This window comes from Bacillus sp. MHSD_36, assembly GCF_030757775.1.
Classification (GTDB): domain Bacteria; phylum Bacillota; class Bacilli; order Bacillales; family Bacillaceae_G; genus Bacillus_A.
This window is the reverse complement of record NZ_JAVBIS010000002.1, coordinates 230686-286668: the sequence shown is the minus strand read 5'-3', so window position 1 is coordinate 286668 and position 55983 is coordinate 230686. Positions and strand designations below refer to the sequence as shown.

Here is a 55983-nt window from a genome sequence, read left to right as displayed (position 1 = left end):
TCTGATATGAGTCAACCACTTGGTGAGGCTATTGGTAACGCACTTGAAGTACAAGAAGCAATTGATACATTACAAGGTAAAGGACCAAAAGATTTAGAAGAGTTATGTTTAACGCTTGGAAGTCAAATGGTATACCTTGCTGGACAAGCTTCATCTTTAGAAGATGCACGTGAGAAATTAATTGAAGTAATGAACAACGGTAAAGCGCTAGAATCATTTAAAACGTTCTTATCAGCGCAAGGCGGAGATGCATCTGTTGTTGATGATCCTTCTAAATTACCACAAGCACAGTTTAAAGTTGAAGTGGAAGCGAAGGAAGACGGTTATGTATCAGAAATTGTTGCAGATGAAATTGGAACAGCAGCAATGCTTTTAGGAGCAGGACGTGCGACGAAGGAATCTGAAATTGATTTAGCAGTTGGTTTAATGCTTCGCAAAAAAGTAGGGGAAAGCGTGAAAAAAGGTGAATCCCTTGTTACCATTTACGCAAACCGTGAAAATGTGGAAGATGTAAAAGCAAAAATTTATGAGAACATGAAAATCTCTAAAGAGCATGTAGATGCACCAACATTAGTGCATGGAATCGTTACTGAATAATAAAGAAGGGCCAGGGAGTATTTCTCCTTGGCTTTTTTTGCTATTTTTTGTTTATAATAATAATGGGTGAAATTATGATTAGAATTTGTGCAATAACAAAAACAGATGAAGTATTATATGATGTTTCGCTAGAAGAAACAAAGAAAGACCATATTGTATGGTATTGGCTAGATTTATATAAGCCAACGAAAGAAGAATATACATACATTTTGCAAGATCATTTTAAGTTCCATCCCCTTGCAATAGAAGACTGTATAGAATATGTACAGAGGCCAAAAGTTGATTTTTATGATGGATATAACTTTTTAGTTCTTCATGCATTTGGTGAGGATGGATTAGAACCGCACGAGATTGATTTATTTATTAGTGATCGTTATATTGTTTCTTTCCATTTTTCTCATAACAATGCAATTGAAAGAGTATGGAAAACACTTGGAGAAAAGAAGCGTATTAAAAATAGTCCTTTACACGTAGCACATACAATTATCGATCAAATTGTAGATGACTATTTTGCGCCTGTCTATTACATTGAGGATCATTTAAATGCAATTGATGATAATTTAACGGGTGAGACGGCAGGAAGTGTACTAGAAGAAGTATTTGATATACGTGCAGATCTATCGAAGTTAAGACGTACAATTATTCCGATGCGTGATTTATTGTATCGTATTTTAAATTCGACTCGTTTTTACGGTATAAGTGATCATGAAATTTATTTTAAAGATATACATGATCATTTGCTTAAACTGACCGAAATGATTGAAGCAAGCCGGGAGTTAACAGCAGATATTCGAGATAGTTACTTTTCATTAAACTCGCATCATATGAATAACATTATGAAAACACTAACTGTATTCTCGACTATTTTCATGCCATTAACATTTATTGCGGGCGTATATGGAATGAACTTTACGCATATGCCAGAGCTTGGTGGACAATATAGTTATTTTATTTGTTTACTTATTATGGCACTAATTGGCGGCGGCATGATGGCTTGGTTTTATAAAAAAGGATGGTTTAAGTAAAAAAACACCGAGGGAAATTCCTCGGTGTTTTTACTTAACCAATAGCATGTAATACGAACATGGCTAAGAATAAGCATGTAATGATATACATAGACGGTGCGACTTCTTTACGCTTTCCAAGAGCAACTTTTAAGATAGGATAAGCAATAAATCCGAACGCAATGCCATCAGCGATACTATATGTGAGCGGGATCATGACGATAATTAAGAACGCTGGAAATCCTTCTGAAAAATCGTTCAGAGGAATTTGTTGAATGCTTGTAATCATCAGGCCGCCAATAATAATTAAGATTGGTGCAATGGCACTATCAGGAATTAGTTTGACAAACGGAAGTGCAAACAGTGATGCAAAGAATAACAACCCTGTAACGATAGACGTCAGACCTGTTTTTCCGCCTGCAGTAATACCTGCGGCACTCTCTACTGTTGATACGGTAGGGCTTGTGCCAAATAGACCACATGTCATTGCTGAAATTGCATTGGCTTGGTAAGCACGTGGGAATTTACGGTCATCTTCTAATAAACCGTGCAATAGTCCCATGTTCTCAAAAATAAGCACCATGCTTAAGGAGAATGTTGCAATCCAAAATGGTAAGGAAGAAAGTTTGCCAAATGACATAGCTCCAAACACATCGCCGTAATTAGCGAATGAGAATGAACTATTTCCGATTTGACTTGTATCAACAAGGCCAAATAGCCATGCAATACCAGTTCCTATTGCAATCGTCCATAAAAAGTTTCCACGTACGTTACGAATAAATAGCACAAGTGCAACGATAAGAGTAAGCACGGTCGCAAGAACGACAGGGTTACTTAATTTACCCATTGCAACAGCAGTATTTGGATTCGAAACGACTAAACCACCTTTTTGCAATCCGATAAACGCTAAAAACAATCCGATACCGACAGTAATAGCTTCCTTTAATGACTTTGGAATTGATACTGAAAGCACGCGAGCGATTGGTGTAAACGCAGCAATTGCAAAAATAATACCAGAGATGAAGACAGCTGCTAATGCTTCCTGCCAAGTTAGTCCGAGCGTATGCACAGCAGTGTACGTGAAGAATGCATTTACACCCATACCAGGGACAAGAATAGCAGGTGCATTTGCCCAAAATGCCATGAGCAGACATCCGATAAATGAACTGAAAACAGTTGCTAAAATTCCAGCTTCAAGAGGAATGCCAGCATCGGATAAAATGGATGCATTTACAATCATAATATATACGATTGTGAAAAATGACGTAACCCCAGCTAAAACTTCTTGTTTTGGTGATGTTTCGTGTAAACCTAATTTAAATGTTCTTTCAAGTATTCCTTTCATGTTAAACCTTCTTTTTCATATCCCTCTCCCACCCGTGATATCTCTTTTGTAAGAGCTCACCGTCCTTTATTATATCAGAACATCATGTTTTTACAACAAGGAAAATGATAACGTTTACTTATAAATGAAATTATTTATAAATACGTAAAAATCGCCCTTATTGTAGAAATGATTTCTAATTCTCCCGATTGAATGGGAGGAGCTGCTTGTGCATGTAAAGTAGCATAGGACGCAACTTCCCTTGGTAATTGAGCAGATTCTTCAACGAATGAGAGTGGAACAGGATTAATGTTTAAATTGTATGTACTCGCAATAGCACGAGCTTTTTCTACAGCTTGTTGCAGAGCTTGAATGAGAGCTTGCTCATAATATTTATTTGGGTGAGATATTCGAAAACGTAATCCTTTTGCTAAGTTTGCTCCATTTGAAACGGCTATATCATATACTTCCCCTGCTTTTTGTACATTTAAAACGGTAATTTCATACAAATGTTCCACACGGTATCCTTGTAGTAATGCTTTATCATTTACGTATTCGTACTGAGGTGTAATCGTATATGAAATGGTTTCTATATTTTTATCAGCAATACCAAGCTGTTTAAGTGCATCCAGCAATTGTTTTGATTGCACTGCATTTTCTTCTTGTGCTTGTTTCACATTCTTACTATCAGTTCGAATACCAATTGTTAATATAACGACATTTGGTTTTGCTTTGACAATGCCTTCACCTTGTACAGTAATAGTCGCTTCTTTACCAGTATTAGCTGGGCGTACGTTGTGTAAATAAGGATTCATTCCCCCCTGCATTTTCCATCACCATCCTTTTTATATGTATATGTGTGAACAAAAAAGAAATTTATATGAAAAAAGTTACATAAATGAGAATGTTAGAGAAAGAAAGCATATACAACGTGGGTATTTATAGATTATAATATGTGTAAATATGATAAAAAAGGGACGAGGCTAGTGAACGAAAAAAGAGAAACACTGATTTTAGAGTTATCCGGATCATTTCGAAAGATGATACGTTTATTACAAAATGATATTAATACACGTTTTGCAGAACATATGCCATACAATGAATTTTCTGTATTACGCGCGTTATTTTTAAAAAGTCCACAGATGGCTTCGCAAATTGCGAGTGAAGTAAACGTAACCTCCAGTCATATTACAGCTGTTACTGATCGTCTCGTAAGAAAAGGCTTTGTAGAAAGAAAGCGTTCGAATTCAGACCGTCGTATTGTGTACTTAGAAATTACAGAACACGGAAGAGAAGTAACTGAAAAACTTGAAGCTGTGCGTAAAGAATATTATAAAGATAAATTTAAAGGTTGGAGCGACCAAGAAATCGAAATGGTGTTAGAGCTATTTGGCCGCGTATTATAATAAATGAGGATAGGAAGCGAAAGCTTTCCTATCCTTTTTCTTTTGAATAGAAACATTTTGGAACTCCAATACTTTAATTAAAAAGAATCGGAGTGAAAAATTATGAAACGTATTTGTACGCTTTTCATTATGATTGGAAGCTTTTTCTGCTTTCATCAATTTGCGGACGCCGCAACACCTCTTCAAGTCGTTCAGAAAGAATTACAACATATTTCAAATAAGCAACCTGTTTTATATTCAAAACTATGGATTCGCTCTATGCAAAATGCTATTTTATTTCATCACAGTGATAACATTCGGCATGAAGATACGATAAGCAATGTAACAAAGTCTTCTCTTGTAAAAGTAAAACAACTGCCACTTCAGAAAGCATCGCAGTACATCCCGAGATTATCACAATATATTTCTAAGTTCAAAGCTGAAAATGTGCAAGTGTATTATGTTGCAGCTCGTTATGAAGTGAAAAAAGAAAATCCGTATCAGTTAAATGGAATGAATTATTTTATGCAAGTATTTATTCAACAAGGGGGAGAATGGAGAATTGCTGAAAGTATAGTTGCTCCAACAGATCAAATCGTGGCAAATGGTGATGGATTTGGAACGAAGCAAGAAAAAGAATATGGGAAAAGAAGAGAGAATGTAAAATAACCTCCTCATCAAGAGGAGGTTATTTTATTTGAAATTCCAAGAGACTTTCCATTTTAATATTTTAGGTAGGAAGAAATACGTAATGAAACTAGTCACCAAAAATCCGATGTAAAAGCTGGACAATGACTGCGCGCGACTTAGTATTAAGCCTCCAACGATCCCACCAAAGAAAATAGTACAAGCCGATACTACTTTTTGTAGTTTTGGATATAATAAGTAGTTACCGTTTCGCTCATTGGCTGAACGAGCATATAAATATATACCGAGTGGTAATAAAACAATGATATGTACGATAGGTCCAATCAATGTTTTTACCGGTGGAATCTTTGTAAAGTTTGGTTCGTTATGACGTACTCCGTTTCGATCGGTATAAGCATTTTGTGGATCATAATTAAAGTGAATATTGAAATCTTCTGCTGCACTAGAAATACGTATGTTTTCCATCACATTATATATAAGGCCACTGTTCTGATGAAATTCAGTGTTTGAGTGAACAGCAATGACGCCTGAAATAAGTGTTGGAAGTAATAATGGGAACATGAATAGAGCGGCAGTGAGAACTCCTTGCGATATAACATTCCCAGCGATTGTTCCTATACATAAGGCAAGTGTATAAATAGCAATTAATACAATTAACATGTATATAAAATAACTATGAAAGGGGGAGAATACTTGATATTTATTATGAAAAGTTAACTTTTTCATAATAGCAAATAGCCCCCAGTTTAAAACGACAACAGCGGTGATATTACAGATTCCAAACAACCACTTTGTTATATAGAGGTGTGAACGTTTAAAGGGCATAGACCATAGCAAGTCGCTAGCGTTATTTTGTCTTTCCCATCCAATTAACGTACAAGCTAGAACGATAAGCACAATACCTAACAGCATGACAGAATCTAGAAGTGTTAAATTAAAGGTGTAATGATATACAGAGTTCCACTTTTTGTTGTCATTTAGAAATTGTTGCTGTTGAATAGAAGTCATATAGTAGTAATATGACAAAGTATAGAAACTGGCAAGCCAAAATAACCATACAACATATTTACTTTGTTGATACGTTCTTAGCCATAGTGCTTTTTGAAACATAGGATCTCTCCTTTAAAAAACTTTATAATTTGTTAAGCGTGATAATACAACATAAGTAATAATTCCAGCGAAAAACAAAGCGATATAGTAGTTAAGTAAGAAATGAAATTGGTTTAATTTATAGCCACCTAGTAATGCAAAGTAAATGGTTGTCCCCCATATACATATTCGTAAATGCTTTTGGAAAATAAATATCTTTTGACTGTTTTCATTTGGCGATCGTTTATATAAATATGTTCCAAGTAGTAAGTAAACTATTGTATAAAAAATAGGGACTAACATCGATTTAGCTGAATAATAGTGATAAGATGCTGGATTTCTTAAAGTAGTTGAGTCATTTTCTTTTTTACGTGATTCAGGATTATAATGGTAATAAATCGTGAAGTTATATATTGGTGCAACTATATTTGTTTTTTTATTGATTTCATAAAGTTGTTGTTCTAATTTATTATTTTTAGTATTGGTAGCCTCTAAATGGTTTATCGTAAAAGTGTACACTAGTGGAATAAAGGTAAGCCCCATTAGTAACCATGGAATACAAAAAACAACCTGTGAAACAATGCTTCCAGTAAAAGTACCGATACATAGAGCAGCTGTATATACTGCAACATAAGAAACAATTGCATAAAGAAAGTATCGATGAAATGGACTAAAAGATTGATAATCAAAATGAATGGTTGTTCTATAAATAACATACATAAGGATCCAATTTATAAGTAACGAGCCCAAAATACAAAATGAACCAAAAGCCCATTTAGATAAGAAAACATCTTTTCTTTTAAACGGCATCGTCATAAGTAGTGTATTCGATTGGTTGCTACGTTCCCACCCTATCAATAAACAGGCTAAAGCAATAATAAGAACTGTTAACAAAAAACTATTACCTTCTCCTGAAGAAAAGGCATAAAAATAATAATACTGTTTCCCTTTTTCTTGTAATTCGTAATATTTATCGAGTTCCATCTGAGCACTTCTATAGTATCCGAGAGATAAAAGATAAAGCGAACTAAAGAAGAATAGCAACACAGCATATTTCCCGCGCTTCCAATTCCATATCCACAAGGCCTTATGAAACATACCCATCCTCCTCTAGTGTCGTAACGAAGACATCTTCAAGTGACATTGTTAATTCTTCAATGAGTATAGGTTGTTCTTTATAAAACTTCTCCAGTGTTGTAGCCACATTTCCTTCAATTAAGATTGTATATACTTTTCCTGTTTGATTTAATATTTTAATATTGCTTAAGTTTTCTAGTTTTTGAGGTAATGAACGTTCGTAAGCAACTTGTATTTTAGCAAATCGTGATTTTGCATCGTCTAGTGATGTAATAGAAGATATAGTATGGCCTTTTAATATAATAATTGTATCTGCAATTTGTTCCACTTCATCTAAATGGTGAGTTGAGATGAAAATGGTAATTTCTTTTTCTGCAACTTCTCCAACGAGAAACTGTAAAATCTGCCTTTTCACGATAGGATCAAGTCCATTTGTCGGTTCATCTAAAATGATATATTCTGCTTTTGTAGAAACAGCTAAAATGATGGCGAGCAGTGCTTTCATTCCTTTTGAATAGCTACGAATTCTTTTGTTTGGTAAGTTAAAACGTTCTAACAGTTCATAGAAATACTGTTCATCAAATGCTGTATAAACGGCTTTATAAAACTTTACAATTTCTTTTATCGTATAGCCGTTCAGTATGTTAGTAGAATCCGGAACATATACGATTTTTTGCTTTATTTCAGGACACTGATGAATGTTTGTATCTTCATATGTAACAGTCCCTGCATCAGGGGCTAAAATGCCGACCATCGTTCGTAATAAAGTTGTTTTCCCTGCACCGTTTCTTCCAAGTAATCCGATGATACTTCCTCTTTGTAATGTGAAAGAAACATCATCTAAGATTGTTTGATTATCAATTGTTTTCTTCAAGCTTGTCACTTTCAGCATCTGCATTTCCTCCAATCTCTTTATAGTATGAATCTATCCAATCATGAATTTTATCTTTCGTAACACCAAGATAAGAGGCTTCTAATAGTAATTGATGAAATTGCTTTTCAACCATAGCGATTTTCCTTTCGTCTAATGTTGGGGTAATCGATTGGGATACAAATGTTCCTTTTCCTCGTAATGTTTCAATAATCCCTTGTCGCTCTAACTCTTGATACGCTTTACTCACTGTATTTGGATTGATAACGAGTAAAGAAGCGAGTTCGCGTACAGAAGGAAGTTTATCACTTGGAGCTAACATGTTTTTCAATACGAGTTCTTTTATATTTTGAACAATTTGTTCCCATATCGGAGTGTTGCTTCTTGGATCAAGTTGAATATGCAAGAGCAATGTCTCCTTTCTGATATGTATTAAGTGTACTATTTCGTGTAATACACTTAATACAATAAAGGTGATGAATGTGTTTGTCAACTGAAAATGTTAGAAAAATATGGTATTAAAAAATGGATAATTGGAAAAAATAGGTTTGATATAGAATGGAGGGTTAGTCATGAAGCGAGTTTTTGGAATACTTGTTTGTTTCATGTTATTGCTTTCTGGTACTTCAGTTAGTTTCGCACAATCTGAGAAGACGAAGCAGGAGAAAACAGAAGAAACAACGCCGAAGTTAGCGGAACAAGCGTCATCAGCAATTGTAATTGAACAAGATACAGGTAAAGTTTTGTTTGATAAAAATCCAAATGAGAAGTTACCACCTGCTAGTATGACGAAGATTATGACAATGCTATTAATTATGGAACAAGTTGAAAAAGGAAAATTAAAACTGACCGATAAAGTGAGAGCAAGTGAGCATGCAGCTTCAATGGGTGGATCACAAATCTTTTTAGAGCCTGGGGAAGAGATGACTGTAAATGAAATGCTAAAAGGTATTGCCATTGCATCTGGAAATGATGCGTCTGTTGCAGTAGCGGAGCATATCGCTGGTTCAGAAGAAGGTTTTGTAAATATGATGAACAAAAAAGCGAAAGATTTAGGACTGAAAAATACTCATTTCCAAAATCCAACAGGTCTTCCGGCTAAAGACCATTATTCCACAGCAAATGATATGGCTATAATGGCAAAAGAGTTGATGAAGTACCCACTTATTCGCAAATACACAGGTAAATACGAAGACTATTTACGTGAAGATACGGATAAGAAGTTTTGGCTTGTGAATACGAATAAGTTAGTACGTTTTTATCCTGGAGTAGATGGTGTGAAAACGGGCTTTACGACAGAAGCAAAATATTGTTTAACAGCATCGGCTGAAAAGAATGGGATGCGTATTATTTCAGTTGTTATGGGAGCACCTACATCGAAAGAACGGAATAATCAAGTAACGAAGCTTCTTGACTACGCATTTGGTCAATATATGACAAAGAAATTGTATACACGAGGCGAAAAAATTAAGACTGTCCAAGTAGGAAAAGGGAAAAAAGAAAAAGTAGATTTAGTTGCGTCAGACAATGTGTCTCTTCTTATGAAAAAGGGCGAAAATATGGACAAAGTAAAGCAAGAAGTAATTGCTGAAAAGAAAGTGAAAGCGCCGATTAAAAAGGGCGATGCACTTGGTACACTTGTTATAAAAAAAGATAAAGATGTTTTATTAAAACAAACCATTGTAGCGAAAGAAGATGTCGCTGCAGCGAGCTGGTGGGAGTTATTTAAAAGAAGTTTTGGGATGTTTTCAACATCAAAATAGCGGCAAACATTTTGCCGCTTTTCTATTCGCATGTAAGTAAATAATTGCTGAATGGTTTCACTTTATGGCGAAATAGTTCTTCTTTTGTCAGTAGGAAGGATTCTTGTGGTGTATCACGAAAATCTTTATGTATGTAAATGAGTAAAGTTTGAGCATAAGGAGGAAATCGTGTGAGTCTTTCCATGCAATTAGAAGTAAAACGTGACGTCCTGTGTGTGAGACTAGCGGGTGAATTAGATCATCATACTGCTGAAGAGTTGCGAACGAAAGTAACAGATATGATTGAGACACGTGGTGTTCATCATATTGTTTTGAGCCTAGAGAACTTATCGTTCATGGATAGTTCTGGTTTAGGTGTTATATTAGGCCGGTATAAGCATGTAAAGGGGTTAGGTGGAGAAATGGTTGTTTGTGCAATTTCACCGCCTGTTAAACGTTTATTTGAAATGTCGGGCTTATTTAAGATTGTTCGTTTAGAAGAAAGTGAAGCGCATGCGCTCGCGACGTTGGGGGTGGCATAAATGAGAAATGAAATGAACCTTCAATTTTCAGCATTAAGTCAAAATGAATCGTTCGCTCGCGTTACAGTAGCTGCTTTCATTGCGCAACTAGACCCAACGATGGAAGAACTTACGGAGATTAAAACAGTTGTGTCAGAAGCAGTTACAAATGCAATTATTCATGGGTACGAAGGAAATGCAGAAGGTGTTGTTTATATTTCTGTAATTTTGGAAGAAGCAATGGTGAAACTCACGATTCGAGATGAAGGGATTGGCATCTTTGATTTAGATGAAGCAAGACAACCCCTTTTTACAACTAAACCTGAATTAGAGCGTTCCGGAATGGGATTTACTATCATGGAAAATTTTATGGATGAAGTAGAAGTTATTTCAAACGAATCTTTCGGGACAACAATCCATTTGACAAAATACTTATCAAATAGTAACGCTCTATGCAATTAAGGAGAATAGCCTATGGACATAGAGGTCAAAAATGAGAAGAAGAAACCTCAGTTAAAGGACCACGAGCTAAAAGCGTTAATTCAACAAAGTCAAGATGGAGATCAACAAGCGAGAGATACAATCGTTCAAAGTAATATGCGTCTCGTATGGTCGGTTGTGCAGCGTTTTCTTAATCGAGGATACGAACCAGACGATTTATTTCAAATTGGATGTATTGGGCTCTTAAAATCGGTAGATAAATTTGATTTATCTTTCGACGTGAAATTTTCAACCTATGCAGTTCCAATGATTATTGGGGAAATACAGCGGTTTTTACGTGACGATGGATCGGTGAAAGTAAGTAGATCTTTAAAAGAAACAGGAAATAAAATTCGAAAGATGAGAGACGAGCTTTCGAAAGAATTCGGAAGGGCCCCAACGATTAATGAAGTAGCCGAAGCGTTAGAACTAACGCCAGAGGAAGTGGTTCTGGCGCAAGAAGCGAGTCGAGCTCCTTCATCCATACATGAAACGGTGTATGAAAACGACGGGGACCCGATTACTATTTTAGATCAAATTGCAGATCAATCTGAAACGAAATGGTTTGATAAAATTGCTTTAAAAGAAGCAATTAGAGAATTAGATGAGCGAGAACGTTTAATTGTGTATTTACGCTACTATAAAGATCAAACCCAATCAGAAGTAGCAGAGCGCATAGGTATTTCGCAAGTACAAGTTTCAAGACTTGAAAAGAAAATATTAAAACAGATGAAAGATCGAATAGATGAATAGCTATCTATTCGATCTTTTTTTATGACTTTAATAGGAGGAGATTTTAAACTTTCGTAAAAATTGACAGAATTTATTGATAATTTAGTAAATTTAAAATATAATCCAAGTAGGAACTTGTCACAAAGGGGGAAGGAAATATGGAAACGAGGCAACAATGGGGAACGAGGGCTGGATTTATTTTCGCAGCGGTCGGCTCTGCCGTTGGATTAGGAAACATATGGCGTTTTCCTTATACAGCGTATGAAAATGGGGGAGGCGCATTCTTTTTACCGTACTTATTCGCATTATTAACGACTGGTATCTCATTATTGGCGTTTGAATTTGCTCTTGGGCATCGTCATCGTGGTTCCGCGCCACTTACGTTCTTCCGTATTAGTCCGCGTGCTGAATTCATCGGATGGTGGCAAATGTGTGTAACGTTTATCGTTTCAACATATTATGCAGTAATTATTGCTTGGTCTATTTCGTATACGTATTTTTCAATTACTGGAGCGTGGGGGAAAGACACGCAAACATTTTTATTTAAAGAGTATTTGCATGTTGCAGATAAGCCAGGGCAATTTGGGGGGCTCGTACCGGAAGTATTAATTCCGTTAGCTCTCGTTTGGATTATCGTGCTTGGCGTAGCATTTAAAGGAGTTAAAAAAGGAATTGAAGTGGTTAACCGCATTTTCATTCCTTTACTAGTTGTTATGTTCCTTATTATCGTAGTTCGTGCAGTGACGATGGAAGGTGCAATGCAAGGATTAGATGCATTCTTTAAACCAGATTGGAGTCGTATTTTTGATGGGAAAGTATGGCTTGCTGCTTATGGTCAAATTTTCTTTAGTTTATCTTTAGCATTTGGAATTATGATTACGTATTCTAGCTATTTACCAAAAAATTCGGATACAACAAATAACGCTTTTATTACTGGTTTTGCAAACTCAGGTTTTGAATTATTAGCAGGGATTGGGGTCTTTGCAGCTCTTGGATTTATGGCAAATAACATGGGAGTACCGGTTGATAAAGTAGCAAGTGCTGGTGTAGGGCTTGCGTTCGTAGTATTCCCGCAAATTATTAATGAATTACCGATGTCACCGTTATTTGGCGTATTATTTTTCTTATCATTAACGGTTGCAGGGATTACATCTCTCATTTCACTTGCGGAAGTATGTTTTGCTGCCGTATCTGAAAAGTTTAGCTTAAGCCGCCAAAAAACAATTGGAATTATGGGGACGCTTCTCGTGCTAGTTTCTCTTGTTTTTGCAACACGTGGCGGGCTTATGTTCCTAGATGTTGTTGATTATTTCGCTAATAACTTCGGGTTAATTACAATTGCATTAGCGGAAGTAGTTACAATAGGGCTCATTTTACGCCGTTTACCAGTTTATCAAAATCACGCAAACTTCGTATCTGATATTAAGTTGGGCACGTTTTGGAGAGTAAGTTTACTCGTTATTACTCCGCTTATGTTAGGATACATGTTAATTGATGGTACAATCCAAAATATTAAAAAGAACTACGGAGATTATCCAACAGAGTTTGTCGTAACGTATGGCTGGTCAATTGCAGCAGCGTTCCTTATCGTTGCGCTAATCATTAGTCTAAAGAAATGGGATGCACAAATACATTCAGATTCTGCTAAGCTTGAAAAAGAATGGAAAGATCGAGGTGTTTCATAATGAGTGGATCAGCGATTATGATGATGGTTATTGGTATAGTAGTCATTTGGGGAGGGCTCGCACTAAGTATTGCAAATTTATTTAAGAAAAAGGCATAAACTAAAAAACATCTGTACCGAAATGGTACAGATGTTTTTTTATGAAAAAATTGTATTAGAAAAAAATTCAATAACCATACTACAACTACGAGGAAGAGTGAAGAGGTGAATGAAAATTGGAACAAACAATTTATATTAAAATGCGTAATCGATTAAAAGTTTCTCCTACGTATGAAGTAAAGCTGAGTGATGTTGCTCAACTTGCAGGAGATGCTCTTGTAGTTCAGTCGTTACAGGATGAGATAGTTTACAAAATAACAGCGCATGATAAGACGCACGTTGTAATTGATGTGATGAAAATAATTGAAATTATTCAAAGGAAAGCAGCCGATATACAAATTAATTTACTCGGTTCTGGACAAACTCTTGTTGAAATTATATATGAAAAAAAGAAAGTACATCCAATTTTCTTCGGACTTGTATGGTTGTTACTTTTCATTGGAGCGGCTCTTGCGATCATTTATTTTCATGAAGATGTAAGTATGCAACAAGTACACCAACGTTTATATTACATGATTACGGGAGAATTTAAGGCGCAACCACTTTTATTTCAAATTCCTTATTCATTAGGTCTTGGATTAGGTATGGTTTTATTTTTTAATCATGTATTTCAAAAGCGTATTAATGAAGAGCCGAGTCCGTTAGAAGTGGAGATGTTCCAATACCAGCAGTCACTTGATCAATATGTAATTGTTCATGAAAACAAGGACAATATGAAACAACTTGCCGATGATTGAGTCTGGATTTGTTATTTTAATTGGCTTAGCAGGAGGAATTGCGGTAGGTAGCGGATATGTTGCATTTTTAGCTGTACTCGGTATAATCCCTCGTCTAGCTCAATTAACGAGAAGTGGAAAGCACATTCAATATTTTGAGTGGGCCGTTATTGCAGGTACGTTAACAGGAGCTTGGTGTAGTTTGAAAAACATTACATTTCAAACATCACAATATTGGCTTGTTATATTAGGTATATTTTGTGGCACATTTATTGGAATGCTCGCAGCCGCATTAACAGAAGTGTTAAATGTTCTACCTATTTTAGCGAAACGAGTAGGGGTAGAGGGGAAAATTGTTGTTTTGCTCGTTGCTCTTGTACTTGGAAAAGTAATAGGCTCGTTGTTTCACTGGATTTATTTCGTAAAGTAGGAGGCAATATATAAATGACAGGACGAAAACTAAAGGATGATTACGTAGATAGAGTGAAGGAATACCATCCGAAACCAAATTATTTTAGTAATTGTGTTAAGGCATTTCTTGTAGGTGGACTCATTTGTACAATCGGGGAAGTATTGATGAAGTTTTATATACATTATTTTCATTTCAGTGAACAAGAGGCAGGAAACCCAACAGTTGCAACTCTTGTACTATTATCGGCGATTTTAACAGGTTGTGGTGTATATGATAAAATCGGTCAATTTGCTGGAGCAGGATCGGCCGTACCTGTTACGGGATTTGCGAATTCTATGGCGAGTGCTGCGCTAGAGCATAAGAGTGAAGGAATTGTGCTTGGGATTGCTACAAACATGTTTAAGCTAGCGGGAAGTGTAATCGTTTTTGGGGTTGTTGGGGCATACATTATTGGGTTAATAAGATATACATTTCAAATTTTGATGTCTTAAAGGAGGGGCTAGTATGAGGTTGACAGGAAAGCAAACGTGGGTATTTCAAAATGACATTTATGTAAATGCAACCGGTACTGCTGTCGGTCCAAAAGAAGCTGAAGGCCCTCTTGGGAAGGATTTTGATATTTCATATGATGATTTACATTGCGGAGAGGAAAACTGGGAACTTGCGGAACGAAGATTAATGTCAGATTCAATTCAACAAGTCGTGCAAAAAGGAAATGTAAAAATATCACAAATTGATTTCTTTTTAGCGGGAGATTTATTAAATCAAACAGTGACAGCAAATTATGTGGCGCGTAAGTGGGGAATTCCTTTTTTAGGTATGTTTAGCGCTTGTGCGACCTCGATGGAGACTTTAGCGGTCGGATCAGCCTTTATAGACGGTGGTTTCGCAAATCGTGTCTTAGCGACGGTAAGTAGTCATAACGCAACGGCTGAAAGACAGTTTCGTTATCCAACAGAGTATGGGGGACAAAAACCAGGAACAGCAAATTCTACTGTTACAGGTGCGGGATCCATATTAATTAGTAAAGAAAAAAGTGCCATTAAAATTACGTCGGCTACGATTGGAAAAGTGCAAGATTTAGGAATTGCGAATCCTTTAGATATGGGATCGGCGATGGCACCTGCTGCTGCTCATACAATTCAGCAACATTTTGAAGATTTGAAGAGAAGCGCCAATGATTATGATTTGATTGTTACCGGTGATTTATCAGCTATTGGGACACCAATCGCGAAACAACTGTTACTGGAAGAAGGTTATGATATTGGGCATATATATAATGATTGCGGATTAATGATTTATGATTCCAGTCAAGAAGAAGTATTTGCTGGTGGTAGTGGTTGTGCTTGTTCAGCTGTTGTCACATACGGTCATTTATTAAGTGAGATGGAAAAAGGGAATTTACAACGAATTTTTGTCGTTGCTACTGGTGCGTTATTAAGCCCGATGATGATGCAGCAGAAAGAAACCATTCCAACAATTGCACATGGTGTCGTATTTGAGAGAGTGAAGGGAGAGTGAATTGTGGATTTTATATATGCATTTCTTGTAGGAGGCGCTATTTGTGTAGTTGGACAAGTATTGTTAGATTTCGCAAAGTTAACACCAGCCCATTTAATGGCTACCTTTGTAGTTATAGGAGCAGTTTTAGATGGATTTGGATTGTACGATAAGCTTATAAAGTTTGCTGGTGCTGGGGCGACAGTTCCTATTACAAGTTTTGGACATTCCCTATTACATGGAGCAATGCATGCAGCAGAAAAACACGGATATATAGGGATTGGTATGGGTATGTTTAGTTTAACGTCTGCAGGCATTTCTGCAGCAATATTATTTTCATTTTTTATAGCACTTATATGTAAACCGAAAGGATAAATCAAATGAGACGAAGGGTTATTTTGGTCACAGATGGAGATGAATATGCAAAGCGAACAATTGAGCTTTTAACAAAGGAATTTGGGGGAAGGTGTATTTCAGCATCACAAAGTAATCCAACCAAATTGACAGGGAAGAAAGTTGTTGAGCTTATTATGCAAACGCCATATGACCCTGTGTTTGTCATGTTTGATGACAGTGGATTTATTGGAGAGGGGTCTGGTGAAAAGGCTTTAAAATATGTAGCTACGCATAAACAAATTGATGTACTTGGGATTTTGGCAGTAGCGTCTAATACACACCATTGGGAATGGGCACGTGTAGATGTAAGCGTAGATCGGAACGGGAATTTAACGGAATATGGTGTTGATAAATTTGGACTTCCAGATGGTGAAATTGGCAGAATTAGCGGAGATACAATTTATTGTTTAGATGATTTGAATGTTCCCGTCATTGTTGGCGTTGGTGATATTGGTAAGATGTGTGGAAATGATGAATGGGAGAGAGGCTCACCAATTACGAAAAAAGCCATTCAGTTAATTTTGGAAAGGAGTGGGTTTTATGACGAAGCCTAAAAAAATAGATATCCCTATTTCAACTTTCATAAGTGACAATGAAAATTATTTAAAACAAACGGTTGGATTAGGCGTTACATTTGATGTTGGTATTCGTAAATTTCAAATTTTGAATAAAGAAATTGCTGTGTTATTTGTAAATGGACTTTGTGATACAAATTATATCATTCCTATTTTAGAAGAAGCTGTGGATACAAATGAGATAAGGGATGTTGAAGAAGATACTGTAAAGCTTTTAGAAAATCGTTTAATTCATCAGCAAGTAAGTAAAGTGAAAACGATGGATGAAGTAATGGTTCAAGCGTTATCAGGCCTTATTATTATATTTGTGGAAGGCGAAACAGAAGCGTTTGCGATAGATGTTCGTAGCTATCCAGGGCGAACACCGACAGAGCCAGATACTGAAAAAGTAGTACGCGGTGCAAGGGATGGATTTGTTGAAAATATCGTTGTAAATACAGCGTTAATTCGTAGGAGAATTCGAGATCCACGTCTTCGAAATGAAATTATTCGAGTAGGGGATCGATCGCAAACGGATATTTGTATTACATATGTACAAGATGTTGCAAATCCAGATTTAGTAAAGATCATAAAACAAGAATTAAATAACATCGATGTCGATGGCATTACGATGGCGGATAAAACAGTGGAAGAATTTGTTGTAAAGCAAAGCTATAATCCATTCCCGCTTATTCGATATACAGAAAGACCGGATGTAGCAGCAAATCATTTATTAGAAGGACATGTGTTAGTACTAGTTGATACATCACCGAGTGCTATGATTACGCCAACAACATATTTCCATCATTTACAGCATGCAGAAGAGTTTAGACAAAATCCAGCTGTTGGGACATTTTTACGCTGGGTACGCTTTTTAGGTGTTTTATTCTCCTTGTTTCTGCTACCGTTTTGGTTAGTGTTTGTATTTGACCCAACTCTTTTACCAGAAAATCTTGCTTTTATTGGACCGACTAAGATGACACATTTACCAATTTTATTACAGGTGATAATGGCAGAGGTCGGACTTGAGTTTTTAAGGATGGCAGCCATTCATACTCCAACGCCGTTATCGTCTGCAGCAGGGTTAATTTCCGCCATATTAATTGGTCAAATAGCAATCGATGTAGGTTTGTTTGTACCAGAAGTTATTTTGTATGTTGCGGTTTCTATGATCGGTGCATATGCAACACCGAGTTATGAATTGGGACTAGGAAATAAGGTTGGAAAATTGTTTGTTATTATTTTGACAGGTCTCTTCCATGAGATGGGATTTGTAATTGGTATGACGATATTGATTTTATTTTTAACGTCTATAAAAAGTTTACAAACACCTTATTTATGGCCGTTTTTACCATTTGATTGGGGCGCACTAACAAAAATTCTACTTCGTCCGACGATGTCTAGTTTAAAAGTACGACCAAGTATCGTAAGACCTCAAAATGTAAAAAGACAAAAATAAACGGGAGTATACACCCGTTTATTTTTTTAGCAAAAATTTATTGTTTTTTAACAAAAATCAAACATTTTTCATGTACACTTAGAGTAGATATTGTGTATGGAAGGGGAAGAGGACATGATTAAATTATTTGTAAGTGATTTAGATGACACGCTCGTTTACAATGTGAATCATATGCAAAAAGAAGATGAACGTGCAATTTGTTGGTTAGCTGAAAAAGGGACAAATATTTGTTTTGCCTCTGGCCGTTTTACTCATCGAATTGATGAAGTCGTAAATAGGTTTGCATTCCCATATTACACAACGAGTTTAAATGGAGCGACGATGTTACTACCGGATGGAAAAATATTTCATGAATCAAGTTTTGAAGATGGCATTGCCCAGGAAATATATCGATATATTCATAAAAAGGGACTAGCAGATATTGTTTGTGCAAATGAGCAACGGTATACAAAAAGAAAGAATGAACATCATCATAATTTTGAAACGTATATGGGCGTGCATATTGCTGAGGTTGAAGCATTAGAAGAGGAATTTGGTAAGACTGTACATCCTGCGAAATTGTTTGTTTTTGGGGAAGAAGAGACAATTGCAGCGTTAGATCAAGAATTACGAGATACATTTCAGAGTGAAGCGGAAGTTTTTATGTCTGGTAAACGCTATGTTGACATTATGCCAAGGGGAGTAAGTAAAGGGAGTGCTTTAAGACGACTAATGGAACATTTGCAAATTGAAGCAAATGAAGTTGCATGCATTGGAGATTCTTTCAATGATATTTCTATGTTTGAAGTAACCCCGCATTCATTTACTCTACATCATGCTCATCCATATGTGAAGGATAAGGCAAATCATGTTGTTCGTTCGGTAGAAGAAGCTATTATGAAATTACCTTTACTTGTATAAAAAAGAAGCTCGTCAGTGACGAGCTTCTTTTTACTTGAATAACGATTTAACAAAATCAATGATACTTGAGAAGAAATCTTTCACTTTATCTAGGAAACTTTGCCCTTCTTCAGATCCTAAAAAGGCAGAAACGTGTTCTTTTGCTTTATTTAACTGACTGCCAACTTGATTCCAATCGATATTAAGATTTTTCATTTTATCAAATAGCGCAACTAAGTTATCTAACTGTTCATCCGTTAATGTAATACCAAGTTGATCTGCAATTTTTTTAATTAATGAACGTAAATCTTCAGTCGTTTTTGGTTGCTCTTTGGCAATTTCTTCTTTAATTTTTGCAACAAGTTGAACTGCTTTTTCTTCACCAATTTTATCGCCGAGCTGGGATGTTTGCACCATTTCTTCATTGGCTACTTTTTTTACTTCCTCAGGAATTGCTTTGTTTGATGTTGTTTCATAGGCTTTCATTAAACCAGTTAAAGCAGCAGTTCCAGAAACTTTAAATGGTGCAGTGATTTGAATTTCTGCATCTTTCACACCTGCTGTAATAAGTGCGTTTGTGTACATCGCATCTGTTATCGAATTAATATTTTTTGAACGTACAATAAGGCCAGATCCTGGCTTTGTGTATGTGATCATAGAAGAGGAAATTGCTCTTGTACCAATTTGCGCTTTTGGAACAATCCCTTCTAGAAATTTATGTTCTTCCGCATTAGACACAGTAATGATTGTAGCATCTTTTGGTGCTTTCATTTCTTTTAACAGATCTTGTTTTTGTTGCTCAGACAAGTTTTCTCCTAGTGTAACAATTGATTCTCCCTCGATGATGTCTGCAAACGAAGCTGTTGGCATAATAAATACAGCTACAGCTAATAGCAGAGCTAGTAATTTCGTTTTCACGAAAAATCGCTCCCTTTCTCTTTCTAAAATTTTCGGGCAACACAGTTATTATAGTATATATTTCTTATTTGTCACCTAGCTTTTTCCACATTTCAAAAAAGAAGTATGTAGATTGTCGGATTCTTTTTGTTTCTAGTCATGAATGTGGTAATATAGTGCTGAGATAGTTGAAAGGAGACATATACGTATGAAAACTTTAGGATACATATTAATGGAAAATGGTGAAAAAATCGATTTAGAATTTTTCCCAGAAGAGGCGCCAAAAACAGTAGAAAACTTTAAAAAACTAGCAGAGCAAGGATTTTATGATGGTGTGACATTCCACCGCGTTATTCCTGGCTTCGTAAGCCAAGGTGGAGATCCAACAGGAACAGGTGCAGGTGGCCCAGGTTACTCTATCCCATGTGAAACTGATGGGAATCCTCATAGACACCTTGTAGGATCACTTTCTATGGCTCATGCTGGCCGTAACACAGGCGGTAGCCAATTCTTTATCGTTCATGAGCCACAACCGCATTTAGATGGTGTACATACTGTATTTGGTAAAGCAACAAGCGGTATCGAAACAGTATTAAACATGCGTCAAGGTGATGTAATGAAAGAAGTTAAAGTTTGGGAAGAATAAGTTAATGAGAAAAGAGAGCTATTGCTCTCTTTTTTATTTTTAATAGGAATGGGTATTTCATTTACGGTACATGATACAAGTAGTAATGTGATTGTAGTGAAAATATGTCGCTTATGAGAACAAAACTTTAACAAATTACATAGAATACATTAGATTATATGTTTCAATAAAGATTTTTTATTATATTAATTTTGCTAGAATTCACCTGTTCTAAGGTGATGAATAGTGAAGTGATAATGAGCGATGGATGTTTCTTTTCACTTTCATATAACAGCGTTTCTTCTTTTATCTACTTAGAAAAAATAGTAATGAAACGTATATTTGACTTTCTTCTTTTCGCTTTGTATGATTATCAAGTTGTTTTAAGCTCTTCTCACTCTGTTGAAAATATTGTAAAATGAATGTGATATGAAAAGAGTGATTGAGGGGATTTAATAGTTTGTAACTTTTGTAAGAAGGGATAAGGGTTATGTTAATTCGTTTTAAAAAAAGTTATGAAAAGATTGCAATGGGGCTTCTTTCATTTATGCCAACTGAAAAAGATGTGAAAACATTACAATTGACTATGAAAGATTATGAAGCAAAGGATGATTGGCAATTGTATTTGTGGAAACAAAACGAAGATTTTGTTGGGATAATGGGGATTGTAAAAAAAGAGAATCAAGTTTTGGAAATTCAGCATTTGAGTGTGAACCCGTCTCACCGTCATATGGGTATTGGGACGAAGATGGTTCAAGAGTTAAAGAGTAAATTTCTTGAGTTTACAATTTGCGGAAATGAGCAAACAGCAAGTTTTTGCAAAAAGTGTAAAGGGCTTGAACAAAATATACATTCGTGAAAGCAGAGATAAGCTGTTTATTATCTCTGCTTTCTTTTTTGTAATTGTTCGTTTCGTTCAGCGATGACTTCTGTTCGATCACGTAATGTGTGCTTATGTATTATAAATTCATTAGAAGTAGCATTCACGTCTTTCCAAGGGAGATTTTGTTTCTGACATAATTCCATGCAGTGCTTTTCTAATGCAGTATCTGATAATGGTAAAAATAATGGTGTAAACCCTTCTTCTTTCTGTATAGATTGCAATCTATCCTTGAGTAAAGATAAAAGTTGTGCCTGATTGATTCCTAAACGTAGTAAAGGTTCATTGTTTTTTTCTAAAATCATTATGGCGCTTTGCATCATCTTCTCTGCGCCATTCCAGTTAGAGCGTCTTTGATGGTATAAAGAAACTGCAATTTGAATGAGACCGACTAAGTAATTGTCACGATTTCCTCTTGGTTTCGTTTTCCAATATTCTTCTAGTATTTCGTGACATTCAAAATAATCATAATCTCCGTGGAAATGAATTAAAAATTGTATGTATTCGGTAGGATACATTCTCTTTCCCCCTGTTTAACGGTTATAAATACAAGTGTATCATAGAAATATGAACAATAAACGACTAGGGAGCTTTCCCTAGTCGTTATTGTTCATATTAGCAGAAGCAAGCTGCCCCTACAATAATTAGTAAAATAAACAATACAACAAGTAATGCGAACCCACCGCTAAAACCGCAATCAACGTGACCCATAGTTTTTTGACCTCCTACATTGTTCTTACTACACTGTTATCATATGAAGTGGTGGGCATGATGCCATAGGCATCGGTCTATTTTTAATTAAATTTCTTAAAAAGGTTGGATAGAACATGAGTATGCTCTATACTTATGTTGTTATAGAAAAAATGTGGTGGGATGCTTTGTGCAGTATAATTTTAAAGTAGAGGCTTTTGAAGGGCCTTTAGATTTATTGTTACATTTAATACATCGTTATGAGATTGACATATATAATATTCCTGTAGCGGAAATTACAGAGCAATATTTATCTTATGTTCATACGATGAAAGAACTACAATTAGATGTTGCAAGTGAGTATTTAGTAATGGCTGCAACGTTATTACAAATTAAAAGTAAAATGTTGTTGCCGAAACATGAAGAAGATGTACTTGATAACGGTGATGACTTTATAGATGATCCTCGTCAAGAATTGATGGAGAGGTTAATTGAATATAAGAAATATAAGCAAGTTGCTACTGAGCTAAAAGAAAGAGAACAAGAAAGAGCACAGCTATATACACGTCCGCCAATTGATTTTACATCGTTGCAACAAGAAGAGGAGACGAACTTGCCTCTTGATGTTACGTTATATGATATGCTAGCGGCATTTCAAAAATTAATGCGCCGAAAAAAAGCAAAGAAACCTGTAACAACACGTATTACTCGTCAAGAAATACCAATTGAACAGCGCATGACTGATATTTTAAAGCAGTTAGAAATACAAGGTGGTCGTCAAAGTTTTTATGATTTGTTTGTTGATGATGAACGGGAAATAATGGTTGTAACATTTTTAGCGGTTCTTGAGCTTATGAAAAATAAACAAATCATAATTGAACAAGAACATAATTTTGATGAGATTTTCGTATCAAGCTATACTAAATCAGCATAGAGTTAGTATGGAAAATGAGATAGAAATATGATATCTCATGCTAGGTTTGAATGTATCGTTTGGAACAAGAGAAAAAATATTGAACCGAACGCATTGATTGTGATTCGGTTTTTTGATGTGTATTTTTATGGAGAAAATAGGAGGAAGGAGCTCGTAAAATGGATAGAACAGAACAGAAATCAATCATTGAAGGGCTTTTATTTGTTTCTGGTGATGAAGGGATTTATCCAGAACAAATAGCGAAAGTCCTTGAAATTGAAGGAAACGAAGTAATCGATATTTTAGAAGAAATGCAAAAAGAATGTGAAGGTGCACACCGCGGTTTGCAAATTGTACAGTATGCAAAAGTATATCGTTTTGCTACAAAGAAAGAACATGCGTCTTACTATCAAAAACTAATAGAGATCCCAACAGCTGCTTCACTCTCTCAGGCTGCTCTAGAAACGTTAGCGATTGTTGCATATCGCCAACCGATTACAAGAACTGAAATGGAAGAGATTAGAGGAGTAAAAACTGATAAGGCGTTACAAACGTTAGTATCACACTTACTTATAAAAGAAATGGGAAGAGCAGAAGGGCCAGGGCGTCCTATTTTATATGGAACAACGAAAGAATTTTTGGACACGTTTGGATTAAAAACATTAGATGATTTGCCTCCGCTTTCTGAAGAAAATGAAGAAATGAATGAAGCGGATTTATTCTTCGGTTCTTTACAAGAGATATCGAAATAAAAGCTTAGCATTTTGCTAAGCTTTTTTTGTATATCAATCATATACCGTGCCATACTAATTGAAAAAAGGAGACGAGTTATGAGAGGTATGCGAAGTGTTTTATTATTAGTTTCTGTTTTGTTATGCTTTTCTTTAAATAGTGCATCAGCTAAAAGGTATATGATGTCTATTCATACTGCGTCTCCTTTACATATGCAGCGGCAACATTTTGGTAAAATGAAAGTGAGTTTCTTAAAAGTAGGACAAGGTGATGCAACACTTATTACATTGCCAAATGGACAAACGATGTTAATAGATGGGGGACCTTATGAAGCTGGTGAGGTTATCATCCAAAAATTAATTGAAAAAGGGATTAATCATTTAGATGCTATCGTCAGTACTCATCCTGATATGGATCATATAGGAGGACTTATTCCGATTGTAGAGCAAATGCCGGTATCACTTATATTAGATAGTGGAAAAACATATAGTTCTCTTACTTATCATACGTATCGAAATAATATAAAGAAAAGGGGAATCCCTTTCATTTCAGTAAAAGAGGGTCAACACATACCGCTAGATCCGCATGTTTCCATACAAGTATTAAACAACGGGAAGTCCAAAGATGAAAATAATGAATCTTCAATTGTATTAAAGATTCGGTATGGTAAGGCAGATTTTTTACTAATGGGTGATGCGGATGTGCGGACGGAAACTGAAATATTAAAGCAATTTGATGTACATGCAGATGTGTTAAAGGTAGGACATCATGGCTCCTATACTTCAACAAGTGAAAGGTTTATAAAGAAGGTAGAACCGCAGTTCGCAATTCTTTCTTACGGTAGCAGAAATCCGTATGGACATCCACACCAAAGTGTTGTGAGACGGTTAAAACGACATGGGATAATGATGTATGGAACGAATAAACGTACAGTAGAAATGGAAACAGACGGTGAACATATTACAATAGGCTCTAGTGGATTAATGCCATTACTTAAGTAATTCATAAGATAAATGATATTGTTCCTTTTTGGAAAAAATGAATAACATATATTATAATTGCGAGAGACGTATGAAGCTTCCTTTTTGTTAAACAAAGAGGAAATTTCATTTGAATGTATAGACAACTACTCGTGCATATATTAAGATGGAATTAGGCGAATAAGGTAATAATAACAAGTAGGTATTTCATGGGAAAGGATCGATGAAAATGAAAACGCAAGTTGTCATCAATGCCAAAATTTATACAGGTCAAGAAGTAGTGGGAAACGGATTTATTCGTTACGCAGAAACAATTAAAGAAATTGGTTTGATGGCTCAATATGTATCACAAGAAAATGAAGCGGTTTTAGATGCGGCAGGGAAGATTGTGATTCCAGGTATGATTGATGTTCATATTCATGGTGGATACGATATTGATGCGATGGATGCAAATAGCGATGGGTTAGTAACTCTAGGTAAAGAAATGTTAAAAGAAGGAGTTACAACTTACTTCCCAACGACAATGACACAAGCTCCAGAAGCAATCGAAGCAGCACTACATGCTGCGAAAGAAGCGAAAGAAAAAGGAGCGCATTTCGAATACATTCACTTAGAAGGACCGTATGTTTCAAAAAAACGTGCAGGTGCACAACCACTTGAACATATTGTTCCTGCGAATATTGAACAATTTAAACAATGGCAGGAAGCAAGCGGGAATTTAATTAAATTAGTAACATATGCACCTGAAGAAGAAGGTGCGTTAGAGTTTGAGCAGTATCTTGCTGAAACTGGTGTTGTTGGCACAATGGGGCATACAGATGCGATTGATGCACAACTAAAAAATAGAAACATTACACATGCAACGCATTTATACAACCAAATGCGTGGATTACATCACCGTGAACCAGGAGTTGTTGGTCATGTGTTATTAAATCCAGATGTAATGGTTGAAGTAATTACAGATGGTATTCACATTCATCCTGATATGGTGAAATTAGCATATAAATTAAAAGGACCGAAAAAAGTAAGTGTTATTACTGACGCAATGCGTGCAAAAGGTCTTGAAGATGGATTATATGAGCTTGGCGGACAGCCAGTACATGTAAAAGATGGTAGTGCTCGATTAGAAGATGGAACGTTAGCTGGTAGTATTCTAAAAATGGATCAAGCTTTCCGAAATGTAATTGAATTTACAGGTTGTTCAATCGAAGATGCAGTACTAATGACATCAGTGAACCAAGCAGAAGAGTTTGGATTAAATAATAAAGGTGCGTTAGCGGTAGGAAAAGATGCAGACTTTGTTGTGATGAATGAAGATTTACATGTATATGATACAGTTCGTTTAGGAATTCATATGAAGGAAGGGAAGTAATTAAATGAATATTCTTGTTGTAAAAACTCCAGAAGAGCTAGCAGAAGCAGGCTATAAATTAATTGAAGAAGTTGTAAAAACAAAAGAAAATCCAACATTAGGAATGGCTACAGGAAGCTCTCCATTAGGTATTTATGCAGAAATGCGAAAAAATAAACTTGATACAAGCCGTGTAACCACTGTAAACTTAGATGAGTACGTAAATTTACCACATGAAGATAAAAACAGCTATCATTATTTCATGCAAGAACAGTTGTTTGATCATCTTCCATTTAAACAAACTTATGTACCAAACGGGATGGCAAGTGATTTAGAAGAAGAGTGCAAACGTTATGAGGGCATTCTAGCTGCTAACCCAGTTGACCTACAGATTCTTGGAATCGGTGAAAACGGTCACATCGGATTTAACGAGCCAGGAACACCGTTTAATTCTCCAACAAACATTGTTGAATTAACAGAATCTACACGCCAAGCAAACCTTCGCTTCTTCGAAAAAGAAGAAGATGTGCCAACTCATGCAATTACAATGGGAATTGGAAGCATTATGAAGGCAAAACAAATTCTACTTGTTGCTATGGGTGCTAAAAAGGCAGAAGCTGTTAAAGAATTATTGCAAGGTGAATATAGTGAAGCGTGTCCTGCTACAGTTTTACAACGTCATCCGAATGTAACCGTAATCGCTGATCAAGAAGCTCTATCTTTATGCAGTGAGGCGATTGCTGATGAACATCGACAAGTATTCACCATTTCCGATCTATTATCAGATTCAAGAGTGGGTGAAACAGCTAATTGAGGACGGCGAATGGAAGCCGGGAGATAAAATCCCATCTGAGAATGAACTTTGCGATAAGTTCGAAGTGAGTCGTATGACAATCAGACAGGCGATTAATAATTTAGTGGAACAAGGTTATTTATATCGGAAACGTGGAATCGGTACGTTTGTCCAACTTCCGAAAGTGGAACAAAAATTGCAAGGAATGACGGGATTCACAGAAGATATGATTTCTCGTGGGATGAACCCAAGTAGTCAATTACTAAGTTTCCGCCTCGTTCCAGCTACTGCGAAAATAGCAGATCGGCTGAGAATACAGGAGGGAGAGTCGGTTTATGAAGTGAGGCGTATTCGCTTAGCTGATGATGAACCGATTGCTTTTGAGACGACATATTTGTCGCCAGCTCTTGTAAAAGATATTAACGAAGAAATACTGCAACAATCTTTATATGAACATTTAGAGAAAAAACTGGGCTTTAAACTTGTTAGCGCTACTCAATCAATTGAAGCTTCAATTGCAACCGATAATGAAGCGGAACATCTGCATATTCCTAAAAAGGCGCCAGTGCTTGTAATGCGTCAATGGTCATATTCAGAAGGTGAAGTACCGTTAGAGTATGTGAAATGTATTTATCGTGGGGATCGTTATAAGTTTATTACAAACATCGCACGTAACAAATAATATATTTCAGTTTGTGAAGTACAGTAAATGTCAAATTGTTTAACATGTAAAGAAAAAATACGACTCATCCTTACAAGGAGTGAGTCGTATTTTTATTATGAGCAATTACGTGGTTAACAGCATCTTTAACTGTATTTACTACATAGTGAGCGTGTTCTTTTACTGCGTCATCAGCTTGAGACATAGCAAAACTGTGAGGAGTTAAAGAAAACATTGGAATATCATTATAAGAATCCCCTATGCAAGCAATTTCTTCTGGTTGTAATTGAAACTCTTTTAATAAAACAGAAATAGCAGAACCTTTACTAATATTAGGTGGCATTACATCTAAACATTGTTCGGCTGAAATGAAGGTACTCACTTTTCCGTGGAATTTTTCATCAATTTTTTTCTGAAGAAGTTGTAAACTTTCCTTTGTTCCGCCGACAGAGATTTTATTTGGGAAAATAGTATCATCAATTTTTTCTAATAGATGCGGTTCTTCAACGGAAGTCATCGTTACTTGTTGTTCAAGTTCATGAATAAACGGTGTTTTTTCTTCAATGTAATAATTATGCTCATCACTTACATAACGAAAATAAGGATCTTCATTTGTCATTGCTAATAAATCAGGTAGAATACTCGAATCGAATGTTGCGGATAATAGTTGCTTGTTTTCGTTCGTATATACGAAAACACCATTTACGCTAATACGATGGAAATTTGTATTTACAGCTTTCATTAAGTCTGCAATTTCATTATCAAGTCGGCCAGAAGCGAAACAAAGAATAACATTTTGCTCAGCGAGACTACGAAGTGCTACAATATCCTGTTCGTCAATTAACCCTCCGTGTTGCATCATTGTACCATCGATATCACTTACAAACATTTTAATCATGTTGTTAACCCCTTTCTATGTACAGTTGCTCTTACATTATACGCATCATATATAAACATGTCTAAAAAATGAATTTTTATGAAATGGTAGATGTTTTACATTGACGACAAAGAAGAGTATTCTGTAACATAAAAGCAGGCTATTTAAGGACGAGGGTGGTGTTATATGAGTAAATATCTAGAAATTAAAAAAGTTTTAAATAATAATGTCATCATTGCTAGCCATCCTGAACACGAGGAAGTAGTAGTGATTGGTAAAGGGATTGGCTTTGGAAAAAAAGCAAAAGACGTGTTGGAGCAAGAACAAATTGAAAAAATGTTTGTTTTAAAAAATGAACGTGACCGTGAACAATACAAACTGTTAGTGCCGCATGTGAGTGAAAAATTAATTGAATTAATGAATGATATTATGTTTTATATTCAAGAAAAAGCGAAATCACCATTAAATGAACATATTCATATCGCTTTAACAGATCATATTTCTTTTGCGATTAAGCGATTAAAACAAGGACTTACCATTGATAATCCTTTTTTAGTTGAAACGAAAATGCTCTATCCAGAAGAATATGAAATTGCTGAAGGTGTTGTAGACCTTTTAAATTCTCGTTTGCAAATTACATTGCCAGAAGGAGAAATTGGTTTTATTGCACTTCATATTTATAGTTCACTTACAAATTCAGATTTATCTTCAGTTAATCAAAACTCTCGTCTCATTGCACAGCTTGTATCTTTAATTGAGACAAACTTACAAATTACATTAGACCAAGAAAGTATCCACTATTTACGCCTTATCCGTCATTTACAATATGCGATTGAACGGGTGAAAAAAGGGGAGAAAGTAGAGGAATCACAAAGTTTTGCTGATTTATTGAAGGCAGAATATCCTGTCTGTTATAATTTAGCTTGGAAGCTAGTTAAGGTCATGCAAAAAGAATTACAACTTCCTGTTTATGAAGCAGAGAGCATATATTTAACGATGCATCTGCAGCGCTTAGTAAAGGCAGAGCATGTGTAAAAAGACATATAGTTTTGTCTAAAATGAAAACGTTAAAAAAAATCATTGAATCGCTTACAATAGTTATGTATAATAACTATTGCAAAGTTATACAAATTTCGACAAACACATTAAGGTAAATAAAGAAAACGTTTGCCTTAATTATAGTGAACTTATACGTAAACCTATTTTTGACACGTGTTACTGATTCGATCAGGCATGAGTGGAGAAAAGTAAGGAATGTAAGCTAGAGAAAGGGATATACTACCCTTTGTATAGCTATCGTTCTATCTTTTTTTCCTCATGCCTTTTTGGCGTTTGTCGGAAGGTATCAATATAGATGAGAGAGGAAGGGTTTCCATGTTTAAGAAGATCTTTGGTGTTCTTCAAAAAGTCGGAAAAGCGCTTATGCTTCCAGTAGCGATTTTACCGGCAGCAGGTATTTTACTTGGATTTGGTAATGCATTTCAGAATCCACAGTTAACAAATGTTATTCCTGCTTTAAAAGCCGATTGGTTCGTAATGGTAGCAAAAATTATGGAACAATCTGGTGATATTATTTTCGCTAACCTTGCATTATTATTCGCAGTTGGGGTAGCAATTGGTTTAGCTGGTGGAGATGGAGTAGCTGGTTTAGCAGCATTCGTCGGCTACTTAATTATGAACAAAACGATGAGTGTGTTCTTAGAAGTAGACAAGCTAGTGAAAGTAACAAGTTCTGGAGCAGATCCAGTGAAAATTGGATTTACTGATCCAGCATATGCAAACGTATTAGGAATTCCAACACTACAAACGGGAGTATTTGGTGGTATTATCGTCGGTATAGTGGCGGCATATTGCTATAATAAATACTTCAATATTGAATTACCATCATACTTAGGTTTCTTCGCAGGTAAGCGTTTCGTACCGATCGCAACTGCAACATTCTCTTTAGTAGTAGGTATTATCATGTGCTTCATTTGGCCATACATTCAAGGTGGCTTAAATACGTTCTCACATCAAATGATTGATGCGAATAGAACGTTAGCAGCATTTATATTCGGTTTAATTGAACGTTCATTAATTCCATTTGGATTACATCACATTTTCTATTCACCATTCTGGTTCGAATTCGGTCAGTATACAAATGCAGCTGGCGAATTAATCCGTGGTGACCAAAAAATCTTTATGGCACAGTTAAAAGACGGTGTAGAATTAACAGCAGGTACATTTACAACTGGTAAGTATCCGTTCATGATGTTCGGTCTTCCAGCAGCAGCATTAGCAATGTACCATGAAGCACGTCCAGAAAATAAAAAATTAGCAGCTGGTATTTTAGGTTCTGCTGCATTAACATCATTCTTAACAGGTATTACAGAACCACTTGAATTTTCATTCTTATTCGTAGCACCAGTATTATTCGGAATTCACGCAGTATTCGCTGGTCTATCATTTATGACAATGCAAATTTTAGGTGTTAAAATTGGTATGACATTCTCTGGTGGTTTAATCGACTTCCTATTATTCGGTGTGCTACCAGGCCGTACAGCATGGTGGTGGGTAATTGTTGTTGGTCTTGTACTAGCAGTTATTTACTACTTCGGATTCCGCTTTGCAATTCGTAAATGGGATTTAAAAACACCTGGTCGTGAAGTAGCAAATGCGAATGACGGCGCAGGAAAAACAGAAGCTGGTGAACTTCCTCGTGAAGTATTAGTAGCACTTGGTGGTAAAGAAAACATTGCTTCTTTAGACGCTTGTATTACTCGTTTACGTGTTCAAGTTAACGAACAAAAGAATGTAAACAAAGACCGCTTAAAAGAGCTTGGAGCAGCTGGTGTACTTGAAGTTGGAAATAACATTCAAGCTATTTTCGGACCGAAATCTGACACATTAAAATCACAAATTCATGATATTATGTCAGGTCGTACACCTCATATTGAAAAAGAAGAACCTGTAAAAGTAGAAGAGGCACCTCAAAAAGTTGATGAAAATGAAACAATCGTTTCACCAATCGAAGGGAAAATCTTACCAATTACAGAAGTACCTGATCAAGTATTCTCAGGGAAAATGATGGGAGACGGATTTGCAATCGAGCCAACAGAAGGGACAGTAGTTTCTCCAGTTAACGGTGAGATCGTTAACGTATTCCCTACAAAGCATGCGATTGGTATTCAATCTGAAGGTGGAAAAGAAATTTTAATCCACTTCGGTATTGATACAGTAAAATTAAATGGTGAAGGTTTTGAAGCACTTGTAGCACAAGGCGACAAAGTGAAACAAGGACAACCATTATTAAAAGTAGATCTTGCATTTGTAAAAGAAAATGCACCATCTATCATTACACCAATTGTCTTTACGAATTTACAACAAGGGCAACAAGTCGAATTGAAAAAAGATGGAAATGTTAAGAAGGGCGAAAACGCTATTATTGACATTCAGTAGGAATTTGACGCAAAATGTTTATAATTATAATAGGCGATGTGGTTGACCGAACATCGCCTATTATATACAATAGATGATGTAGTACTCACGTCTATACAACTAAAAAATACTGTAATTTAAAGGAGATAAATTATCATGGAAAAAATCTTTAAAGTAACTAGCGACTCAGGAATTCATGCTCGTCCAGCAACTCTACTTGTAAACACTGCAAGCAAATTTGGTTCTGACATTAACTTAGAGTATAACGGAAAAAACGTTAACTTAAAATCAATCATGGGCGTTATGTCTTTAGGCATTCAACAAAACGCAGAAATTAAAATCACTGCAAATGGTGATGATGCAGCTCAAGCACTAGCAGCTATCGAAGAAACTATGAAAAACGAAGGATTAGGAGAATAATGACTCTTAACATTCAAGGGATCGCTGCATCAAGTGGGATTGCTATTGCAAAGGCTTTCAGACTTGAGAATCCTGAATTTAACATCGAAAAGAAATCAATTACAAACGAAGCTGCAGAAATTGCACGCTTAGACGCTGCGCTTGAGAAAGCAAAAACTGAATTAGAAGCTATTAAGGACCACGCTTTTGCTGAGCTAGGTGCTGACAAAGCTGCGATCTTTGAAGCACATTTATTAGTGTTAAATGATCCAGAACTAGTAAACCCAGTAAAAGATAAAGTAAATAGCGAAAAAGTAAATGCTGAATTTGCAATGGATGAAGTTGCATCAATGTTTATTTCTATGTTTGAAAACATGGATAACGAATATATGAAAGAACGCGCTGCGGACATTCGTGACGTAACAAAACGCGTTCTTGCACATTTACTAGGCATTAACTTCTCAAATCCAGGTACAATTTCTGAAGAAGTAATCATCATTGCTGAAGATTTAACACCATCTGATACAGCTCAGTTAAACCGTAAGTATGCAAAAGGTTTTACAACTGATATCGGTGGACGTACATCTCACTCTGCAATTATGGCTCGTTCTATGGAAATTCCAGCTGTTGTTGGTACGAAAGTTGTTATGGAGAAAATCCAAAACGGCGATATCGTAATCATCGATGGTTTAGATGGAGAAGTAATTGTAAATCCATCAGAAGAAACTCTTCGCTCGTTTGAAGAAAAGAAAGCGAAATTTGAAGAGCAAAAAGCTGAATGGGCAAAATTAAAAGACCAAGCTACTGTAACAAGTGATGGACATCACGTTGAGCTTGTTGCAAATATCGGAACACCAAATGATGTACAAGGTATTATCGATAATGGCGGAGAAGGCGTTGGTTTATACCGTACAGAATTCTTATACATGGGCCGTGACAATCTTCCAACAGAAGAAGAGCAGTTCGAAGCGTATAAAGCAGTTCTTGAAGGTGTAAAAGAAGGTCAACCTGTTGTTGTTCGTACACTTGACATCGGTGGAGATAAAGAGCTTCCATACTTACATTTACCAAAAGAAATGAACCCATTCTTAGGATACCGTGCAATTCGCTTATGTCTTGATGAGCAAGATGTGTTCCGTACACAACTTCGTGCATTACTTCGTGCTAGCGTATACGGTAACTTAAAAATTATGTTCCCAATGATTGCAACTCTTGATGAGTTCCGTCAAGCAAAAGCAATCTTATTAGAAGAGAAAGCGAAGCTTGAAGAAGCGGGTACAACTGTTTCTGATTCTATTGAAGTTGGTATGATGGTTGAAATCCCAGCTTCAGCAGTATTAGCAGATCAATTCGCAAAAGAAGTTGATTTCTTCTCTATCGGAACAAACGACTTAATTCAATACACAATGGCTGCAGACCGTATGAACGAACAAGTATCTTACTTATACCAACCATATAACCCATCTATTTTACGTCTTGTAAAAATGGTTATCGATGCTGCTCATAAAGAAGGCAAATGGGCTGGTATGTGTGGTGAGATGGCAGGCGATTCACTTGCTATCCCATTATTATTAGGATTAGGTTTAGATGAGTTCAGTATGAGTGCAACATCTATTCTTCCTGCAAGAACACAACTAAGCAAGTTGTCAAAAGTAGAAATGGAAACATTAGCAGAAAAAGCATTAATGATGTCAACTGCTGAAGAAGTTGTTGAACTAGTTAAAAGCATATAATCAATAAAAAAACCTGAGTCGATTTGAAATCGGTCTCAGGTTTTTTCTATGAGAAAAGTAAATCTTATTTTCTTACTATAGAGGATAAGGAACAGAATTAGATAGCGATAGCAACGATATCAGTTGGGCATACACGTAAAATACCAGTAAAAGTATTTCGGTTTTGATTGTTCTTATCGTCTTTATTGTTATCTTTGTTGTCTTTGTTATTACGAGCTAAAGCAGAGAAAAGAGCAACACCGTTAGCGAAACCTTCAAAAATTACATTGTTGAATGTGCCGTTACCTCTAATGCTTAAAAGAGAAAGCTCTGTTCCAACTGAAATGTTAGCAAGTACGTTACATACAGCAGGTCGTTGTGGTCTAACTTCTTCTCTCTCTTTCTCGCGATGTTCGCGATGTTCGCGATGGTCACACTCTCTTTCACGATGATGACAGTCTCTAAAGTTATCACAGCATCCAAATGATCCAAACATAATCCTCATCACCCCCTTCACACTTATAATCTATGTAAGTTCGGTAGTGAGTGACTGGACAGAGAGTGGAATTTTTTCTAGGGGATTTTCTCATTTTAAATGACTAGCTGGGTGTTTATTACGGGATGATGTTTAAAATAGGATAGATATCACAAAAAAATGTAAAGACCACCGAAATGAATGAAATAGGTAGCCTTTACACTTTTTTGCTTTTATATAAAACGATGATATATACAGGAAGAGCTAGGAGTAGTGGTACAATGGATCGTGCAGTATGTTTTTCTGATTCTAATTGGAACGCTTCTTCTTTAGGAAATTGTAATACTGAAATGTTTGCAGCATCTCCAATAAAATATAGAAGCAGTACAGTTACTATGTAACATAAAAGTGCAATAAAGCTTCCGTATGAACTCAATGAAAATCCCTCTCTTGTTATCTATTTGTTATCATTGTATCATAATTGTAACAAAAATACACGGTTATATTTCGATACTTTAACAAAATTCGACATGAAACGTCATTTATACATATGGAAATAGCATGAAATTTACTGTTTTTTTAGTTGTAGATGTCGAATTATACATTGTAATATTACGGGTGTGTGACAGAATAAAAAAGAAACGAAGGTAATAAAATTACCTTCGTTTCTTTTTTATTCGTATGAAAGTGAAGTAAAACCCTCACATTGATTCCAGTTTCACTTTATTATTTTGCCCATTCACTCACTTGCTCTACGCTCATTCGTGGTGCAGGATGGCCTTTTAAAGTTGATTCACCAATTGTAATGAGCATAATTGGTATGTAGCGAGATGAAACGTTGAATTCTTCTGTAAGTGCTTGTGGATTGAAGCCACCAATAGCACAAGTATCCCAGCCAGTTGCTTTAGCTGTAAGCATAAGTTGCATTGCTGCTAAAGATGCATTTGAAAAGGCTGCATCTCTTGGGAATTGCTCGCGAGCATATGCAGACTCAATATTTTTAGCTAAGCGCTCTTTTGCTTCTTCTTTCATAAATCCTTGTTCTACAATTGGACCATAAACTGGTTCAACATTTTTATAAGCTTCTAAATCACCTAAAATAGCGACTACAGCAGAAGCATCAAGAATTTGTTGTTGGTTATAAGCAATTGGATGTAATCGTTTCTGTACATCTTCACCTTGGAATACAAGGAATTTCCAGTGCTGCAAGTTCCAAGCAGAAGGTGCTTGAGCAGCTCCTTTTAAAATCTCGTGTAACTCTGTAGATGAAATTTCTTTCTCTGGGTTGAATGCACGTGTAGATGTGCGTTCATATAGGACGTTAAAAAAGTTATCGTTTGTCATTATATATCCTCCAAATTACATATCAAATAATGAAAAAATATATGTAAAATATTCTACTTACATTTTGTAAGTTATCGAATTTAAGAATATAATATCTTTATTTTAATTGTCAAGTTTTAAAGCGGAAGCTAGGGCATTCATACAAACGATACAATTCCTATAATCATACACTAAAAAAGGAATTTATAGAGTGAAAAAGCGAAGATAACATTCTCAATTAGCTTGTTAACATGTATTCCTCACTCATTAACGTTTTTAGAGAACAGCCTTTTATAAAATGTTTGTGAGGAATTCAGTAGAACAAGATATATGAAGTGAGTGAAGACTAGTGATGAACATACTACATTTTTTATTAGAGAATACGGTTTTTCAAAATGTATTACAAGATCTTCAGTTAAATGTCCTTTATATAGAAAATGGATGCACACATCAACAAACGATAGAAAATATCCATCCAAAATGTATGTTTATAGCAAATAGTTTTGAAGAAGGAGAAGTATTGTTTCAGAGGACTAAACCACATATTGTAATTATGTATGTAACAGATTTTTCTCAAATAAAATATATAAATAATATGTATAATCGACAGAGTACATTTATTGTCATTTGGGATCAACAAATAACAAGCGAGTTTGCAGAGTTGCTTACGTTAGGAATACGTAATATTGTGATAGCACCTGTGACTCCACAAATGGTGTTAGAGGAAGTGAATAAAAGTTTATATCAGCTTTCTTTAGTGCGACAAGTAAGTTTGCAACAAGAACTTCTTCAAACGATGTTTGATTTTCGCAATGATCTATTATTCATAGTAGAAGACGATGAGATTGTTGATTGTAATACAAATTTTTTAGAGTTTTTCGGATATGAAAATTTGTTTGCCTATCGTGAGCAACATTTAGTATTTGCTGAACATTTTATTAGAGAAAATGGATACTATTCAACAACCCATGATATAACATGGTTAGATGATACACTATCATATGATAGAAGAATTAAGATGTCCAACTATGAAGGAGAAGTGTCAACTTTTTTATTGCGTGCGACACCATTGCCAGAAGATTTATCAAGATTTATTGTGAAGTGTACAGAGATTACAGAATTAGATGAAATCTATCAAGAACAAGAAAGGCTTGCTATGATAGATTCATTAACAGAGATTTATAATCGTTTAAAGTTCCAACAAATACTAGAGTCAGAATGGGATAATGCGATGCGTAATAATGAAAACATAGCACTTATTTTATTTGATATAGATAATTTTAAAGCAGTAAATGACACGTATGGCCATGATTTTGGTGACTTAGCGTTAATTCAGCTTGCAGAGCTTATGAAATCTAAAGTGGAGGAACAACATGTATTTGCTAGGTGGGGCGGAGAAGAATTTATTATTTTAGTAACGAATACAGTAGAAAAAGAAGCATTTCAGGTTGCGGAATCATTACGCTTTTTCATTGAAACAAAGCAATTCTCAGGAATTTCGAAATTAACAGCGAGTTTTGGAGTTGCATTATATGAAAAAGGGATTACAAGAGAAGAATTAATGCAACGAGCGGATATTGCATTATATGAAGCGAAAAAAAATGGAAAGAATCAAGTATGTGTGTATAGAAAAGAAAAAATGTAATTTTTCGCAACAAATTGTTGCGATTTTTTTTTATTGTTTGATAATAGGATAGGGGGACAATTTTTAGCGAAGGAATTATGGAGGATTAATATGATAAAAAAAGTAATGGTCATGGCTTCACTGTCTGCTATAGTTGGCGGCGGAGTATACTATTTTCTTGTTAACCCCAATATAAAGGAAAACACTGTATTAACAACTAAAGTGAATCCTACTATTGAATCGGAAGTACAAGGGAATATAGAAGAAAAAGAAGAGCAACAAATTGATTATGCTAGCATATCTCAAAAATTAGATCAATATTTAGTCGGAAAGCAATTCAATGGAACAGTTTTGGTAACAGATAAAGAGCATGTTATATTGAATAAAGGATATGGGTATGCTGATGTTCAAAATAAAATAGAAAATACGCCTCACACAAAATATCGTATCGGTTCTATTACGAAAACAGTTGTTGCCACATCTATTTTACAGCTGCAAGAACAAGGGAAATTGAATATTCAAGATAATGTGAATAAATATATTCCTTCATTTCCGGAGAATAAAAATATTACGCTATATCATTTGTTAACGCATACCTCTGGTTTACCTGAACACGCAAAAGGCAATGTTAATGCTGCTTCCCGTTTACAGTTAATGAATTGGATTGGACGTCAAAATTTAGAATTTCCTGCAGGAACAGGTTGGAGATATACAGATTATAATTATATGGTGCTTGCTTATATAATAGAACATATATCGAAAAAACCTTTAGGAGATTACATAAAAGAAAACATATTTGTAAAAGCAGATATGCATGAATCTGGTATGGGAAATATGGTACCTGGAGATAAAAATTTTACAAAGGGTTATGTGAAAAAAAATCAAGAGCTTGTACCAGCGCAGAAGTTAGGCATGGATTGGCTATATGGTTGTGGTGAGATGTATACGACAGTTGGAGATATGAAGAAATTAGACGAAGCAATTATAAATGGAAAACTTCTTTCTGAACAAAGTATACAAGCGATGTTTTCACCTTCAGCAGAACGGAAATATGCATTTAGTTTTTATATATATCCAGATTATTTTCATAATCATGGTGTATTATCTGGTTGGAACACTTTCAATAATTTTAATAAAGAAAAAGGAACTTTTGTTATGTTATTTTCAAATGTGAAAAATAGTATGGATGATGACTTTAATAAAGAGTTCCGAAAGATGGTAAATGATTTATTAGAACAAAGGGGATGAGAAAATGGAACATAAAACTTTATCAATAGGTTTCATTGGTATTGGCGTAATGGGAAAAAGTATGGTTTATCACTTAATGCAAGATGGTCATAAAGTATATGTATATAATAGAACGAAAGCAAAAGCAGATTCTTTAGTGCAAGATGGTGCACATTGGTGTGATACACCGAAAGAGTTAGTAAAGCAAGTTGATGTTGTAATGACGATGGTTGGGTATCCACATGATGTAGAAGAAGTATACTTTGGGATAGATGGAATTTTGGAGAATGCAAATGAAGGCACGATAGCAATTGATTTCACGACATCTACACCAACATTGGCAAAACGTATTAATGAAACTGGTAAAAGTAAGAATGTATATACGTTAGATGCACCTGTATCTGGAGGAGACGTTGGTGCGAAAGAAGCAAGACTCGCAATTATGGTCGGTGGAGAGAAAGAAATATATGAAAAATGTTTACCGTTATTTGAAAAACTAGGAACAAATATTCAGTTACAAGGGCCAACTGGAAGTGGACAACATACAAAAATGTGCAATCAAATTGCGATTGCTTCTAATATGATTGGTGTATGTGAAGCTGTTGCTTATGCGAAAAAGGCTGGATTAGATCCTGATAAAGTATTAGAGAGTATTTCAACGGGAGCAGCAGGTAGCTGGTCATTAAGTAATTTAGCTCCTCGAATGCTAAAGGGAGATTTTGAACCAGGTTTTTATGTAAAGCATTTTATGAAAGATATGAAGATTGCTTTAGATGAGGCTGAAAAATTGCAATTAGCAGTACCAGGTTTAAGTTTGGCGAAGGAATTGTATGAAGAGCTAATAAAAGATGGGGAAGAAAATAGCGGAACACAAGTGTTATACAAAAAATACATAAGGGGGTAAATGAAATGGATCTTCAAAAATTTGATGAGATGATTGATGCTGTGCAACGAGCAACTTGTATACAGATTAATGAAAAACAAAAAGAAGCGTTTAAACAAAAATATGATTTTGAACCGGAATTCGAATATGGAAAAGATGAAAAAGAGCATTACGTTATTCGAACTTCAAAAAAGATGCTGGAAGAAATGGAATTTTATTTGGCATTGAAATATGACCGAGATGGAGTTGACCTTTATATGCAAGCAGAGATTGACGGTATAAGCCACGTATCTGTTAGCTATAGTGAAGATGCCCTGCATTTACAAGAATTATTTCAATTTCTAGAAGAAAATAAATAAATAAATAAATAAATAAATAAAAGTCCTCATGTGAGGACTTTTATTTATTTAGGTATATTTCATTTTATACTTATAAGCTAGAAGCACGGCGGCATCGTTCGATTGGGAATGGAATAACTTGTGCGATATGATTAGGACCGAATTGTTTTGTACGAGCATGGCGTACTATATAAAATGCACACAGAACTGAAACAGGAATAGCACCGAACAAGCCGAAAAATAAAGCGCTTACACAAGATGCAACAAAACCTAAAACACCAACTTCCAACTCTTCCATAATAGCTCCTAGAATAACAGGAAGTGCTCCACACGTAACCCCTAGTATAAGTGCGATAAGTAAACTCATGATTATCCCCCTCTGTTTGCGATATTCTTTTCCTTCTTATTTAATTGTAGTATATCATATATAAAACAGAATTTTCAGAAAAAAATCAAAAAAAGTTCAATAAATGTTCAAAAAGTGTTAATAAATATACTTGAAAAATGGAAGGGATAGATTGTGTTAAACGGAAGGAATCATACGGTTAGAGCCATAAAAAATCAGGCTTATTTCATTTTTGAAATAAGCCTGTTCCATAGGAGGATGTATATATGTAGAGTGAATAAAAGGTTGGAAAAGGGGGTCCAAGACCTTTTATTCAACTGACTACCTTAATAGATTGGCACCCAGCCTCCAGTTGTAACAAAAATACGAATAGCTACAACTTGACGATCTTCTTGCAAGGTAAAATAATGTCTTGCATTTTCAGGAACAGATATGAGATCGCCTGGCTCAAGTTCAACGTCAAAGAACTTTCCATCTTTTCCTTCAATGGCAAAGATGCCATGACCACTAACAATAAAGCGAACTTCATCATCAGTATGATGGTGTTCTTTTTGGAAATTAATTAATAATTCGTCAAGGTTAGGTGTGCTATTTGAAAGTGAAATTACATCATGTGCTTTATAACCTCGGCGCGCTGAAACATCAGCGATTTCTTTTGAGAACACAGCTAATATTTCAGCTTTGTTTTCATCTGTTAAAGAATAATTTTCATTTAAATGAGTAGGAAGCTTTGAGATGTTCCATTTCTCATATAAAACACCTTCTTCTTGTAGAAATTTAGATACTTCCACTTCATTTTCAATGCGAGTATTTACTTCATGAATACGAATTTGCGCCATTAGAAACGCCTCCTTGAATTGATAATAGTTTTATATGAAATTGGAATAAAAACTCATAAGCTTCTAATCTTTTCTTTGCATCAAAGCTATCTCGGCCCCATACGGTAATACCATGGTTACGGATTAATACTGCTCCCGAATCGCCTTGTATATGCTTTCGGAAGTTTTCTCCAAGCGTTGGGATATGGGCATGGTTTTCGATAATAGGAATGTTAATTGTTGCGTCTTCTTCCCAAATATCAAGAGCTTTAATAATTTCTTGATTTTGAAGGGTAACTGCATCACTATATAAATTTGTGATGACATTGTTATCAGTTGTATGAACATGAAGTACACATCCGGCATTCGTATTGTTATAAATATGTGTATGCAATATTGTTTCTGCTGAAGGACGTAATTCAGTCTCTAATACGGGAACTCCTAGATGATCCACTAATAGAAAATCATCTGGAGTTGTTTTTGTTTTATCTTTACCACTTGCTGTAATGAGAAAAGTGAGCGGTTCATGATTAACCTTTATAGAAATATTACCACTCGTTGCAGGAAACCAATTCCGTGTTGTTAATTCTTTTTTTATCTCGCTTAAGTCATACCATTGACGAAAAAGTTGTTTCATAATTTCACCTCCAACAAATGCTTTAATGCAGCTTGAACATCGTAAAATGTTTCAAAAGGTGTATAGGCGATATGATTCTCTTCACACTTTGTAATAAGGAAGTCACGGGCAAATACTTTATCTGCTTGTTTCGCAGCTTGTAAATCAGTAATGGAATCTCCAATTACAATATGGAAGTCATTCATATCACTTAATTTACGGATTAAAGATGATTTACATAATCCGCAATGATTTTGACAATGATGATCACAAGGATGAGGCCAATTAACGGTAATGTATTCATTTGAAAAATCTGTTTCATTACAGTAAATTTGCTCTTTTGGAATAAGTCCTTGCAAGAGTGGATAGACGAAGAAATCCATTCCACCTGATATAACATAAAAAGAAATGTTATTTTCATTTACAAATTGTATAAATTCATGAAAACCACTACGGATCTCAGCAGTCTCTATTAAAAACTGAATGATATCATCTTGTAGATTAGTAGGTATGAATTGAAATAATTGAGAAACACCTTCTTGAATAGATAGCTCTTGTGATAAAATTCTATTCTTTACTTCTTCAGCTTCTGGTGGTGCGAATTTTTCCATAATGGACATAATGTTATCATTATTTGTAATTGTGCCATCGAAATCACAAAATACTTGAATACTCATAATTTCACCTCATGAGAGGGATTTCCCCATATTTGTAGTGCACTATGCAAATTTATGTCATCTACTTCATGAAGAGGTATATGTTGCAAAGTAGCATTAATTGCAGTACGGAAGGCTTTACCGCCTCCCTGCGCTCCATTCGGATGTCCGTGTATTCCGCCGCCAGCATTAATAACAACATCTTTACCGAAATCTCGTACAATAAAGGGAACGAAACCAGGGTGAATACCAGCAGACGGAACGGAGAAACTCTTCTTGAAAAATGCATCGTTTTCAGTTAAATATTTTGAGATAGCAAGAGCTTCTTCTTTTTCTAGCGCAACACTTCCGTATGGAGAGGGGAATAATGAAAAGTCAGCCCCAGCATAACGTAATAGCTTTCCGAGTAATAATGGAGATGAAACTCCATATAACTTGGATGCTGAGTAAGCACCACTTACAGCAGGGTGTGCCATAATAGGAACTGGGATTTCATCATCTTCTGCAAGTGATTGTAGCACATCTAGTCCGTAAGCAAATACGTTAAATAATAGAATATCAGCCCCAGCTTGCACTGCACGTTTCGCATTTTCTTTTAAATCAAAAGTTCGTCCTGTTAAATTTACGGCATATAACGTTTTATGTCCGTACGTTTCATAAACGGATTGTAAAACTTCTTTTCCAGATACAATGCGTTTCGTAAGTGGTGTTAACGTATTCTCAAATAATATTTCATCATCTTTTACGATATCTACACCACCAATTGCTTGATCGCGTAATTGCGTTTTTAAATACCCAATATTCCGTCCAATCATCCCTTTAAAAATACTCATTAAAAGAGGGCGCTCATACACTTGTAAAAGGTTTCGAATACCATCTATGCCGAACTTTGGACCAGGAAAATGTTTTTTTAACTCGTCTGAAAAAGTTAAGTCAATTAATTTTACTTCGCCATCAAGTGATAGCTTTCCGAATGTAGTTGTTAAAATAGCTGGTAAATCTGGACTGAAGTTTAATAAAGGATATTCAATTTTAATAATCCCTCGTTTTACCTTTTTACGTAAATACGAATTGGTATGTTCTTGGTCAGCTAATTCCTCAACATGAATGACGTTGCCTTTATGTTGTTTTAATTGTTCTTGCAATAAATGTGGCAAATGTGTCCAAGAGCCAATCGTTAAACCGAGTGCAATTTGCTCAGCCTTTTTTTCTAAGTTATGTGAATCATCATGGATTAAATACGTCGCTATAATTCCGCTCATTGTTATAACCTCCTAGTTAAATAAAAAAACCTCTCAGCTAAGGAGAGGTTTTTTTACAACCAGCTCCTTATCTGTCAGCGTAATGCTGCGAGAATTAGCACCGTGTCTACAATTGTAGATCGGTTGCCGGGTTTCGTCGGGCTCGTCCCTCCACCTGCTCTTGATAAGAAGTATTTAGAAATGTTTAAATTTTTAAGATAACTGAATTTTGTCAGATATTTTTCATGTTGTCAATTACTTTTTGAAAAAATTTAATTTATCGATTCGATTAATGGCTTCTCGTAATCTATCTTCTGTATGCAAGAGACCAACGCGGACATACCCTTCACCATGCTCACCAAATCCAACACCAGGAGCAACTGCAACGTGTGCTTTTTCTAGTAAAATATCAGAAAATTGCTCAGAGGTATATCCTTTCGGAACAGGAAGCCATGCAAAAAATGAGCCGGTTGGAATGTCTACATTCCAACCAATTGAGTGACAAGCTGAAATAAGAGCGTTTCTGCGAGATTCGTAACTATTTACAAGGTCTATTACGCAAGACTGTGAACTTAATAGTGCTTCGCGGGCAGCATCTTGAACTGCACCAAAAATACTAACATACATATGATCTTGTAATAAGTTAATGGCTTCAATGACGCTTTCATTTCCTACTGCAAAAGCGATACGCCACCCAGCCATATTGAAAGTTTTCGATAAAGTATAGATTTCAATTCCTGTATCTTTGGAACCGGCTGCTTGTAAGAAACTAACGGGCTTTTGACCATCGAATCCAATCGCACCGTAAGCAAAATCATGAATGACTAATATATTATGTTTATTAGCAAAATGAATGGTTTCATCAAAGAAATCTTTTGATGCAGTAGCACCGGTCGGATTATTTGGATAGTTTAAAAACATTAATTTTGCACGCTCGGCAATAGAGTCATCGATTTTCGTATAATCTGGTAAAAAATTATTTTCTGCAATAAGCGGCATTGTTTCAAATTGTGCTTTTGCTAAAGCAACTCCTGATAAATAATCTGGATAGCCTGGATCGGGAACGAGAATTGTATCACCAGGGTTTGTAAAGCAAACTGGTAATTCTACTAATCCAGCCTTTCCACCAAACAATATAGCAACTTCAGTTTTCGGATTTACTACTACATCATATTCACGTTGATAGAATGTTGCCACGGCTTCTTTTAAGCTTTCATGTCCGCGAAATGGCGGATATTTATGATGAATGGTCTTTTCTACAGCATCTTGCAAAGCCTTTACGATATGCTGCGGTGTTGGTTGATCTGGATTACCTTGACCTAGATTAATAACATCGTGACCAGCTGCAACGACTTTGTTAACTTTTGCAACAAGTGAAGCGAAAAATTGTGTTGGCAATGATGTTACTATCTCAGAAGGTTGAAATGATTTCATACTTTCCACCTCTTTTGAAAGTTGTTACAATTCTAGTGACAAATGATATAATCTTTCCAGTATTTTGTAAAGAAAAAAATAAGAATGGGGCTGAAAAAATGAAAGTCGCATGTATTCAAATGGATATTGTCTTTGGAGATGTAGAAAAAAATATTGAGAATGCTAAAAATAAAATAAGTGAAGCGATGAAAGAAAGACCAGATGTTATCGTTTTACCAGAACTATGGACAACAGGTTATGATTTAACGAGACTCTCTGAAATTGCAGATAGGGATGGATTGGAAACGAAAGAAAAGCTGAAAGAATGGTCAAAACAATATGGTGTACATATTGTCGGTGGTTCTATAGCGAAGCAAACAGAGCAAGGTGTTACAAATACAATGTATGTTGTAACAAATAGAGGAGAACTAGTCAATGAATATAGTAAAGTGCATTTATTTCAGCTTATGGATGAACATAAATATTTAATAGCTGGAAATCGTACTGGTGAATTTAAGTTGGATGATGTAGAATGTGCTGGAACAATTTGCTATGATATTCGTTTTCCGGAGTGGATGCGCGTTCATACTGCTAAAGGTGCAAAAGTTTTATTTGTTGTAGCTGAATGGCCATTAGTTCGTTTAGCACATTGGCGTTTGCTATTACAAGCAAGAGCAGTTGAAAACCAGTGTTATGTTGTAGCATGTAATAGGGCAGGGAAGGATCCAAATAATGAGTTTGCTGGCCATTCTTTAATTGTCGATCCTTGGGGCGAAGTTGTTGTAGAAGCAAATGAAGAAGAATCAATTCTATTTGGAGAGCTTACATTCGAGAAAATTAAAGAAGTACGCAAAGGAATTCCAGTTTTTGCGGATCGACGTCCAGAATTATACAAATAAAATGTTGACAAGTGATTTTTATTCTTGGTATAGTCTTCAACATAAAGTTAAAAATTCTAAAAAATTATACAACTCTTATCAAGAGCAGGTGGAGGGATTTGGCCCGATGAAGCCCAGCAACCGACCGTAATACCATTGTGAAATGGGGCGTTTATGACGCCAAAAGGCACGGTGCTAATTCCAGCAGAAAGTAAAACTTTCTGGCAGATAAGAGGGGAGAAGATAAACTTCAAACCTCTTTCTTAGTGGAAAGAGGTTTTTCTGTGTTAGAAAAACCTCTGAATTAAAAAAAGGGGGAGAAGACGATGGGATATTATTCATTAACAGAAGTAACCGCTGTACAATATGCGAAAGAACATGGCTATTTTGAAAAGAAAGCAAATGTAGTTTGTCATGAAATTGGAGATGGAAATTTAAATTACGTGTTCAAATTAGATGATGGAGAGAAGTCTATTATAATAAAACAAGCACTACCATATGCGAAAGTAGTTGGTGAGAGCTGGCCGTTGTCTATAAAAAGAGCGACGATTGAAAGTAAGGCGCTGCAAATTTTTGCAAAGTATGTGCCGGAATATGTGCCGGTAGTGTATAGTCATGATGAAGAATTAGCGGTAACAATCATAGAAGACTTATCAAAATTAACTATTACAAGAAAAGGATTAATAGATGCAGAAGAGTATCCACTTCTATCCCAGCATATCGGTCGTTTTCTAGCGAATGTTTTATTTTATACTTCAGATTTTGGTTTACAGTCAGAAGAGAAAAAGGTACTAGAAGGTACATTTGTAAATCCAGACCTTTGCAAAATTACAGAAGATTTAGTGTTTACAGATCCGTTTGGGCATTACGATACGAATGATTATGAGTCGGAGTTACAATTGGCTGTAGATGAACTATGGAGTGATAAAACTTTAAAACTAAAAGTAGCGCAATATAAATATAAATTTTTAACGAGAAAAGAGGCACTCATTCATGGAGATTTACATACTGGAAGTATTTTTTCATCACCTTCTGAAACGAAAGTGATTGACCCAGAATTTGCAACGTACGGTCCATTTGGATTTGACATCGGGCAATTTATTGCAAATCTATTATTAAATGCTCTATCTAGAGAGGAAGAACAGAGAAGTGTGCTATTTTTCCATATTGAGAAAACATGGAGCTATTTCGTAGACACTTTTACGAAGTTATGGATTGGAGAAGGTGTAGAAGCATATACGAAAGAGAAACAATGGTTGCCGATTATTTTGCAAAATATTTTTACGGATGTGGTCGGATTTGCTGGATGTGAGCTTATCCGAAGAACAATTGGCTTAGCACATGTAGCTGATTTAGATGAAATAGCAAATAAAGAAACGAGAATTCAAGCTAAGAAACAAGCGTTATCCTTAGGTAGAGAACTAATAAAATATGAATCTAAGAACGCTGATATTCAACTGTTCCGAGCATTATTCCAACAGACAGTTTCTGGAGGGGTAAAAGCATGAGTACAGTTGTTACGATTCCGAGGTCTGTCAGTTGGAAAGGTGATGCCATTGCAGTATTAAATCAAACAAAGTTGCCGCATAGCACAGAATACAAAACATTAACGACGATTGAAGAGGTATGGAAAAGTATTGTCATGCTAGAAGTACGAGGAGCACCTGCAATTGGAATTGTAGCTGCATTTGGCTTGGCGCTTGCATCAAAAAAATATACTACTTTACATATTGAAGAATTTCAAAAGAAGTTTAATAGAGATTGTAATTATTTAGGGACGTCACGCCCGACAGCAGTCAATTTATTTTGGGCAATCGATCGTATGAGAGAATCTATTCAAGAAATTACTACAATAAAAGAAGCGCAAAAAATATTAGAAGAAGAGGCGCTTCGTATTCAGCAAGAAGATGAAGCGGTATGCCGGAGTATTGGAGAACATGCATTAACATGCTTTAAAGACGGTGATAACATTTTAACAATTTGTAACGCTGGCAGTATTGCAACTGCTAAATATGGTACTGCATTAGCACCGTTTTATATTGGGAAAGAAAAAGGTGTACATTTACATGCATATGCATGTGAAACGAGACCGGTTTTACAAGGCGGTCGCTTAACGACCTGGGAATTAAAACAGGCAGGTATTGATGTAACACTTATTACAGATAATACGGCAGCTCATGCTATTCAAACGAAAAAAATCAACGCAATTATTGTAGGAGCGGACCGAATTGTCGCAAATGGGGATACAGCAAATAAAATCGGAACGATGAATTTAGCTATATTAGCAAAGTATTTCGATATCCCGTTCTACGTTGCAGCTCCACTATCTACATTTGATATTACGAAACAAACAGGTGCAGAAATTGTTATTGAAGAAAGAGATGAAACAGAAGTTACGAAAATTTTTGGGAAACAGGTCGCACCAGTTGGAACTACTGTTTATAATCCTGCATTTGATGTAACACCGAATGAATTAATTACAGGTATTATTACTGAGCAAGGTATTATACGTGGAGATTATAAGCGAGAAATTGCATCATTGTTTGAAAAAACAAGCTAATACATAATAGCTTGTTTTTCTATGCCTAAATGTGTTCTTTTTTCTTATTTATATAATGAAAGGAGGAGAAAAAGATGGAAGAGTGGATCAAGATGATAGGTAATGTAGGGTTTCCAATTGTTGTAACATTATATTTACTTCATCGAATTGAAAGTAAATTAGATGGGGTAATTGTTGCAATAGAGAAGTTGCCACGGCAATTACTACAGTATGATGATCCTCGCGATAAAAAATAAAGTTTGCTCTTCGTGAGCAAACTTTATTTTTTATTGAGCAGTATAACCACCATCGATAACGACAGCTTGTCCAGTTATACCTTTAGCTTTTTCGCTCGCTAAAAACATCGCATAATCAGCAATCTCTTGTACTTGTAATAAGCGTTTTTGTGGGACAAGTGGATAAATGACATCCTCTAAAACATTTTCAAGTGGTACATTTCGTGTAGTGGCCAAGTCTTGTAATTGATTCCGTACGAGAGGGGTATCGACATAACCGGGACAAAGCGCATTAACAGTAATTCCGTGAGTAGCCCCTTCTAAAGCGGCAACTTTTGTTAATCCAATTACACCATGTTTTGCGCTATTATAAGCAGCTTTTCCAGCGAATCCAACGAGGCCATTAATGGAAGCTACATTAATAATTCGGCCATATTTTTGCTTTTTCATAATGGGAAAGGCATGCTTAACGGCGATAAAAGGAGCGATTTGCATAATTTTAATTAGTAGCTCGAATTTTTCGGTTGGAAAATCTTCAATTGGTGAAACGTGTTGCATGCCTGCATTATTAATTAATATGTCTAATGAACCGAAATGAGTAACAGTTTGAGAAATGGATGCTTCTATTTCTTCTTCGGATGTAACATCACATTTTAAGCCGATAGCTTGAAAGCCCTCTTTTTGTAGTTGTTCAGCAGCTTCTTTTGCACGTTCTTCAAGACGATCGGTAATAACAACTTTTGCCCCTTCTTTTGCAAAAGCGTTTCCCATTTCATATCCAATACCACTTGCAGCACCTGTTAAAAAAACAACTCGATTTGTAACCATGATGAAAAACATCCCTTCGTAATAAAGTTCTCATATTGCTCTATTTAGAGAGTGGATAAGAAAAATCCTGCAAAGATTTGGAAAAATATTGTTAGCTATCTTGTTTTGCAAAATAGTCTCTGCTATACTATTTTGTAAAGCAAGATACTTACACTTATCTATCTTGTAAAACAAGATAGTAGGAGGATTTGAATTATGTCGACAAGTCAAATGCTGAAAGGGATTTTAGAAGGATGCTTACTTGCTATTATTTCTGAAGGTGAAATATACGGTTATGAAATGAGTGAGAAGCTAGCAAAGTATGGCTTTACAATGGCGAGTGAGGGAAGTATTTATCCGTTATTAATACGAATGCAAAAAGAAGGATTCATAAAAAGTGTAATGAAGGAATCCCCATCTGGTCCAAAACGGAAGTATTACACGTTAACAGAAGATGGCGAAGATGCACTGGATGAATTTATGGATCGCTGGGAAGCGATGCAAAGTAGTGTGGAACGTCTACTTGAAGGGAAGGGGAGAAGAAGATAATGCTATCAAATGAAGCACGAAAGTTTTTATTAGATATGAGGTTGTTTTTGACTGCAAAGAGTGTGAAAGAAAGCGATATGGAAAGCTTTATTGAAGACGCAGAACTTCATTTAATAGAAGGTGAGAGTGATGGGAAAAGTGTAGAAGAAATTTTCGGAAGCTCACCGAAAGAATACGCAAATGAACTTGTAAAAGTGATGGAAAGAGATAGACAGGAAACGTGGAAGCAAATTGGTTTTACAGTAATGAATATCGTATCGTTTTGGATTATTGCTTCTATTCTAATAGTGAATAACGGACTATTACAGATGTCACTTATTCAGTGCGTTGGATATAGTTTGTCATTAATTTTAGTTGTGATAGGTCCTAATTTTCTACTTCGTAAAATGACTTTCGTAACAAGTTTTACAAAAACATGGTTTGCTATGTGGTCGTTAGTCATAATCGCACCAATGTTTCTAATAGGGGCTGTAACGATATTAGATGTGATTTATCCTACAAAAATGTTTATATTCACCCAAATGCAAAGTTATATATTAGCTGGTAGTATTTTCATCATTACAGTAGCAATAAATATATATTTTAATGGATGGTTTAAAAACTTATATTTAATCATCCCGCTTTCGATTATGTTACTGTTTAAAACATTTACATCAGAAGACCTTGTTCCAATGTTATTTCAAATTATATGTTTATACGGAAGTTTATTTATTTTAATTTTCCTTGAAATTATGATGAAGACGAATAGAAGAGAAACGGTTTAATAAGGGAGGGATGATCATGCAGATTTCTAAAGAAGGAGAAAAGTTTTTAATTGATACGAAAGTGTATTTAATAACAAAAGGAATGAAAGAAGAAGATGTGGATGCCTTTTTAGAAGATGCAGAGCTTCATTTAATAGAAGGTGAGAAAGAGGGAAAGACGGTAAGTGATATATTTGGTGATTCACCAAAAGAGTATGCGGAAGAATTAGCGAAAGAGATGGAGAAGGATAAAGATAAAGGCGGGAGTATAAAAAGTATCTTAGGAATGATAATTGGTATTGGTTACTTACAAATATTTTATTTGAAAGCCCAAATCATGAATTTACATTAACGAATGTACAATTAATTGGCTACCCAATTGTTTTAATGATTACGATTGTAGGAATTATATTTGCTTTTAAAATGTCGTCATTTAAGAGTAAATTAATAGAATTTGGCATTCTTTATGTGGCATCTTTGCTACCAATTTTATTACTAGTATTATTAATGTTTATGAATAAATGGTATGGGACACCTGTATTACAATTAACGACTATACAAAGTTATATACTAGCTGGAGTTATCTTGTTAGTACTGTTAATTGGAGAAGCATACATACTTGGCTGGATTGGGATATTAACTGTTATTGTTCCGCTATTCATTATGTTTGTATTTAAAGGATTGGGAGAGAAAAGTCCATACATGGGAATGTTAGAATCTTTACTTCTGTATGGAAGTTTATATGTATTAATGCGATGGTCTTTCAAAAATGAGGAGAGAAAAAGTGTAAATTAGTAATTTGGAAGGAGGGAATGCGATGCTTTCTCAAGAGTCACGAGATTTCCTTGCAAATACAGGTACTTATTTAACGGTAAAGGGGATAAGTGAAAAAGATATTGAATCCTTTTTAGAAGATGCAGAATTGCATTTAACTGAAGGTGAAAAAAGAGGCAAGAATGTAGAGGATATATTTGGTGATTCACCAAAGGAATATGCAAATCAACTTGTAAAAGAAATACAAGTTGATTATAAACGGAATTTAGGATGGCTAGCTACAGCTGTTATGAGTATATTATGCTATTGGACTATTCCAGATCTTTTATTTCGAAATTTAAATGAACCTTATACCATTTCTTTAATAGGATTAATAGGATATCCGGTTATCTTACTGTTAATGATTATGGGAGGGGTTTTATTTTTAAGAGGTGCTAGTTTTCAAAGGAGTATGTTGAAAAAAGGCTTACTGCTATTTGGAGCAGTAATACTCACTTATTTACCAATATTAATAATGTTCTTAAAGGGTTGGTACAGTTTTCCTTTATATGAACTCCCTCAATTAGGAAGATATTTAATTGGAGGAGTTATGCTATTGATAACAACGATTGTGAATGTTCGGTCTCTTGGTTGGATTGGTTTACTTGTTTTAGGAATCCCAATTTTTATGATATTTATGGTTGAACAAATAGTAAGAGTGTATTTCTAAGAAGAAGCTCTAGAAATAAAAAGGATAATCATATATATAAATTATATTTATACTGCGTATTATAAATATTATGATATATTTTGTTCTTCGGTTTAATAGGAAAGTAGCTGCTCTGGATATGCAAAAAATTATTTCCAAAGAAATATTATATAGAGATTTTTAGAGTAATTGTATTTATGTTTAGTTGTATATTTGCATCCGTTGCAGCCGAAATTTGGTTTATTGATTGGAATCTATTGTTTTAAACAGTAACAAAATCGTTACTGTTTTTTTCTTTGCAATAAAACACTTTGTAAAGAGAGTGCCTTTTGTTCGTTCGTTAATAGGGATTGAATATGGACATTTTCAGGACGAGGTACGATAGGATACATAAGATTTGTTGGAGAAGGATGGTGCTCTGAGCCAGTTGGGGAATGAGGATCTGCGTGAGTAAGTTTTCCGTGAACACGTCTTGTAAATAAAATATGACCAATTTCGTGAGCGAGCGTATATATATTTTTCATAGGAGCAGCCGAATTTGTTAAAACGATATAACCGGTAAGTTGCTGTTGTTTTGCTAAAGAGTAAGCACAGGCAATTACTGCTGTTTCTTTGAAATAATCACTGCCAATGTAACAAATATAAAGGTCGCATTCAGGAGCTTCATTTACACAAGTTTGGAAAAAGGATGCTAATTTTTCCTGGCTTTGAATAGAATTTTTATAACTAATTTCGCGGTCAGAAAAACGAAAAAGTTCATTTAAAATAATTACTTCTTGAATTTGAAATGTAATCGGGTGCCAAATTGACTCTGCAACTGCTAAATCTTTTGCGATACGATCATTAGAAATATCGGCGCCTGGAGTAATGCAAATACATATATTGACGTATGGATCCATAAGGAACACCTCAACTGAAAAAATTCTTCCTATAATATATGTGTAAGAAAGGTACTATGTATGGATAAACGCCTTGTTTATTACGCGAATGTCTAGATTAGAAGTCGAAAAATTTTCATAGTTCTATAGCGTAGTGTGATCATCTTTTTGATATAGTAAAGAAAAGGGGGAGAATATATGTATACATTAAAAATCGTTTCAGACAGAGAAGCACTGTATCAATTTGCAAGTTACGTAAGAGTTGTGCAAGGGGTGGAAGATGTATATGTAGAGGTGGGAGAGCCTTTATATGAACATCCATTAATGAAATTTTATGTACATATTAAATTAGAGGAAACATATGAGCAACAAAAAGCGTTACAAGAAATAGCAAGATTAGTAGAATTAGGGCGTTTTACATATGTCCATTATCGTAATGATGAAATTGAAGAAGCTTTTGAAGCTGTAAAATATGAAAGTTTTAAGAAATAAAGGTGAAAAAAGGAGGCGAAAGCTTCCTTTTTTTCTTTAAAATTACATCAACAAAATGAGAGGAATTTTGTTATGATAAGGAAGGGTGAGGAAAGGAGAGTTTACATATTGGGGTATATTGAAGAGTTACGCAAAGTCGTTGGGACAAGGCCACTTATTCTCGTTGGGTCAGCAATTATTATATTAAATGATAATCAAGAAGTATTGCTTCAATATCGTTCAGATACATATGATTGGGGTGTACCTGGCGGCGCGATGGAACTAGGAGAAACGACGGAAGAAACTGCTCGCAGAGAATTATTCGAAGAGACGGGGCTACAAGCAAAAATTATGCAATTTCTTGGTGTCCTTTCAGGAAAGGAAGTATATTTCCGTTATCCTAATGGGGATGAAATTTTTAATGTTATTCATCTGTATCAAGGGCATCATGTGAGTGGAGAATTAAGAATTGATCATGAGGGATTGAAGCTTCAATATTTTCCAGTAGATAAGTTACCAAAATTGAATGAAACGACAGAGAAAATTTTACAAAAATTTTTATATGCATTAACAGAATAGAAGGGTAATTCCTTCTATTTTTATTATATTAAATATTTTGATTTTTTAGTATGTTTATAGTATGATAGATGTAGACATACATCTTATGGAATTTCACCTAAAAACTGACTAGGGTACATAAGAGAGGGGCAAGTGCAAAATGCATAATGTTGTTATTACAGCTGCAGTTCGTTCGCCAATTGGAACTTTTGGGGGAGCGCTAAAAAATGTAACGCCAGTAGAATTAGCTGTTCCTGTACTTCAGGAAGCTGTAAAACGAGGCGGGGTAGAACCACACGAAGTTGATGAAGTGATTTTAGGTCATTGTATTCAAAGAACTGATGAAGCAAATACTGCAAGAACAGCTGCATTAGCGGCAGGATTTCCTGACACAGTTACAGGGTATACAATCCAACGCCAATGTTCTTCAGGTATGCAAGCAATTATGTCAGCTGCAATGCAAATTCAATTAGGTGTAAGTGATGTCGTTATTGCAGGTGGAGTAGAAGCAATGAGTTCAAGCCCTTATGCATTGAAACAGCACCGCTGGGGACAACGTCTACAGCACGGAGAAATTCGTGATACGGTGTGGGAAGTGTTAGAAGATCCGATTCATCATATTATGATGGGGGAAACAGCGGAAAATTTAGTTGAACAATATGAAATTACAAGAGAGGAACAAGATGAAGTTGCTCTTCGCAGTCATACATTGGCGCTGAAGGCAATCGAGTCTGGATACTTTGACGATCAAATTGTTCCTATTACAATAAAAGAACGTAGAAAAGAAGTAGTATTTTCAAAGGATGAACATCCACGTGCGGATATTACAGCAGAAAAATTAGCTGGATTAAAACCAGCTTTCCGTAAAGACGGTTCAGTAACTGCAGGTAATGCATCTGGCCTGAATGACGGAAGTGCGGTTCTAGTATTAATGAGCGAAGAAAAAGCGAAAGAAAAAGGCTTACAACCGTTAGCTAGAATTGTTGGATATTCAGTAGCTGGAGTAGATCCGAAAATTATGGGTATTGGACCAGCGCCAGCAATTCGTAAAGGATTAGAAAAAGTAGATTGGTCATTAGAAGATGCAGATTTACTGGAAATTAATGAAGCTTTCGCTGCGCAATACTTAGCTGTAGAGAAAGAACTAGGTTTAGATCGTGAAAAAGTGAATGTAAACGGTAGTGGTGTAGGACTTGGACATCCAATCGGTTGTACAGGAGCTCGTATTACTGTAAGTTTAATTCATGAACTGAAGAGACGCGGGTTAGAAAAAGGGATTGCCTCTCTATGCGTCGGCGGCGGTATTGGGGTAGCATTATTTATAGAAGCACTATAAAAAGAAGCAGCAATCGCTGCTTCTTTTTTTTAAGCATTGAATAAATGATGAAATAATCGATCACGATTTTCAAAGAAAAGTTTCGTCGTTTGGTAATGCTCGGTGTCTTCTAAGGCGGATTTGTGAATCCCTTCTTGTGTTAAAGAGTATATAGTGGATTCAGGGTAAGCCATTAAAATAGGAGAATGCGTCGCGATAACAAATTGTGAACCTTGTTCCGCTAGTTCGTGCATTCGAATGAGCATGGAAAGTTGCCTCATTGGTGATAGAGCGGCCTCAGGCTCATCTAAAATGTATAAACCTTGTCCTGAAAAACGATTCATAAATAATGAAAAGAATGATTCACCATGGGATTGTTCGTGAAGTGAAACACCGCCATAAGATTTTATAGCATCTATTTCATCAATATAAGAAGCAACGTTATAAAATGATTCAGCGCGAAGGAAGAAACCATCGTTTGGTGTATTGAA

Annotated in this window: 67 protein-coding genes, 2 pseudogenes and 2 riboswitches (2 of these 71 cut by a window edge); of the genes and pseudogenes, 47 read left to right on the top strand and 22 right to left on the bottom strand. The window is 35.5% G+C overall.

All coding sequences use genetic code 11. From position 1 onward, the window contains the following. On the top strand, window positions 1–597 hold the 3' portion of the coding sequence (locus Q9B79_RS09515) for a pyrimidine-nucleoside phosphorylase (protein WP_001243082.1). The gene continues 708 nt to the left of window position 1, outside the view; only the last 597 of its 1305 coding nucleotides appear in the window; its start codon lies off the left edge, out of view; the stop codon is at window positions 595–597. A gap of 62 nt (window positions 598–659) precedes the next feature. After that, window positions 660–1622: a magnesium/cobalt transporter CorA gene (corA, locus tag Q9B79_RS09510; protein WP_001976329.1), complete on the top strand. Its 963-nt coding sequence runs from the start codon at window positions 660–662 to the stop codon at window positions 1620–1622. A gap of 34 nt (window positions 1623–1656) precedes the next feature. On the opposite strand, the gene Q9B79_RS09505 is transcribed toward corA, so the two are convergent. Continuing rightward, window positions 1657–2946 (bottom strand): NCS2 family permease, encoded by a 1290-nt coding sequence (locus Q9B79_RS09505; protein WP_029439827.1) that lies wholly within the window; start codon window positions 2944–2946, stop codon window positions 1657–1659. A 134-nt stretch (window positions 2947–3080) separates the two neighbouring features. Further along, window positions 3081–3752, bottom strand: coding sequence for an SIMPL domain-containing protein (locus Q9B79_RS09500; protein ID WP_306183695.1), 672 nt, complete (start codon window positions 3750–3752; stop codon window positions 3081–3083). A gap of 159 nt (window positions 3753–3911) precedes the next feature. Between Q9B79_RS09500 and Q9B79_RS09495 the strand changes: the two genes are divergently transcribed. Then, window positions 3912–4331 (top strand): MarR family winged helix-turn-helix transcriptional regulator, encoded by a 420-nt coding sequence (locus Q9B79_RS09495; protein ID WP_016718421.1) that lies wholly within the window; start codon window positions 3912–3914, stop codon window positions 4329–4331. Between the two features lie 102 nt (window positions 4332–4433). Continuing rightward, complete coding sequence (locus Q9B79_RS09490; RefSeq protein ID WP_306183692.1) at window positions 4434–4979, top strand: hypothetical protein; 546 nt, start codon at window positions 4434–4436, stop codon at window positions 4977–4979. A 24-nt stretch (window positions 4980–5003) separates the two neighbouring features. Here the strand turns inward: Q9B79_RS09490 and Q9B79_RS09485 are convergent, their stop codons facing one another. From Q9B79_RS09485 to Q9B79_RS09470, 4 genes are read right to left on the bottom strand one after another with little or no spacing between them, the layout of a single operon-like run. Beyond that, window positions 5004–6068, bottom strand: coding sequence for an ABC transporter permease (locus Q9B79_RS09485; RefSeq protein ID WP_306183690.1), 1065 nt, complete (start codon window positions 6066–6068; stop codon window positions 5004–5006). A 12-nt stretch (window positions 6069–6080) separates the two neighbouring features. Further along, on the bottom strand, window positions 6081–7145 hold the full coding sequence (locus Q9B79_RS09480) for an ABC transporter permease (protein WP_306183688.1): 1065 nt from the start codon (window positions 7143–7145) through the stop codon (window positions 6081–6083). Continuing rightward, complete coding sequence (locus tag Q9B79_RS09475; RefSeq protein WP_306183687.1) at window positions 7135–8016, bottom strand: ABC transporter ATP-binding protein; 882 nt, start codon at window positions 8014–8016, stop codon at window positions 7135–7137. The genes Q9B79_RS09480 and Q9B79_RS09475 overlap by 11 nt, the downstream gene beginning before the upstream one ends. Next, complete coding sequence (locus Q9B79_RS09470) at window positions 7982–8401, bottom strand: GntR family transcriptional regulator (RefSeq protein WP_000548033.1); 420 nt, start codon at window positions 8399–8401, stop codon at window positions 7982–7984. Before Q9B79_RS09470 ends, Q9B79_RS09475 begins: the two co-directional genes overlap by 35 nt. Window positions 8402–8567: 166 nt before the next feature. On the opposite strand from Q9B79_RS09470, the gene dacF reads away from it, so the two are divergent. From dacF to Q9B79_RS09400, 14 genes are all read left to right on the top strand, one after another. Then, entirely contained in the window at window positions 8568–9758 is a 1191-nt protein-coding gene (dacF, locus tag Q9B79_RS09465; protein ID WP_078418959.1) for a serine-type D-Ala-D-Ala carboxypeptidase DacF, read from the top strand. 170 nt (window positions 9759–9928) lie between these two features. Next, on the top strand, window positions 9929–10279 hold the full coding sequence (gene spoIIAA / locus Q9B79_RS09460) for an anti-sigma F factor antagonist (RefSeq protein WP_048530890.1): 351 nt from the start codon (window positions 9929–9931) through the stop codon (window positions 10277–10279). Then, on the top strand, window positions 10280–10720 hold the full coding sequence (gene spoIIAB, locus Q9B79_RS09455; protein WP_001243399.1) for an anti-sigma F factor: 441 nt from the start codon (window positions 10280–10282) through the stop codon (window positions 10718–10720). 12 nt (window positions 10721–10732) lie between these two features. Further along, complete coding sequence (sigF, locus tag Q9B79_RS09450) at window positions 10733–11491, top strand: RNA polymerase sporulation sigma factor SigF (protein WP_000350734.1); 759 nt, start codon at window positions 10733–10735, stop codon at window positions 11489–11491. A 137-nt stretch (window positions 11492–11628) separates the two neighbouring features. Further along, window positions 11629–13155: a sodium-dependent transporter gene (locus Q9B79_RS09445; protein ID WP_071757340.1), complete on the top strand. Its 1527-nt coding sequence runs from the start codon at window positions 11629–11631 to the stop codon at window positions 13153–13155. Continuing rightward, window positions 13155–13253 (top strand): methionine/alanine import family NSS transporter small subunit, encoded by a 99-nt coding sequence (locus Q9B79_RS09440; protein WP_000016826.1) that lies wholly within the window; start codon window positions 13155–13157, stop codon window positions 13251–13253. The genes Q9B79_RS09445 and Q9B79_RS09440 overlap by 1 nt, the downstream gene beginning before the upstream one ends. Window positions 13254–13369: 116 nt before the next feature. Continuing rightward, window positions 13370–13990 (top strand): stage V sporulation protein SpoVAA, encoded by a 621-nt coding sequence (spoVAA, locus tag Q9B79_RS09435; protein WP_098667417.1) that lies wholly within the window; start codon window positions 13370–13372, stop codon window positions 13988–13990. Then, entirely contained in the window at window positions 13983–14399 is a 417-nt protein-coding gene (spoVAB, locus tag Q9B79_RS09430) for a stage V sporulation protein SpoVAB (RefSeq protein ID WP_000572939.1), read from the top strand. The genes spoVAA and spoVAB overlap by 8 nt, the downstream gene beginning before the upstream one ends. Window positions 14400–14413: 14 nt before the next feature. Then, a complete protein-coding gene (gene spoVAC / locus Q9B79_RS09425; RefSeq protein WP_029439817.1) occupies window positions 14414–14872 on the top strand; it encodes a stage V sporulation protein AC in 459 nt (152 codons plus the stop codon). Window positions 14873–14885: 13 nt separating this feature from the next. Continuing rightward, window positions 14886–15902 (top strand): stage V sporulation protein AD, encoded by a 1017-nt coding sequence (spoVAD, locus tag Q9B79_RS09420; RefSeq protein ID WP_306183680.1) that lies wholly within the window; start codon window positions 14886–14888, stop codon window positions 15900–15902. A 3-nt stretch (window positions 15903–15905) separates the two neighbouring features. Continuing rightward, entirely contained in the window at window positions 15906–16256 is a 351-nt protein-coding gene (spoVAE, locus tag Q9B79_RS09415) for a stage V sporulation protein AE (protein WP_029439815.1), read from the top strand. Window positions 16257–16261: 5 nt separating this feature from the next. Then, a complete protein-coding gene (gene spoVAEA / locus Q9B79_RS09410) occupies window positions 16262–16831 on the top strand; it encodes a stage V sporulation protein SpoVABEA (RefSeq protein WP_029439814.1) in 570 nt (189 codons plus the stop codon). Next, the gene (spoVAF, locus tag Q9B79_RS09405; protein WP_000165587.1) at window positions 16818–18290 is read left to right on the top strand and encodes a spore germination protein SpoVAF; all 1473 of its coding nucleotides are present in this window, start codon (window positions 16818–16820) and stop codon (window positions 18288–18290) included. The genes spoVAEA and spoVAF overlap by 14 nt, the downstream gene beginning before the upstream one ends. A gap of 96 nt (window positions 18291–18386) precedes the next feature. Beyond that, entirely contained in the window at window positions 18387–19190 is an 804-nt protein-coding gene (locus Q9B79_RS09400) for a Cof-type HAD-IIB family hydrolase (protein ID WP_306183675.1), read from the top strand. Between the two features lie 30 nt (window positions 19191–19220). Here Q9B79_RS09400 and Q9B79_RS09395 read toward each other — a convergent pair whose 3' ends face one another. Further along, window positions 19221–20087: a DUF1002 domain-containing protein gene (locus Q9B79_RS09395; protein WP_000850502.1), complete on the bottom strand. Its 867-nt coding sequence runs from the start codon at window positions 20085–20087 to the stop codon at window positions 19221–19223. A gap of 187 nt (window positions 20088–20274) precedes the next feature. Here Q9B79_RS09395 and Q9B79_RS09390 point away from each other — a divergent pair, with 187 nt between their 5' ends. The 3 genes from Q9B79_RS09390 (at window position 20275) to ribT (ending at window position 21550) form a co-directional block, all read left to right on the top strand. After that, entirely contained in the window at window positions 20275–20712 is a 438-nt protein-coding gene (locus tag Q9B79_RS09390) for a peptidylprolyl isomerase (RefSeq protein ID WP_000853783.1), read from the top strand. 218 nt (window positions 20713–20930) lie between these two features. Next, complete coding sequence (locus Q9B79_RS09385; protein WP_306183672.1) at window positions 20931–21113, top strand: hypothetical protein; 183 nt, start codon at window positions 20931–20933, stop codon at window positions 21111–21113. A gap of 68 nt (window positions 21114–21181) precedes the next feature. Next, window positions 21182–21550, top strand: coding sequence for a GNAT family N-acetyltransferase RibT (gene ribT / locus Q9B79_RS09380; protein ID WP_000908397.1), 369 nt, complete (start codon window positions 21182–21184; stop codon window positions 21548–21550). A 20-nt stretch (window positions 21551–21570) separates the two neighbouring features. Here ribT and Q9B79_RS09375 read toward each other — a convergent pair whose 3' ends face one another. After that, the gene (locus Q9B79_RS09375) at window positions 21571–22089 is read right to left on the bottom strand and encodes a DUF309 domain-containing protein (RefSeq protein WP_306183669.1); all 519 of its coding nucleotides are present in this window, start codon (window positions 22087–22089) and stop codon (window positions 21571–21573) included. Window positions 22090–22186: 97 nt separating this feature from the next. Beyond that, complete coding sequence (locus tag Q9B79_RS09370) at window positions 22187–22282, bottom strand: YjcZ family sporulation protein (protein ID WP_000510194.1); 96 nt, start codon at window positions 22280–22282, stop codon at window positions 22187–22189. A 169-nt stretch (window positions 22283–22451) separates the two neighbouring features. Here Q9B79_RS09370 and scpA point away from each other — a divergent pair, with 169 nt between their 5' ends. From scpA to phnF, 6 genes are all read left to right on the top strand, one after another. Continuing rightward, window positions 22452–23195 carry a segregation/condensation protein A gene (gene scpA, locus Q9B79_RS09365; protein WP_306183666.1) on the top strand — a complete coding sequence of 248 codons (744 nt, stop codon included), beginning with the start codon at window positions 22452–22454 and terminating at the stop codon, window positions 23193–23195. A 158-nt stretch (window positions 23196–23353) separates the two neighbouring features. Further along, window positions 23354–23926, top strand: a complete 573-nt coding sequence (scpB, locus tag Q9B79_RS09360) for a segregation/condensation protein ScpB (protein WP_306183664.1) — start codon at window positions 23354–23356, stop codon at window positions 23924–23926. 78 nt (window positions 23927–24004) lie between these two features. Beyond that, the gene (locus Q9B79_RS09355) at window positions 24005–24907 is read left to right on the top strand and encodes a ComEC/Rec2 family competence protein (RefSeq protein WP_306183662.1); all 903 of its coding nucleotides are present in this window, start codon (window positions 24005–24007) and stop codon (window positions 24905–24907) included. Window positions 24908–25115: 208 nt separating this feature from the next. Beyond that, window positions 25116–26258 carry an N-acetylglucosamine-6-phosphate deacetylase gene (gene nagA, locus Q9B79_RS09350; RefSeq protein WP_306184798.1) on the top strand — a complete coding sequence of 381 codons (1143 nt, stop codon included), beginning with the start codon at window positions 25116–25118 and terminating at the stop codon, window positions 26256–26258. A gap of 4 nt (window positions 26259–26262) precedes the next feature. Continuing rightward, a complete protein-coding gene (nagB, locus tag Q9B79_RS09345) occupies window positions 26263–27051 on the top strand; it encodes a glucosamine-6-phosphate deaminase (RefSeq protein WP_048530857.1) in 789 nt (262 codons plus the stop codon). Then, window positions 26981–27712, top strand: a complete 732-nt coding sequence (gene phnF, locus Q9B79_RS09340) for a phosphonate metabolism transcriptional regulator PhnF (protein WP_002194085.1) — start codon at window positions 26981–26983, stop codon at window positions 27710–27712. The genes nagB and phnF overlap by 71 nt, the downstream gene beginning before the upstream one ends. Before the next feature lie 70 nt (window positions 27713–27782). Here the strand turns inward: phnF and Q9B79_RS09335 are convergent, their stop codons facing one another. Further along, window positions 27783–28589 (bottom strand): HAD family hydrolase, encoded by an 807-nt coding sequence (locus tag Q9B79_RS09335; RefSeq protein ID WP_306183659.1) that lies wholly within the window; start codon window positions 28587–28589, stop codon window positions 27783–27785. 165 nt (window positions 28590–28754) lie between these two features. Here Q9B79_RS09335 and glcT point away from each other — a divergent pair, with 165 nt between their 5' ends. The 4 genes from glcT to ptsP all read left to right on the top strand — a co-directional run bounded on the left by glcT (window position 28755) and on the right by ptsP (window position 34117). Next, complete coding sequence (gene glcT, locus Q9B79_RS09330; protein ID WP_306183657.1) at window positions 28755–29603, top strand: glucose PTS transporter transcription antiterminator GlcT; 849 nt, start codon at window positions 28755–28757, stop codon at window positions 29601–29603. A gap of 339 nt (window positions 29604–29942) precedes the next feature. Next, window positions 29943–32006: a PTS glucose transporter subunit IIABC gene (gene ptsG / locus Q9B79_RS09325; RefSeq protein WP_098667430.1), complete on the top strand. Its 2064-nt coding sequence runs from the start codon at window positions 29943–29945 to the stop codon at window positions 32004–32006. Between the two features lie 135 nt (window positions 32007–32141). After that, window positions 32142–32405 (top strand): phosphocarrier protein HPr, encoded by a 264-nt coding sequence (ptsH, locus tag Q9B79_RS09320; RefSeq protein ID WP_000411080.1) that lies wholly within the window; start codon window positions 32142–32144, stop codon window positions 32403–32405. Next, window positions 32405–34117, top strand: a complete 1713-nt coding sequence (gene ptsP, locus Q9B79_RS09315) for a phosphoenolpyruvate--protein phosphotransferase (RefSeq protein ID WP_306183652.1) — start codon at window positions 32405–32407, stop codon at window positions 34115–34117. Before ptsH ends, ptsP begins: the two co-directional genes overlap by 1 nt. Window positions 34118–34214: 97 nt before the next feature. Here the strand turns inward: ptsP and Q9B79_RS09310 are convergent, their stop codons facing one another. The 3 genes from Q9B79_RS09310 to Q9B79_RS09300 all read right to left on the bottom strand — a co-directional run bounded on the left by Q9B79_RS09310 (window position 34215) and on the right by Q9B79_RS09300 (window position 35915). Next, the gene (locus Q9B79_RS09310) at window positions 34215–34592 is read right to left on the bottom strand and encodes a DUF3915 domain-containing protein (RefSeq protein ID WP_306183650.1); all 378 of its coding nucleotides are present in this window, start codon (window positions 34590–34592) and stop codon (window positions 34215–34217) included. Between the two features lie 196 nt (window positions 34593–34788). Then, complete coding sequence (locus Q9B79_RS09305; RefSeq protein ID WP_000100487.1) at window positions 34789–35007, bottom strand: hypothetical protein; 219 nt, start codon at window positions 35005–35007, stop codon at window positions 34789–34791. A gap of 290 nt (window positions 35008–35297) precedes the next feature. Continuing rightward, the gene (locus Q9B79_RS09300; RefSeq protein ID WP_306183647.1) at window positions 35298–35915 is read right to left on the bottom strand and encodes a nitroreductase family protein; all 618 of its coding nucleotides are present in this window, start codon (window positions 35913–35915) and stop codon (window positions 35298–35300) included. A 331-nt stretch (window positions 35916–36246) separates the two neighbouring features. Between Q9B79_RS09300 and Q9B79_RS09295 the strand changes: the two genes are divergently transcribed. The 4 genes from Q9B79_RS09295 to Q9B79_RS09280 all read left to right on the top strand — a co-directional run bounded on the left by Q9B79_RS09295 (window position 36247) and on the right by Q9B79_RS09280 (window position 39987). Continuing rightward, window positions 36247–37539 carry a GGDEF domain-containing protein gene (locus tag Q9B79_RS09295; RefSeq protein WP_306183645.1) on the top strand — a complete coding sequence of 431 codons (1293 nt, stop codon included), beginning with the start codon at window positions 36247–36249 and terminating at the stop codon, window positions 37537–37539. A 90-nt stretch (window positions 37540–37629) separates the two neighbouring features. After that, window positions 37630–38766: a serine hydrolase gene (locus Q9B79_RS09290; RefSeq protein ID WP_306183644.1), complete on the top strand. Its 1137-nt coding sequence runs from the start codon at window positions 37630–37632 to the stop codon at window positions 38764–38766. 4 nt (window positions 38767–38770) lie between these two features. Continuing rightward, a complete protein-coding gene (locus tag Q9B79_RS09285; RefSeq protein WP_306183642.1) occupies window positions 38771–39649 on the top strand; it encodes an NAD(P)-dependent oxidoreductase in 879 nt (292 codons plus the stop codon). 5 nt (window positions 39650–39654) lie between these two features. Next, the gene (locus Q9B79_RS09280; RefSeq protein WP_306183640.1) at window positions 39655–39987 is read left to right on the top strand and encodes a DUF3909 family protein; all 333 of its coding nucleotides are present in this window, start codon (window positions 39655–39657) and stop codon (window positions 39985–39987) included. Between the two features lie 70 nt (window positions 39988–40057). Here the strand turns inward: Q9B79_RS09280 and Q9B79_RS09275 are convergent, their stop codons facing one another. The 6 genes from Q9B79_RS09275 to Q9B79_RS09250 all read right to left on the bottom strand — a co-directional run bounded on the left by Q9B79_RS09275 (window position 40058) and on the right by Q9B79_RS09250 (window position 45077). Next, window positions 40058–40333 carry a hypothetical protein gene (locus Q9B79_RS09275; protein WP_306183637.1) on the bottom strand — a complete coding sequence of 92 codons (276 nt, stop codon included), beginning with the start codon at window positions 40331–40333 and terminating at the stop codon, window positions 40058–40060. A 305-nt stretch (window positions 40334–40638) separates the two neighbouring features. Next, on the bottom strand, window positions 40639–41151 hold the full coding sequence (locus tag Q9B79_RS09270) for a 1,2-dihydroxy-3-keto-5-methylthiopentene dioxygenase (RefSeq protein ID WP_306183635.1): 513 nt from the start codon (window positions 41149–41151) through the stop codon (window positions 40639–40641). After that, on the bottom strand, window positions 41129–41767 hold the full coding sequence (locus tag Q9B79_RS09265; RefSeq protein ID WP_306183633.1) for a methylthioribulose 1-phosphate dehydratase: 639 nt from the start codon (window positions 41765–41767) through the stop codon (window positions 41129–41131). Before Q9B79_RS09265 ends, Q9B79_RS09270 begins: the two co-directional genes overlap by 23 nt. Further along, on the bottom strand, window positions 41764–42423 hold the full coding sequence (gene mtnX, locus Q9B79_RS09260; RefSeq protein ID WP_306183631.1) for a 2-hydroxy-3-keto-5-methylthiopentenyl-1-phosphate phosphatase: 660 nt from the start codon (window positions 42421–42423) through the stop codon (window positions 41764–41766). Before mtnX ends, Q9B79_RS09265 begins: the two co-directional genes overlap by 4 nt. Beyond that, window positions 42420–43664 (bottom strand): 2,3-diketo-5-methylthiopentyl-1-phosphate enolase, encoded by a 1245-nt coding sequence (mtnW, locus tag Q9B79_RS09255; RefSeq protein ID WP_306183629.1) that lies wholly within the window; start codon window positions 43662–43664, stop codon window positions 42420–42422. The genes mtnX and mtnW overlap by 4 nt, the downstream gene beginning before the upstream one ends. Window positions 43665–43728: 64 nt before the next feature. Then, window positions 43729–43834: riboswitch (SAM riboswitch) on the bottom strand. Window positions 43835–43898: 64 nt separating this feature from the next. Next, on the bottom strand, window positions 43899–45077 hold the full coding sequence (locus Q9B79_RS09250; protein WP_306183627.1) for a pyridoxal phosphate-dependent aminotransferase: 1179 nt from the start codon (window positions 45075–45077) through the stop codon (window positions 43899–43901). Window positions 45078–45091: 14 nt separating this feature from the next. Between Q9B79_RS09250 and Q9B79_RS09245 the strand changes: the two genes are divergently transcribed. From Q9B79_RS09245 to Q9B79_RS09230, 4 genes are all read left to right on the top strand, one after another. Further along, window positions 45092–45955: a carbon-nitrogen family hydrolase gene (locus tag Q9B79_RS09245; RefSeq protein ID WP_306184796.1), complete on the top strand. Its 864-nt coding sequence runs from the start codon at window positions 45092–45094 to the stop codon at window positions 45953–45955. A gap of 72 nt (window positions 45956–46027) precedes the next feature. Continuing rightward, window positions 46028–46169: riboswitch (SAM riboswitch) on the top strand. 91 nt (window positions 46170–46260) lie between these two features. Further along, window positions 46261–47442 (top strand): S-methyl-5-thioribose kinase, encoded by a 1182-nt coding sequence (gene mtnK, locus Q9B79_RS09240; RefSeq protein WP_306183625.1) that lies wholly within the window; start codon window positions 46261–46263, stop codon window positions 47440–47442. Further along, window positions 47439–48494 (top strand): S-methyl-5-thioribose-1-phosphate isomerase, encoded by a 1056-nt coding sequence (gene mtnA, locus Q9B79_RS09235; protein WP_306183623.1) that lies wholly within the window; start codon window positions 47439–47441, stop codon window positions 48492–48494. Before mtnK ends, mtnA begins: the two co-directional genes overlap by 4 nt. 74 nt (window positions 48495–48568) lie before the next feature. After that, window positions 48569–48730: a YvrJ family protein gene (locus Q9B79_RS09230; protein WP_000393331.1), complete on the top strand. Its 162-nt coding sequence runs from the start codon at window positions 48569–48571 to the stop codon at window positions 48728–48730. Window positions 48731–48760: 30 nt separating this feature from the next. Here the strand turns inward: Q9B79_RS09230 and Q9B79_RS09225 are convergent, their stop codons facing one another. Continuing rightward, window positions 48761–49537, bottom strand: coding sequence for a 3-hydroxybutyrate dehydrogenase (locus tag Q9B79_RS09225; protein WP_000258438.1), 777 nt, complete (start codon window positions 49535–49537; stop codon window positions 48761–48763). A gap of 195 nt (window positions 49538–49732) precedes the next feature. On the opposite strand from Q9B79_RS09225, the gene Q9B79_RS09220 reads away from it, so the two are divergent. The 5 genes and pseudogenes from Q9B79_RS09220 to Q9B79_RS09200 form a co-directional block, all read left to right on the top strand. Beyond that, the gene (locus Q9B79_RS09220) at window positions 49733–50065 is read left to right on the top strand and encodes a PadR family transcriptional regulator (protein ID WP_000107964.1); all 333 of its coding nucleotides are present in this window, start codon (window positions 49733–49735) and stop codon (window positions 50063–50065) included. Next, window positions 50065–50829 (top strand): DUF1129 domain-containing protein, encoded by a 765-nt coding sequence (locus Q9B79_RS09215; protein WP_306183619.1) that lies wholly within the window; start codon window positions 50065–50067, stop codon window positions 50827–50829. Before Q9B79_RS09220 ends, Q9B79_RS09215 begins: the two co-directional genes overlap by 1 nt. 16 nt (window positions 50830–50845) lie before the next feature. Next, window positions 50846–51603, top strand: a pseudogene (locus tag Q9B79_RS09210) (DUF1129 domain-containing protein). A gap of 22 nt (window positions 51604–51625) precedes the next feature. After that, complete coding sequence (locus Q9B79_RS09205; protein ID WP_306183617.1) at window positions 51626–52291, top strand: DUF1129 domain-containing protein; 666 nt, start codon at window positions 51626–51628, stop codon at window positions 52289–52291. Window positions 52292–52365: 74 nt separating this feature from the next. Continuing rightward, window positions 52366–52536: pseudogene (locus Q9B79_RS09200) on the top strand (DNA-binding protein); the annotation flags it as partial. Between the two features lie 15 nt (window positions 52537–52551). Here Q9B79_RS09200 and Q9B79_RS09195 read toward each other — a convergent pair. Continuing rightward, the gene (locus tag Q9B79_RS09195; protein WP_306183615.1) at window positions 52552–53169 is read right to left on the bottom strand and encodes an ImmA/IrrE family metallo-endopeptidase; all 618 of its coding nucleotides are present in this window, start codon (window positions 53167–53169) and stop codon (window positions 52552–52554) included. A 177-nt stretch (window positions 53170–53346) separates the two neighbouring features. Here Q9B79_RS09195 and Q9B79_RS09190 point away from each other — a divergent pair, with 177 nt between their 5' ends. The 3 genes from Q9B79_RS09190 (at window position 53347) to Q9B79_RS09180 (ending at window position 55513) form a co-directional block, all read left to right on the top strand. Continuing rightward, window positions 53347–53640 (top strand): DUF3928 family protein, encoded by a 294-nt coding sequence (locus tag Q9B79_RS09190; RefSeq protein ID WP_000288328.1) that lies wholly within the window; start codon window positions 53347–53349, stop codon window positions 53638–53640. A gap of 108 nt (window positions 53641–53748) precedes the next feature. Further along, window positions 53749–54198 (top strand): NUDIX hydrolase, encoded by a 450-nt coding sequence (locus tag Q9B79_RS09185; RefSeq protein ID WP_306183613.1) that lies wholly within the window; start codon window positions 53749–53751, stop codon window positions 54196–54198. A 139-nt stretch (window positions 54199–54337) separates the two neighbouring features. After that, window positions 54338–55513 (top strand): acetyl-CoA C-acetyltransferase, encoded by a 1176-nt coding sequence (locus Q9B79_RS09180; RefSeq protein ID WP_002194058.1) that lies wholly within the window; start codon window positions 54338–54340, stop codon window positions 55511–55513. Between the two features lie 29 nt (window positions 55514–55542). On the opposite strand, the gene Q9B79_RS09175 is transcribed toward Q9B79_RS09180, so the two are convergent. Further along, a protein-coding gene (locus tag Q9B79_RS09175) for an AAA family ATPase (RefSeq protein WP_306183610.1) crosses the window boundary here: on the bottom strand, window positions 55543–55983 show its 3' portion. It continues 285 nt past the right edge of the window; only the last 441 of its 726 coding nucleotides appear in the window; its start codon lies off the right edge, out of view; it ends in the stop codon at window positions 55543–55545.

Coding starts and splice junctions, on each gene's coding strand:
- corA (WP_001976329.1), top strand. CDS start 660: ATGGGTGAAATTATGATTAGAATTTGTGCAATAACAAAAACAGATGAA.
- Q9B79_RS09505 (WP_029439827.1), bottom strand. CDS start 2,946: ATGAAAGGAATACTTGAAAGAACATTTAAATTAGGTTTACACGAAACA.
- Q9B79_RS09500 (WP_306183695.1), bottom strand. CDS start 3,752: ATGCAGGGGGGAATGAATCCTTATTTACACAACGTACGCCCAGCTAAT.
- Q9B79_RS09490 (WP_306183692.1), top strand. CDS start 4,434: ATGAAACGTATTTGTACGCTTTTCATTATGATTGGAAGCTTTTTCTGC.
- Q9B79_RS09485 (WP_306183690.1), bottom strand. CDS start 6,068: ATGTTTCAAAAAGCACTATGGCTAAGAACGTATCAACAAAGTAAATAT.
- Q9B79_RS09480 (WP_306183688.1), bottom strand. CDS start 7,145: ATGTTTCATAAGGCCTTGTGGATATGGAATTGGAAGCGCGGGAAATAT.
- Q9B79_RS09475 (WP_306183687.1), bottom strand. CDS start 8,016: ATGCTGAAAGTGACAAGCTTGAAGAAAACAATTGATAATCAAACAATC.
- dacF (WP_078418959.1), top strand. CDS start 8,568: ATGAAGCGAGTTTTTGGAATACTTGTTTGTTTCATGTTATTGCTTTCT.
- spoIIAB (WP_001243399.1), top strand. CDS start 10,280: ATGAGAAATGAAATGAACCTTCAATTTTCAGCATTAAGTCAAAATGAA.
- sigF (WP_000350734.1), top strand. CDS start 10,733: ATGGACATAGAGGTCAAAAATGAGAAGAAGAAACCTCAGTTAAAGGAC.
- Q9B79_RS09445 (WP_071757340.1), top strand. CDS start 11,629: ATGGAAACGAGGCAACAATGGGGAACGAGGGCTGGATTTATTTTCGCA.
- Q9B79_RS09440 (WP_000016826.1), top strand. CDS start 13,155: ATGAGTGGATCAGCGATTATGATGATGGTTATTGGTATAGTAGTCATT.
- spoVAB (WP_000572939.1), top strand. CDS start 13,983: ATGATTGAGTCTGGATTTGTTATTTTAATTGGCTTAGCAGGAGGAATT.
- spoVAC (WP_029439817.1), top strand. CDS start 14,414: ATGACAGGACGAAAACTAAAGGATGATTACGTAGATAGAGTGAAGGAA.
- spoVAD (WP_306183680.1), top strand. CDS start 14,886: ATGAGGTTGACAGGAAAGCAAACGTGGGTATTTCAAAATGACATTTAT.
- spoVAEA (WP_029439814.1), top strand. CDS start 16,262: ATGAGACGAAGGGTTATTTTGGTCACAGATGGAGATGAATATGCAAAG.
- spoVAF (WP_000165587.1), top strand. CDS start 16,818: ATGACGAAGCCTAAAAAAATAGATATCCCTATTTCAACTTTCATAAGT.
- Q9B79_RS09400 (WP_306183675.1), top strand. CDS start 18,387: ATGGAAGGGGAAGAGGACATGATTAAATTATTTGTAAGTGATTTAGAT.
- Q9B79_RS09390 (WP_000853783.1), top strand. CDS start 20,275: ATGAAAACTTTAGGATACATATTAATGGAAAATGGTGAAAAAATCGAT.
- Q9B79_RS09385 (WP_306183672.1), top strand. CDS start 20,931: ATGAATAGTGAAGTGATAATGAGCGATGGATGTTTCTTTTCACTTTCA.
- ribT (WP_000908397.1), top strand. CDS start 21,182: ATGTTAATTCGTTTTAAAAAAAGTTATGAAAAGATTGCAATGGGGCTT.
- Q9B79_RS09375 (WP_306183669.1), bottom strand. CDS start 22,089: ATGTATCCTACCGAATACATACAATTTTTAATTCATTTCCACGGAGAT.
- Q9B79_RS09370 (WP_000510194.1), bottom strand. CDS start 22,282: ATGGGTCACGTTGATTGCGGTTTTAGCGGTGGGTTCGCATTACTTGTT.
- scpB (WP_306183664.1), top strand. CDS start 23,354: ATGGATAGAACAGAACAGAAATCAATCATTGAAGGGCTTTTATTTGTT.
- Q9B79_RS09355 (WP_306183662.1), top strand. CDS start 24,005: ATGAGAGGTATGCGAAGTGTTTTATTATTAGTTTCTGTTTTGTTATGC.
- nagA (WP_306184798.1), top strand. CDS start 25,116: ATGAAAACGCAAGTTGTCATCAATGCCAAAATTTATACAGGTCAAGAA.
- nagB (WP_048530857.1), top strand. CDS start 26,263: ATGAATATTCTTGTTGTAAAAACTCCAGAAGAGCTAGCAGAAGCAGGC.
- phnF (WP_002194085.1), top strand. CDS start 26,981: ATGAACATCGACAAGTATTCACCATTTCCGATCTATTATCAGATTCAA.
- Q9B79_RS09335 (WP_306183659.1), bottom strand. CDS start 28,589: ATGATTAAAATGTTTGTAAGTGATATCGATGGTACAATGATGCAACAC.
- glcT (WP_306183657.1), top strand. CDS start 28,755: ATGAGTAAATATCTAGAAATTAAAAAAGTTTTAAATAATAATGTCATC.
- ptsG (WP_098667430.1), top strand. CDS start 29,943: ATGTTTAAGAAGATCTTTGGTGTTCTTCAAAAAGTCGGAAAAGCGCTT.
- ptsH (WP_000411080.1), top strand. CDS start 32,142: ATGGAAAAAATCTTTAAAGTAACTAGCGACTCAGGAATTCATGCTCGT.
- ptsP (WP_306183652.1), top strand. CDS start 32,405: ATGACTCTTAACATTCAAGGGATCGCTGCATCAAGTGGGATTGCTATT.
- Q9B79_RS09310 (WP_306183650.1), bottom strand. CDS start 34,592: ATGTTTGGATCATTTGGATGCTGTGATAACTTTAGAGACTGTCATCAT.
- Q9B79_RS09300 (WP_306183647.1), bottom strand. CDS start 35,915: ATGACAAACGATAACTTTTTTAACGTCCTATATGAACGCACATCTACA.
- Q9B79_RS09295 (WP_306183645.1), top strand. CDS start 36,247: ATGAACATACTACATTTTTTATTAGAGAATACGGTTTTTCAAAATGTA.
- Q9B79_RS09290 (WP_306183644.1), top strand. CDS start 37,630: ATGATAAAAAAAGTAATGGTCATGGCTTCACTGTCTGCTATAGTTGGC.
- Q9B79_RS09285 (WP_306183642.1), top strand. CDS start 38,771: ATGGAACATAAAACTTTATCAATAGGTTTCATTGGTATTGGCGTAATG.
- Q9B79_RS09280 (WP_306183640.1), top strand. CDS start 39,655: ATGGATCTTCAAAAATTTGATGAGATGATTGATGCTGTGCAACGAGCA.
- Q9B79_RS09275 (WP_306183637.1), bottom strand. CDS start 40,333: ATGAGTTTACTTATCGCACTTATACTAGGGGTTACGTGTGGAGCACTT.
- Q9B79_RS09270 (WP_306183635.1), bottom strand. CDS start 41,151: ATGGCGCAAATTCGTATTCATGAAGTAAATACTCGCATTGAAAATGAA.
- Q9B79_RS09265 (WP_306183633.1), bottom strand. CDS start 41,767: ATGAAACAACTTTTTCGTCAATGGTATGACTTAAGCGAGATAAAAAAA.
- mtnX (WP_306183631.1), bottom strand. CDS start 42,423: ATGAGTATTCAAGTATTTTGTGATTTCGATGGCACAATTACAAATAAT.
- mtnW (WP_306183629.1), bottom strand. CDS start 43,664: ATGAGCGGAATTATAGCGACGTATTTAATCCATGATGATTCACATAAC.
- Q9B79_RS09250 (WP_306183627.1), bottom strand. CDS start 45,077: ATGAAATCATTTCAACCTTCTGAGATAGTAACATCATTGCCAACACAA.
- mtnK (WP_306183625.1), top strand. CDS start 46,261: ATGGGATATTATTCATTAACAGAAGTAACCGCTGTACAATATGCGAAA.
- mtnA (WP_306183623.1), top strand. CDS start 47,439: ATGAGTACAGTTGTTACGATTCCGAGGTCTGTCAGTTGGAAAGGTGAT.
- Q9B79_RS09230 (WP_000393331.1), top strand. CDS start 48,569: ATGGAAGAGTGGATCAAGATGATAGGTAATGTAGGGTTTCCAATTGTT.
- Q9B79_RS09225 (WP_000258438.1), bottom strand. CDS start 49,537: ATGGTTACAAATCGAGTTGTTTTTTTAACAGGTGCTGCAAGTGGTATT.
- Q9B79_RS09220 (WP_000107964.1), top strand. CDS start 49,733: ATGTCGACAAGTCAAATGCTGAAAGGGATTTTAGAAGGATGCTTACTT.
- Q9B79_RS09215 (WP_306183619.1), top strand. CDS start 50,065: ATGCTATCAAATGAAGCACGAAAGTTTTTATTAGATATGAGGTTGTTT.
- Q9B79_RS09205 (WP_306183617.1), top strand. CDS start 51,626: ATGCTTTCTCAAGAGTCACGAGATTTCCTTGCAAATACAGGTACTTAT.
- Q9B79_RS09195 (WP_306183615.1), bottom strand. CDS start 53,169: ATGGATCCATACGTCAATATATGTATTTGCATTACTCCAGGCGCCGAT.
- Q9B79_RS09190 (WP_000288328.1), top strand. CDS start 53,347: ATGTATACATTAAAAATCGTTTCAGACAGAGAAGCACTGTATCAATTT.
- Q9B79_RS09180 (WP_002194058.1), top strand. CDS start 54,338: ATGCATAATGTTGTTATTACAGCTGCAGTTCGTTCGCCAATTGGAACT.